At 67.9% G+C, this 56,708-nt stretch carries 51 protein-coding genes, 1 tRNA gene and 1 pseudogene (2 of these 53 only partly in view); 27 read left to right on the forward strand and 26 right to left on the reverse strand.

Annotated elements, in window-relative coordinates:
- The 6 genes from ACIHA7_RS30995 to ACIHA7_RS31020 form a co-directional block, all read right to left on the reverse strand.
- Positions 1-141: the 5' portion of a hypothetical protein gene (locus ACIHA7_RS30995; protein ID WP_135234971.1), read on the reverse strand. The gene continues 81 nt to the left of window position 1, outside the view; the window shows 141 of its 222 coding nt (coding positions 1-141); the start codon lies at positions 139-141; its stop codon lies beyond the left edge, outside the window.
- Between the two features lie 93 nt (positions 142-234).
- On the reverse strand, positions 235-804 hold the full coding sequence (locus ACIHA7_RS31000; RefSeq protein WP_397294579.1) for a TetR/AcrR family transcriptional regulator: 570 nt from the start codon (positions 802-804) through the stop codon (positions 235-237).
- A 98-nt stretch (positions 805-902) separates the two neighbouring features.
- Positions 903-2,264, reverse strand: a complete 1,362-nt coding sequence (gene hpnE, locus ACIHA7_RS31005; protein WP_397294428.1) for a hydroxysqualene dehydroxylase HpnE — start codon at positions 2,262-2,264, stop codon at positions 903-905.
- A 54-nt stretch (positions 2,265-2,318) separates the two neighbouring features.
- Complete coding sequence (locus tag ACIHA7_RS31010; RefSeq protein WP_397294429.1) at positions 2,319-2,501, reverse strand: hypothetical protein; 183 nt, start codon at positions 2,499-2,501, stop codon at positions 2,319-2,321.
- Between the two features lie 200 nt (positions 2,502-2,701).
- The gene (locus ACIHA7_RS31015; RefSeq protein WP_397294430.1) at positions 2,702-3,484 is read right to left on the reverse strand and encodes a DNA-formamidopyrimidine glycosylase family protein; all 783 of its coding nucleotides are present in this window, start codon (positions 3,482-3,484) and stop codon (positions 2,702-2,704) included.
- 18 nt (positions 3,485-3,502) lie between these two features.
- Entirely contained in the window at positions 3,503-8,194 is a 4,692-nt protein-coding gene (locus ACIHA7_RS31020; protein ID WP_397294431.1) for an ATP-dependent helicase, read from the reverse strand.
- A gap of 144 nt (positions 8,195-8,338) precedes the next feature.
- On the opposite strand from ACIHA7_RS31020, the gene ACIHA7_RS31025 reads away from it, so the two are divergent.
- Entirely contained in the window at positions 8,339-8,884 is a 546-nt protein-coding gene (locus ACIHA7_RS31025; protein ID WP_150404323.1) for a histidine phosphatase family protein, read from the forward strand.
- On the opposite strand, the gene ACIHA7_RS31030 is transcribed toward ACIHA7_RS31025, so the two are convergent.
- A complete protein-coding gene (locus tag ACIHA7_RS31030; protein ID WP_397294432.1) occupies positions 8,874-9,500 on the reverse strand; it encodes a TetR/AcrR family transcriptional regulator in 627 nt (208 codons plus the stop codon). The genes ACIHA7_RS31025 and ACIHA7_RS31030 overlap by 11 nt on opposite strands.
- 68 nt (positions 9,501-9,568) lie before the next feature.
- Here ACIHA7_RS31030 and ACIHA7_RS31035 point away from each other — a divergent pair, with 68 nt between their 5' ends.
- Both ACIHA7_RS31035 and ACIHA7_RS31040 read left to right on the forward strand, forming a co-directional pair.
- Entirely contained in the window at positions 9,569-10,516 is a 948-nt protein-coding gene (locus ACIHA7_RS31035; protein ID WP_397294433.1) for a patatin-like phospholipase family protein, read from the forward strand.
- Positions 10,513-11,349 carry an SDR family oxidoreductase gene (locus ACIHA7_RS31040; protein ID WP_397294434.1) on the forward strand — a complete coding sequence of 279 codons (837 nt, stop codon included), beginning with the start codon at positions 10,513-10,515 and terminating at the stop codon, positions 11,347-11,349. The genes ACIHA7_RS31035 and ACIHA7_RS31040 overlap by 4 nt, the downstream gene beginning before the upstream one ends.
- 90 nt (positions 11,350-11,439) lie before the next feature.
- On the opposite strand, the gene ACIHA7_RS31045 is transcribed toward ACIHA7_RS31040, so the two are convergent.
- The gene (locus ACIHA7_RS31045; RefSeq protein WP_397294580.1) at positions 11,440-12,594 is read right to left on the reverse strand and encodes a lipase family protein; all 1,155 of its coding nucleotides are present in this window, start codon (positions 12,592-12,594) and stop codon (positions 11,440-11,442) included.
- Positions 12,595-13,281: 687 nt separating this feature from the next.
- Here ACIHA7_RS31045 and ACIHA7_RS31050 point away from each other — a divergent pair.
- The 3 genes from ACIHA7_RS31050 to ACIHA7_RS31060 all read left to right on the forward strand — a co-directional run bounded on the left by ACIHA7_RS31050 (position 13,282) and on the right by ACIHA7_RS31060 (position 18,428).
- Positions 13,282-16,755 (forward strand): indolepyruvate ferredoxin oxidoreductase family protein, encoded by a 3,474-nt coding sequence (locus tag ACIHA7_RS31050; protein ID WP_397294435.1) that lies wholly within the window; start codon positions 13,282-13,284, stop codon positions 16,753-16,755.
- A 372-nt stretch (positions 16,756-17,127) separates the two neighbouring features.
- Entirely contained in the window at positions 17,128-17,886 is a 759-nt protein-coding gene (locus ACIHA7_RS31055; protein ID WP_397294436.1) for a hypothetical protein, read from the forward strand.
- A 146-nt stretch (positions 17,887-18,032) separates the two neighbouring features.
- Positions 18,033-18,428 carry a DUF2511 domain-containing protein gene (locus ACIHA7_RS31060; protein WP_397294437.1) on the forward strand — a complete coding sequence of 132 codons (396 nt, stop codon included), beginning with the start codon at positions 18,033-18,035 and terminating at the stop codon, positions 18,426-18,428.
- Between the two features lie 430 nt (positions 18,429-18,858).
- On the opposite strand, the gene ACIHA7_RS31065 is transcribed toward ACIHA7_RS31060, so the two are convergent.
- Complete coding sequence (locus tag ACIHA7_RS31065) at positions 18,859-19,116, reverse strand: hypothetical protein (protein WP_397294438.1); 258 nt, start codon at positions 19,114-19,116, stop codon at positions 18,859-18,861.
- A 251-nt stretch (positions 19,117-19,367) separates the two neighbouring features.
- Here ACIHA7_RS31065 and ACIHA7_RS31070 point away from each other — a divergent pair, with 251 nt between their 5' ends.
- The gene (locus tag ACIHA7_RS31070; protein WP_397294439.1) at positions 19,368-20,000 is read left to right on the forward strand and encodes a Clp protease N-terminal domain-containing protein; all 633 of its coding nucleotides are present in this window, start codon (positions 19,368-19,370) and stop codon (positions 19,998-20,000) included.
- A 147-nt stretch (positions 20,001-20,147) separates the two neighbouring features.
- On the opposite strand, the gene ACIHA7_RS31075 is transcribed toward ACIHA7_RS31070, so the two are convergent.
- Positions 20,148-20,221 (reverse strand) — tRNA-Met (locus ACIHA7_RS31075).
- A gap of 300 nt (positions 20,222-20,521) precedes the next feature.
- On the opposite strand from ACIHA7_RS31075, the gene ACIHA7_RS31080 reads away from it, so the two are divergent.
- The 4 genes from ACIHA7_RS31080 (at position 20,522) to ACIHA7_RS31095 (ending at position 26,128) form a co-directional block, all read left to right on the forward strand.
- On the forward strand, positions 20,522-22,225 hold the full coding sequence (locus ACIHA7_RS31080) for an MDR family MFS transporter (protein WP_397294440.1): 1,704 nt from the start codon (positions 20,522-20,524) through the stop codon (positions 22,223-22,225).
- Between the two features lie 443 nt (positions 22,226-22,668).
- Complete coding sequence (locus ACIHA7_RS31085; RefSeq protein ID WP_397294441.1) at positions 22,669-23,493, forward strand: acyl-CoA thioesterase; 825 nt, start codon at positions 22,669-22,671, stop codon at positions 23,491-23,493.
- Entirely contained in the window at positions 23,493-24,878 is a 1,386-nt protein-coding gene (locus ACIHA7_RS31090; protein WP_397294442.1) for a hypothetical protein, read from the forward strand. The genes ACIHA7_RS31085 and ACIHA7_RS31090 overlap by 1 nt, the downstream gene beginning before the upstream one ends.
- Positions 24,875-26,128 (forward strand): cytochrome P450, encoded by a 1,254-nt coding sequence (locus tag ACIHA7_RS31095; protein ID WP_397294443.1) that lies wholly within the window; start codon positions 24,875-24,877, stop codon positions 26,126-26,128. Before ACIHA7_RS31090 ends, ACIHA7_RS31095 begins: the two co-directional genes overlap by 4 nt.
- 52 nt (positions 26,129-26,180) lie before the next feature.
- Here the strand turns inward: ACIHA7_RS31095 and ACIHA7_RS31100 are convergent, their stop codons facing one another.
- The gene (locus tag ACIHA7_RS31100) at positions 26,181-27,710 is read right to left on the reverse strand and encodes an aldehyde dehydrogenase family protein (protein ID WP_397294444.1); all 1,530 of its coding nucleotides are present in this window, start codon (positions 27,708-27,710) and stop codon (positions 26,181-26,183) included.
- 112 nt (positions 27,711-27,822) lie between these two features.
- Here ACIHA7_RS31100 and ACIHA7_RS31105 point away from each other — a divergent pair, with 112 nt between their 5' ends.
- Positions 27,823-28,275 carry an Lrp/AsnC family transcriptional regulator gene (locus ACIHA7_RS31105; RefSeq protein ID WP_040732134.1) on the forward strand — a complete coding sequence of 151 codons (453 nt, stop codon included), beginning with the start codon at positions 27,823-27,825 and terminating at the stop codon, positions 28,273-28,275.
- Positions 28,276-28,338: 63 nt separating this feature from the next.
- Positions 28,339-29,673: an L-lysine 6-transaminase gene (gene lat, locus ACIHA7_RS31110; protein WP_397294445.1), complete on the forward strand. Its 1,335-nt coding sequence runs from the start codon at positions 28,339-28,341 to the stop codon at positions 29,671-29,673.
- Positions 29,674-29,749: 76 nt separating this feature from the next.
- Here the strand turns inward: lat and ACIHA7_RS31115 are convergent, their stop codons facing one another.
- Both ACIHA7_RS31115 and ACIHA7_RS31120 read right to left on the reverse strand, forming a co-directional pair.
- Complete coding sequence (locus ACIHA7_RS31115; protein ID WP_397294446.1) at positions 29,750-30,094, reverse strand: hypothetical protein; 345 nt, start codon at positions 30,092-30,094, stop codon at positions 29,750-29,752.
- On the reverse strand, positions 30,094-30,507 hold the full coding sequence (locus ACIHA7_RS31120; protein WP_397294447.1) for a DUF1707 domain-containing protein: 414 nt from the start codon (positions 30,505-30,507) through the stop codon (positions 30,094-30,096). The genes ACIHA7_RS31115 and ACIHA7_RS31120 overlap by 1 nt, the downstream gene beginning before the upstream one ends.
- Positions 30,508-30,537: 30 nt before the next feature.
- Between ACIHA7_RS31120 and ACIHA7_RS31125 the strand changes: the two genes are divergently transcribed.
- Both ACIHA7_RS31125 and ACIHA7_RS31130 read left to right on the forward strand, forming a co-directional pair.
- The gene (locus ACIHA7_RS31125; RefSeq protein ID WP_397294448.1) at positions 30,538-32,214 is read left to right on the forward strand and encodes a protein kinase; all 1,677 of its coding nucleotides are present in this window, start codon (positions 30,538-30,540) and stop codon (positions 32,212-32,214) included.
- 347 nt (positions 32,215-32,561) lie between these two features.
- Positions 32,562-34,568 (forward strand): protein kinase, encoded by a 2,007-nt coding sequence (locus ACIHA7_RS31130; protein WP_397294449.1) that lies wholly within the window; start codon positions 32,562-32,564, stop codon positions 34,566-34,568.
- Positions 34,569-34,762: 194 nt separating this feature from the next.
- Here the strand turns inward: ACIHA7_RS31130 and ACIHA7_RS31135 are convergent, their stop codons facing one another.
- The 3 genes from ACIHA7_RS31135 to ACIHA7_RS31145 form a co-directional block, all read right to left on the reverse strand.
- Positions 34,763-35,701: a patatin family protein gene (locus ACIHA7_RS31135; protein ID WP_397294450.1), complete on the reverse strand. Its 939-nt coding sequence runs from the start codon at positions 35,699-35,701 to the stop codon at positions 34,763-34,765.
- A 128-nt stretch (positions 35,702-35,829) separates the two neighbouring features.
- Positions 35,830-37,632: an acetyl/propionyl/methylcrotonyl-CoA carboxylase subunit alpha gene (locus ACIHA7_RS31140; protein ID WP_397294451.1), complete on the reverse strand. Its 1,803-nt coding sequence runs from the start codon at positions 37,630-37,632 to the stop codon at positions 35,830-35,832.
- Positions 37,633-37,791: 159 nt separating this feature from the next.
- Positions 37,792-38,808, reverse strand: coding sequence for a sulfurtransferase (locus tag ACIHA7_RS31145; RefSeq protein WP_397294452.1), 1,017 nt, complete (start codon positions 38,806-38,808; stop codon positions 37,792-37,794).
- 166 nt (positions 38,809-38,974) lie between these two features.
- On the opposite strand from ACIHA7_RS31145, the gene ACIHA7_RS31150 reads away from it, so the two are divergent.
- Entirely contained in the window at positions 38,975-39,799 is an 825-nt protein-coding gene (locus tag ACIHA7_RS31150) for a helix-turn-helix transcriptional regulator (RefSeq protein WP_397294453.1), read from the forward strand.
- On the opposite strand, the gene ACIHA7_RS31155 is transcribed toward ACIHA7_RS31150, so the two are convergent.
- The 3 genes from ACIHA7_RS31155 to ACIHA7_RS31165 all read right to left on the reverse strand — a co-directional run bounded on the left by ACIHA7_RS31155 (position 39,725) and on the right by ACIHA7_RS31165 (position 42,488).
- Positions 39,725-40,357 carry a Maf family protein gene (locus ACIHA7_RS31155; protein WP_397294454.1) on the reverse strand — a complete coding sequence of 211 codons (633 nt, stop codon included), beginning with the start codon at positions 40,355-40,357 and terminating at the stop codon, positions 39,725-39,727. The two genes, ACIHA7_RS31150 and ACIHA7_RS31155, sit on opposite strands and share 75 nt — an antisense overlap.
- Positions 40,354-40,686: an acyl-CoA carboxylase subunit epsilon gene (locus tag ACIHA7_RS31160; RefSeq protein WP_397294455.1), complete on the reverse strand. Its 333-nt coding sequence runs from the start codon at positions 40,684-40,686 to the stop codon at positions 40,354-40,356. Before ACIHA7_RS31160 ends, ACIHA7_RS31155 begins: the two co-directional genes overlap by 4 nt.
- A gap of 161 nt (positions 40,687-40,847) precedes the next feature.
- Entirely contained in the window at positions 40,848-42,488 is a 1,641-nt protein-coding gene (locus ACIHA7_RS31165) for an acyl-CoA carboxylase subunit beta (protein ID WP_397294456.1), read from the reverse strand.
- A gap of 208 nt (positions 42,489-42,696) precedes the next feature.
- Here ACIHA7_RS31165 and ACIHA7_RS31170 point away from each other — a divergent pair, with 208 nt between their 5' ends.
- Together ACIHA7_RS31170 and ACIHA7_RS31175 are read left to right on the forward strand one after the other, a co-directional pair.
- Entirely contained in the window at positions 42,697-42,882 is a 186-nt protein-coding gene (locus ACIHA7_RS31170) for a hypothetical protein (RefSeq protein ID WP_397294457.1), read from the forward strand.
- Between the two features lie 51 nt (positions 42,883-42,933).
- Positions 42,934-43,734 carry a biotin--[acetyl-CoA-carboxylase] ligase gene (locus ACIHA7_RS31175; protein WP_397294458.1) on the forward strand — a complete coding sequence of 267 codons (801 nt, stop codon included), beginning with the start codon at positions 42,934-42,936 and terminating at the stop codon, positions 43,732-43,734.
- 91 nt (positions 43,735-43,825) lie between these two features.
- Here the strand turns inward: ACIHA7_RS31175 and ACIHA7_RS31180 are convergent, their stop codons facing one another.
- Entirely contained in the window at positions 43,826-44,779 is a 954-nt protein-coding gene (locus ACIHA7_RS31180; RefSeq protein WP_397294459.1) for an acyl-ACP desaturase, read from the reverse strand.
- Positions 44,780-44,999: 220 nt separating this feature from the next.
- Here ACIHA7_RS31180 and ACIHA7_RS31185 point away from each other — a divergent pair, with 220 nt between their 5' ends.
- Genes ACIHA7_RS31185 through ACIHA7_RS31195 form a run of 3 tightly spaced genes read left to right on the forward strand, consistent with a single transcriptional unit; the run spans position 45,000 to position 47,541 of the window.
- Complete coding sequence (locus ACIHA7_RS31185; protein ID WP_397294460.1) at positions 45,000-45,545, forward strand: PH domain-containing protein; 546 nt, start codon at positions 45,000-45,002, stop codon at positions 45,543-45,545.
- A 9-nt stretch (positions 45,546-45,554) separates the two neighbouring features.
- A complete protein-coding gene (locus ACIHA7_RS31190) occupies positions 45,555-46,232 on the forward strand; it encodes a response regulator transcription factor (protein WP_135235006.1) in 678 nt (225 codons plus the stop codon).
- Between the two features lies 1 nt (position 46,233).
- Complete coding sequence (locus ACIHA7_RS31195) at positions 46,234-47,541, forward strand: sensor histidine kinase (protein WP_397294461.1); 1,308 nt, start codon at positions 46,234-46,236, stop codon at positions 47,539-47,541.
- Between the two features lie 24 nt (positions 47,542-47,565).
- Here the strand turns inward: ACIHA7_RS31195 and ACIHA7_RS31200 are convergent.
- A pseudogene (locus tag ACIHA7_RS31200) lies at positions 47,566-48,090 on the reverse strand (GtrA family protein); the annotation flags it as partial.
- A 109-nt stretch (positions 48,091-48,199) separates the two neighbouring features.
- Between ACIHA7_RS31200 and ACIHA7_RS31205 the strand changes: the two are divergent.
- The 4 genes from ACIHA7_RS31205 (at position 48,200) to ACIHA7_RS31220 (ending at position 51,997) form a co-directional block, all read left to right on the forward strand.
- Positions 48,200-49,423 carry a 5-(carboxyamino)imidazole ribonucleotide synthase gene (locus ACIHA7_RS31205; RefSeq protein WP_397294462.1) on the forward strand — a complete coding sequence of 408 codons (1,224 nt, stop codon included), beginning with the start codon at positions 48,200-48,202 and terminating at the stop codon, positions 49,421-49,423.
- A 48-nt stretch (positions 49,424-49,471) separates the two neighbouring features.
- A complete protein-coding gene (gene purE / locus ACIHA7_RS31210; RefSeq protein ID WP_397294463.1) occupies positions 49,472-49,972 on the forward strand; it encodes a 5-(carboxyamino)imidazole ribonucleotide mutase in 501 nt (166 codons plus the stop codon).
- A 55-nt stretch (positions 49,973-50,027) separates the two neighbouring features.
- On the forward strand, positions 50,028-50,708 hold the full coding sequence (locus ACIHA7_RS31215; RefSeq protein WP_397294464.1) for a TetR family transcriptional regulator: 681 nt from the start codon (positions 50,028-50,030) through the stop codon (positions 50,706-50,708).
- A gap of 131 nt (positions 50,709-50,839) precedes the next feature.
- Positions 50,840-51,997, forward strand: coding sequence for an acyl-CoA dehydrogenase (locus tag ACIHA7_RS31220; RefSeq protein WP_135235011.1), 1,158 nt, complete (start codon positions 50,840-50,842; stop codon positions 51,995-51,997).
- A gap of 63 nt (positions 51,998-52,060) precedes the next feature.
- Here ACIHA7_RS31220 and ACIHA7_RS31225 read toward each other — a convergent pair whose 3' ends face one another.
- Both ACIHA7_RS31225 and ACIHA7_RS31230 read right to left on the reverse strand, forming a co-directional pair.
- A complete protein-coding gene (locus ACIHA7_RS31225) occupies positions 52,061-52,345 on the reverse strand; it encodes a GNAT family N-acetyltransferase (protein ID WP_397294465.1) in 285 nt (94 codons plus the stop codon).
- A 41-nt stretch (positions 52,346-52,386) separates the two neighbouring features.
- Positions 52,387-53,745: an FAD-binding oxidoreductase gene (locus tag ACIHA7_RS31230; protein WP_397294466.1), complete on the reverse strand. Its 1,359-nt coding sequence runs from the start codon at positions 53,743-53,745 to the stop codon at positions 52,387-52,389.
- 96 nt (positions 53,746-53,841) lie between these two features.
- On the opposite strand from ACIHA7_RS31230, the gene ACIHA7_RS31235 reads away from it, so the two are divergent.
- Together ACIHA7_RS31235 and ACIHA7_RS31240 are read left to right on the forward strand one after the other, a co-directional pair.
- Entirely contained in the window at positions 53,842-54,345 is a 504-nt protein-coding gene (locus ACIHA7_RS31235; protein ID WP_397294467.1) for a GtrA family protein, read from the forward strand.
- A gap of 18 nt (positions 54,346-54,363) precedes the next feature.
- On the forward strand, positions 54,364-55,158 hold the full coding sequence (locus ACIHA7_RS31240; RefSeq protein ID WP_397294468.1) for a MerR family transcriptional regulator: 795 nt from the start codon (positions 54,364-54,366) through the stop codon (positions 55,156-55,158).
- Here ACIHA7_RS31240 and ACIHA7_RS31245 read toward each other — a convergent pair.
- The 3 genes in view from ACIHA7_RS31245 to ACIHA7_RS31255 are tightly spaced (at most 1 nt apart) and all read right to left on the reverse strand, a layout consistent with a single transcriptional unit that may run on beyond the window.
- Positions 55,139-55,792, reverse strand: a complete 654-nt coding sequence (locus ACIHA7_RS31245; RefSeq protein WP_397294469.1) for a Type 1 glutamine amidotransferase-like domain-containing protein — start codon at positions 55,790-55,792, stop codon at positions 55,139-55,141. The genes ACIHA7_RS31240 and ACIHA7_RS31245 overlap by 20 nt on opposite strands.
- 1 nt (position 55,793) lies before the next feature.
- On the reverse strand, positions 55,794-56,633 hold the full coding sequence (locus ACIHA7_RS31250; protein WP_397294470.1) for a maleylpyruvate isomerase family mycothiol-dependent enzyme: 840 nt from the start codon (positions 56,631-56,633) through the stop codon (positions 55,794-55,796).
- Positions 56,630-56,708, reverse strand: partial view of an HIT family protein gene (locus ACIHA7_RS31255; protein ID WP_397294471.1) — the end only. The gene runs 413 nt beyond the window's last position; 79 of the gene's 492 nt are visible here — the last part of the coding sequence; its start codon lies beyond the right edge, outside the window; it ends in the stop codon at positions 56,630-56,632. The genes ACIHA7_RS31250 and ACIHA7_RS31255 overlap by 4 nt, the downstream gene beginning before the upstream one ends.

The raw sequence follows: 56,708 nt of genomic DNA on the forward strand, positions 1-56,708 counted from the left end.
CGCGTCGGAGCCGTCGGCGCGGCACGCCGCTTCGGTGCCGTAGGTGCCTACGTAGATCGTCTCCGCCGAGGCCACCGCCGACCCTCCGGCGACGAGGCCTGCCGAAAGCGCAACGGCCGCAAGCAAGGTGCTGATCTTCATCTGTTTCCTTTCTCCCCGGCGCGGGATCCGCGCCTTGCCGAGAAGAAAACCAAGCTGTCCATGAGATTTTCGTGAGGCTGCCGATGCCGCAGGTCAGCGGGGTGCTTCCAGCCGTACCGCCCAGCCGACGAGCGAGCGGAGGTAGCGCAGCACCATCTCGTCCGGATAGTTCTGCGGATCGGTGAGGTGCAGCCGGGCCAGTTCCTCCATGGCCGCCAACAGGATTCGCTCGGTCGGCCCCTCCGGGTCGACGGTGACGCCCGCGTAGCGGGACAGGTGGCGCGCCCCGATCGCTCGCGCGTAGGACCGGCCGAGTTCGAGCCGGTCCCGCAGATCGGGCGGGCCGCCGTCCGGCGGGCTGAGAATGATCCGCCAGCTGGTCGGCGCCGCATGCAGATAGGCGAGGATGCCGCGGCCCACCTGATCCACGTCGACGGCGTCGGACCAGTCGACGCTGCTGACCCCCGCCAACGCGATCTCGGACTCGCGATCGAGCAGCGCGGTCATCAGACCGGACAGGTCGGTGAACTGCTGATACACCAGCGCGCGGGCGACCTGGGACTCGCGCGCCACCCGATCGATGGTGACCGCGGCGAAACCGTCGGCGGCGACGATGTCGCGCGCGACATCCAGCAACTGGGCCCGTCGATCGGCCGCCGACATCCGGCGTTTCGGGGTCGCTCGATCGGCTGCGGACTTGGCGGGCGTCGGCTTACCCCGCCGGGGCTTTGCGACGTAGTCGGACGTGGCGCGATCCGTGCTCACCGCACTGACGGTAGCGCAAGCAGCAGGTCGACCGCCTTGGCCGCGCTCTGTACCGCAGATTCCATGGTCGCCGACCAGTCGGTGGCGGTCCAGTCGCCGGCGAGCACCAGCGTCGGCACCGACGTGCGTTGCGCGGGCCGCAGCGCGTGCGTGCCGACCACCTGCGAAAAGGTCGCCTTCGGCATCCGAACCACATGTCCCTGAAGAACTTTCGCCTCATTGGCGGCAGGGTAGTAGCGGCGTAGCAGGTCCATTTGCTCGGCGATGATCTCCTCGTTGGTCTTGTGGATCTGTTCGTAGGCACCGCTGGTGGTCAGGCAGTACAGCCAGGCCTGATCGGTCGGGCGACCGGTCATCCGCTGGCGGTCGAAGACCTCGTCGATCACGCCGGTGCCGCCGATCAGCGCCTCGAACTCGGCCGTGGTGCCCAGCGGGCGGTCCAGGTACAGGTTGGTGCTGACGATCGGGGTGTAGCCCAATTTGTCTGCGGCGGCATAGAGTTCGGCGTGCTCGGGCAGGTCGTCGAGCAGGCCGTTGATATTGGAGTTGGGCACGGCGCAGACCACCGCGTCCGCCGGAACCGTGGTGCCGTCGGCCAGTGCCACCCCGGTGACGCGGCCGTCGGCGATGTTGATGCGCCGGGCCACCGCGCGATGCTGGACCTTGACCCCGTGTCGCGCAAAGACTTTCAGCGCACCGGTGACGAACAGCGTGTCCAGGTCGGTGGTGGGGTAGCCGATGGTGGCCGGGCGCCGGTGCTTGATGCCGAGCCGGATGCCGGTGGCCATCACGTCGGCGAGTACCTTCGCCGATTCCTGCTGCACCGGTTCGGCGGCGACCCCGAGCGCCAGCCAATCCCACAGGGCCTCACGGGCTTTCGCGGGCATGCCGATGCGGTTGAACCACTGCTCGGTGGTCAGGTCGGGCAGGTCGGCGGGTTGGTGCAGGCATTGCCAGCCGAGCCGCAGGGTGGCGACGGTGGCGCGGGCCCGTTCGAGCAGGCTCGCATCGGGGTGCGCACCGGACAGGGTGCGCAGCGCGCCGAATCCCTTGGTGCTCATGGTGGCGCTGCGGCCGTCGGGCCAGCGCAGCGTGGCCCGCTCCGGAAAGGCGACGTACTGCCGGGTGCCGATGCTGGTGAGATACCGGAACAGGTGGTCGTAACCGCTGGCGATCACGTGCTGGCCGTTGTCCGGCGGGTCGTCGACCACGTCGACCTTCATGGCGTGGGTGCGGCCGCCGAGCTGACCGCGCCGTTCCAGCAGGGTGACGTTCTTGCCCGCCTGGGCCAGCCAGACCGCGGCCGCGAGGCCGGCCAGTCCGCCGCCGATGACCACGTACTGCCGTGGATCGTTCATGCCGCACTCCTCATTAACTTACATCTTGTAAGTTAAGTGGGCGCGGTCACTTCGTCAAGGGCGCGGCGACACCGAGGAGATCGGTGGGTGCGGTGCCCGCGGCGTATCGGTAGGTGAACTCGGATGGAGCAGAAGGTAACTGAACAGCGCGGTGGCCAGGGTTGCCAGCGCGGCGAAGAAGAGGCGCGAGGCGATCGCGAGCAGCTGCCGTCTGCTCGATCTCGATACCGTCGTCATGGCCTGCTCCTGTGCTGTGTCGTGACTGCCACGGGGATAGTCGTGCCGAGCGCGCCGATCATTAGCAACTGAGTGGCAAATTACAGTGGTCGACGGGTAATAGCCGGTGGGCACGCCGAGCACTTCGTTCGATGGCACAGTTGATTCGGTGCGGCGAACCAACAGGCTTGGTCCGGCGGCGGATTTTTCCGCGCGGAAACCTAACTGCCGGGGATCGGCTGGCAGTGCGGGCAGAAATAGATGCCGCGTTCGCGGTAGGCGATCCGGTCCGAGACGGGCGCGGGATCGCCGAGCAGCGCCCTGGCAATGGGGGTGCCACACCGTTGACACGGGCGATGGGTGCGACCGTAGATCAGTTCCCGCCGCGGTGGTTTCCGCACTGCCTCGGCCAGCACCCGGTGTGCCTCGTTGGCCAGCGCGAGGAGGTCGGGCACCGCGGCGACCGGGGTGGCCGGGTGCACGCGCCGTAAGAAGCAGATCTCGCTGCGGAAGACATTGCCGATACCGGCCAGGTTCCGCTGGTCCAGCAGCGCGACGCCGATCGGCTGGTCCGGGTAGCGCTCCAGCCGCCGTACCGCCTCGGCCACGTCCCACTCCGGGCCGAGCAGATCGGGACCGAGGTGGTCGATGATCCGGTGCTCCTCGCCGACCCGCACGACTTCTACTTTGCCGAGGGAGAACCCGACGGCCTCGACCTCGGCCGTGCGCAGTACCAGCCGTGCGGTCACCCGCGGTTTCGTCCAGCGCTGTCCGCAGTGGAAGATCCGCCAGGTGCCTTCCATCTTGAGATGGGTGTGAATGCTCACGGTCGGCGTCCGGATGAACAGATGCTTGCCGTAGCTGCCGACGCTGTCCACCACCTGGTCTCGCAGATCGACGGTCGCATACCGCGGCACCCGGAAGTCGCTGCCGGTCAACGTCTTCCCCTCCAGTGCCGCACGCAGCCGCGCCGCCGCCAGGTAGACGGTGTCACCCTCGGGCATGCCGCATCCCCGGCCGCGTCATGGGCGGCTCCGCAGGCGCAGGCCGCGCGGGGTCGCGGAGAAGCCCGCTTCGCTCAGGAAGCCCGCGAAGGTGTTGCCGTGCACGGTCTCCCCGTCCACCCGGTCGATGACCAGGGAGTCGACGCGGCGGGTGTGCACGAGGTCGGCCAGCGCCTGGGCGGCGGACTGGCGGGCATTCGGGTCCTCGGTGAAGGTGAGCAGGGTTTTGCCGCCGCGCTCTAGATAGAGCACCAGCTCGCCGTCGACGAGCACGACCAGCGCTCCGGCTTTGCGACCGGGTCGATGCCCGCCGTCGCCGCCGCTCTTCGGCCAGCCCAGCGCGGCGCCATAGGGATTGGCCGGATCGGTGGCCGCCAGCGCGAGTGCTTTATTGGTCTGCGGTCTGGTGTCACCGGGGCGACTGCGCTCGCTGTCGAACGACCGCAGCCGGTCCACCACATCCGTGGTGGAGAACTGGGCACCGCCGAGCGAGTCGATGAAATACCCACGGCGACACCGCCCCCGGTCCTCGAACTCGGTGAGCACCCGATACATCAGCGCGAAACCACCGGGTACGCCCTCGTTCTGCACCGAGCCGCGGGTCAGCACGCCGTACCGCTCCAGCAGCATGTCCGCGGTCGCGTGGGCCCGCACCGTGTTGTCGGACACCCGCTCCGGCAGTAGCGACCAGCGCCCCGCCACCGCGGGCGGGCCGGACCGGGTCGGCATGCTCGGGCGCGGGAGATAGGCCCGCCCGCGTGGGGCCCGGCGTGGCGTCCGATGCGCGGTAACGGTCCGCGTTGTGCCCGACAGCATGGCGCGCACCGGGGTGAACGTATCGCCGGAAACCATCCCGGCCCAGACCAATTCCCACAGTGCGGCGGCCACCTTGGTGTCGTCGAGCAAACCGGTGGCATCGGAGAGTTGCCGGAAGAAATAGGCGCCGCCGCCCTGCGGCACCGGGGCGAGGTGCGGGTTCGGAGCCGATTCCGGCGCAGCGCTTCCGCCGCCTTCCGTCGCGGCGGAACCGGGCATGGGCGGGTCGAGCGGTACCGGTTCTACTGCTTCGACGGGTGGGGTCCACGGTACGAGGGACGCGCCGAGCGCCGTGAGCAGCCGCAGCTGCACCTCGGACAGTTCGATGTCATCGGGCGGTGCCAGCGTGAACGGGGCCTGATCGGTCAGGTGCAGTGCGATCCAGCCGTCCTTGGCGGTGATCGACCCGTGGCCGGACCAGATCACCTCACCGGTGGCCATCAGTTCGTCGAGCATGGCGGGGGAGTAGTCGCGGACCCGGGTGGGCAGCACCAACGACTCCCACGCCGAGGCGGGGATCGGCACGCCCGCAAGCTGTTCCACGACGGTGGCGACGCCGTCGACCCCGCGCAGCTCGCCGGTGCCGATGTGCTGCCAGGACGGGAGGAAGCGGCCGAAGGTGGCCGTCGATAGCGGCTCGACCTCGTGCCGCGCGGCGGCCAGCGAGCGGCGGCGCAACCGGCGAAGCACCTGCGCGTCGCACCACTCCGAGCCTGCCGCGCCGGGCGTGAATTCGCCCTCCACGATCCGCTTTTCGGCGATCAGCCGGTGCAGCGCGGTGCCGACGACGGCGGTGCCGAGGCCGAAGCGGGCGGCCACCGCCTCGGTGCTGAACGGGCCATGGGTGCGGGCGAACCGGCCGACCAGATCGCCGAGCGGATCAGCGACCGGCTCGATGAAGGCGGCGGGCGTGCCGATCGGCAGCGGCACGCCCAGCGCGTCGCGCAGCCGGGACGCGTCCTCCACGGCCACCCACCAGCTGTTGCTTGCGAACGAAACCTCCATGGCGCGACGGGCTTTCACCAGTTCGGCAAACCAGGGTGCCGGATCGTCGGTGCAGCGTTCGGCGGCCTCGGCGGCGGTGAGCGGTCCGAGCAGGCGCAGCAGATCGGCCAGTCCTTCGGCATCGCGGGCATGCCGTTCCGGGGTGAGCCGCTGCAGTTCCCGCTCGGTCTGGTCGAGCACCGCGGCGTCCAGCAGTTCACGCAGTTCCACCCGGCCGAGCAGTTCGGCGAGCAGGCTCGAATCGAGCGACAGTGCGGCGGCGCGGCGTTCGGCCAGCGGGCTGTCGCCGTCGTACATGAACTGGCCGATGTAGTCGAACAGCAAGGCATTCGCGAACGGTGACGGGGTCGCCGTCTCCACCTCGACCAGCCGCAGCTGACGGCGCGCCACCCGGCCGAGCAGGTCGCGCAGCGACGGCAAATCGTAGACGTCGCGCAGACATTCGCGCACCGTCTCCAGCAGGATCGGGAAATCGGGGAACTTGCGGGCCACGTCGAGCAGCTGCGCCGAGCGTTGCCGCTGCTGCCACAGCGGCGCCCGCTTACCCGGATCGCGGCGCGGCAGCAGCAACGCCCGCGCGGCGCACTCGCGGAAGCGGGAGGCGAAAAGCGAGGAACCGCCGACCTGTTCGGTGACGATGTCATCGATCTCGTCGGGCTCGAAGACGAACAGCTCGGCCCCAGGCGGATCGTCGGTGGTGTCGGGCAGCCGCACCACGATGCCGTCGTCGGAGGCGTTCGGCGCGGCGTCCACGCCGAACCGTTCGCGCAGCCGCGCCCCGATCGCCAAGGCCCACGGTGCGTGCACCGGCAGCCCGTACGGGGAGTGCAGCACCAGCCGCCAGTCGCCCAGCTCGTCCCGGAACCGCTCGACCACCAGCGTTTTATCGGTGGGTAGCTGGCCGGTCGCGGTTCGTTGCTCATCGAGCAGAGCGCCGAGGTTCGCGGTCGCGAAGGCGTCCAGGCCGGCCGCCGCGGTGAGCTTGTCCAGGTTCTCCGGATGCTGACCGACCTTGCGCACGAACTCGCCGAGCGCGCCGCCGAGTTCGGCGGGGCGGCCCAATCCGTCGCCGTGCCAGAACGGTAGCCGCCCCGGCTGCCCGAACGCCGGCGTCACCAGTACCCGGTCGAAGGTGATCTCCTCGATCCGCCAGCTCGTCGCGCCGAGCGCGAACACGTCACCGACCCGCGACTCGTAGACCATCTCCTCGTCGAGTTCGCCCACCCGCGAGGCCTTTTCGCCGACCATGTAGACCGCGAACAGGCCACGGTCCGGGATCGCGCCGCCCGAGGTCACCGCGAGCCGCTGCGCCCCGGGGCGTCCGGTGAGCGTGCCCGCGTCCCGGTCCCACACCAGTCGCGGTCGCAACTCGGCGAACTCGTCCGACGGATACCGCCCGGCCAGCAGGTCCAGCACCGACTCGTAGGCCGAGCGGGGCAGCGCCGCGTAGCTGCCGGTGCCGCGGACGACGTCGAACCATGCGTCGACGTCGATCGGCTCCAGCGCGCACGCGGCCACCGTCTGCTGCGCCAGGATGTCGAGCGGGTGTGCCGGAATCTGGATCGACTCGATCTGCCCTGCGGTCATGCGCTGTGCGGCCACCGCGCAGTGAATGACATCGGTGCGGTGCTTCGGGAACAGCACGCCGCGCGAGATCTCGCCGACCTGATGCCCGGCCCGCCCGACCCGTTGCAATCCGCTCGCGACCGAGGGCGGCGCCTCCACCTGCACCACCAGATCGACCGCGCCCATATCGATCCCGAGTTCGAGACTGCTCGTCGCGACGACGCAGCGCAGCCGGCCGCTTTTCAGATCGTCCTCGATGAGCGCGCGTTGCTCCTTGCTCACCGAGCCGTGGTGCGCCCTGGCGAGCAGCGGGCTCGCGCCGTGGACCACCTCGGTCGACGACCCCAGCTGGGCGGGCGGCTTGTGCTCGGTCTCCACCGGCTCGCCGAGCCGGGTCGCATAGGTTTCGTTGAGCCGCGCGGTCAGCCGCTCGGCCAGCCTGCGCGAATTCGCGAACACGATCGACGACTGATGCTCCAGCACCAGATCCACGATGGCCTCGTCCACGTGCGGCCAGATCGAGCCGGGTTGATCGGAGTCGCCGGGCTCGGTCATGTCGGCCACCGGCACCCGGACGGAGAGATCGAAGGTCTTCGGCGCCGGTGGCGAGACGATGGTGATCGGTGCGTTGCCGACCAGGAACCGGCCGACCTCGTCCGGCGGGCGCACGGTCGCCGACAATCCGACCCGCTGCGCAGGTCGCCCCGGCCCACCCGTCGCCCGGCCGCCACCGTCGATCGAGTCGCTCCGCGGCGCTGTCGTCAAGAGATCAAGCCGCGCCAGCGACAGCGCCAGATGCGCGCCACGCTTGGAACCGGCGATCGCGTGCACCTCGTCCACGATCACCGTGCGCACACTCCGCAGCGTCTCCTTGGCCGCGGACGTGAGCATGAGGAACAGCGACTCGGGGGTGGTGATCAGGATGTCCGGCGGCGTGCGCTGCATCGCGCGGCGATCGGCGGCGCTGGTATCCCCGGACCGCACGCCCACCGTGATCGCGGGCGGATCCAGCCCGAGCCGCTTCGCGGTCTGCGTCACACCGACCAGCGGCGCCCGCAGATTGCGCTCCACATCCACCGCGAGCGCCTTGAGCGGCGAGACATACAGCACCGAGGTGCCCGCCCGCTCGGTCGTCGGCGCGCGAGTGGCCAGCTGATCGATCGCCCACAGGAACGCCGACAACGTCTTGCCGGACCCGGTCGGCGCGATCACCAGGGTGTGCTCGCCCGCCGCGATCGCCTCCCACGCACCCAGCTGGGCGGCCGTCGGCGCGGGGAACGCGCCGTCGAACCACTCCTGGGTAGCCGGGGAGAACTGAGCCATGGCTTCAGTGTGCACCGAGGCACCGACAAGCAAGCCGGTGCCGCCGACAGCGCTGCGACCTGTGCACACCGAACGGCGCTCCAATCTGGCGTGAATTCCCGGAGAGGCGGAACAGCCACATGCGCATAGCCGTACGCTTCGAGCGTGCAAAAAGTGCTCAGACTCGACCTTGTCAGTCATGGCATGACCGAGGCGATGCGGAAGGCACGTTTTCCAGTCGACGAATCGCTGACCGAAGCGGGCCGCCGGGCCATCTCGGGGTGCACTCCGCTCGCCGCGCCGCGGGTGCTCACCGGACCCGAGCGCCGGACGGTGGAGACGGCGGCGCTGTTGGGGCTGCCCGGCGACGAGGACACCCGACTACGCGACCTCGATGCGGGGGCGTGGCGCGGCGGGGCGCTGATGTCGGTGCCCCAGGACGAGCTCTACGCGTGGCTCACCGACCCGATGTTCCGCGGCCACGGCGGTGAGTCCGTGGTGGATGTGATCGAGCGGACCAGGTATTGGATGGCCGAGATCGCGTCGGAGGGGAAGTCCACCATCGCCGTCACCCACCCCGCGGTCATTCGCGCGGCCCTGCTGGTGACCCTGGACGCGCCACCGAAATCCTTCTGGCGGATCGACATTCCGCCGGGCAGCGTCACCCGACTGCACTACCGCGGCGAATGGACCCTGCACTTCACGGCGTGACCCCGCTGTTCGCGGCGAGCGGTCCGGTGCCGAGGGTGACCAGCAATCGAACGGCATCGGTGATCAGTCTGGCCGGGATCGACGGATCGATGGCGCGCTGCATGCCGAGGCCGATGCCCATACTGAGAATTCCCGTCGCGGCGTCCTCGGCGGGCACCGGCAGCTCGATCCCCCTCGTGTCGGCCAGCGTCTGCACCTGGGCCGCCACCGCGCCGCGTACCACGCCGAGGCTCGACACCAGCGCCGCCTGCAACGCGGGGTCGTCGCGGGAGACGGTCGCGAACTCGAATTCGAGCATGGTCCAGCCGACATCGCCGACGGTCCGCTCGGCCCACTCCTGAAACCGTTCGAGCTGTTCCTCGAAGCTCGTATCCGCCGCGAGCAGATCGGTCACCTCGGCGAACTTGGTCGCGTGGATCAGCTCGATCACCTCGAGGCCGAGCTCCTTCTTGGTGCGGAAGTTCGAGTAGACCGCGCCCTTGGAGTAGCCGGCCTCCTCGGCGACCCGCTCCAGGCTGGTGCTCGCGTAGCCGTCGGCCAGGAACAGATCGCGTGCCGTGGCGATCAGGTCAGCGCGGGTGCGGGCCTGGCTCTCGGACCGGGTCAGACGTGCCATACCGCGATTCTACGTACCGTCGGATTTCGGATACCGCTGGTATTTGAGTTCTGCTAGTGTCTAGAACCATGGGTAACAACAACGGGCCGCAGCGCCGCGGCCTGGCCATCGGTTGCGGTGGCACGCTCGGCGCGGCCTGGATCGTCGCGGCACTGGCCGCGCTTCGGGACGCGCTCGACTGGGATCCCCGCGAGGCCGATGTGTTGATCGGGACCTCCGCGGGCGCGGAGTACGTGACCATGCTCGGCAGCGGCGTCTCGGTGGACGAGCTGGTAGCCATGCAGGAGGGCACCTCGACGAATCCGATCCTGTTGGCGCACATGCGGTCGGGTCCAGGCCGGTTTCCGCCGGCCCCGCGCCCGCGGCTGGGCTCGGTCCGACTTCCGCTGCGCCGCAGCGACTCCGGGCAGGCGCTGCTCACCGCGGGTAGTGGCCTGTTGCCGGTCGGCGGGGGTGACGCGAGCTGGTTGCAGCAGCTCGCCGACCGTTTGAATCCCGGTCGTTCCTGGGTTCCGCATCCGGCGACCTGGTTGGTGAGCATGGATTACGCGACGGGAGAACGGGTTCCGTTCGGCGCGCCCGACGCGCCGACCGCGCCGCTCGGTGCGGCGTTGCGCGCCTCGTGGGCGGTACCCGGCTGGTTGCCGCCGGTGTCCATCGCCGGACGCCGCTTCATCGACGGAGGCGCGGGTTCGACAGCCTCGGTGGATCTGCTGATTCCACAGCAGCTGGACGAAGTGATCGTGCTCGCCCCGATGGCTTCGACCGGGAAACTCCGCGCGACCAGCGCGGGCCATTTCTTCGAACGGCAGCTACGAAACCGGATGAGCGCCACCCTCGATGCCGAGATCGCCCAGCTGCGCGCGACCGGAACCAAGGTCCTGCGCCTCGACGCCACCGCCGACGACCTCGCGGTGATGGGCCCCAACTTCATGGACGGCCGCCGCCGCATCGACACCTTCCAGCACACCCTGCGCCGCACCCGCCGCGCGCTCGAACAAGGAGCCTTCGCATGAGAATTCTCGGTCACGGTTACCCCGACGTCGACCTGACGGGCGCCCGCGTCCTCATCACCGGCGCAGGCCGCGGCATCGGTCAGTCCACCGCGGAACTGTTCGCCGCCAAGGGATCCGAGGTGGTGATCGCCGACGTCGACACCGTCGCCGCCGAGACCGCCGCGGCCGCGATCGGCGCGCGGGCTTACGAGCTCGATGTCCGCTCACGCGGTCAGTGGGACAAGGTGATCGCCGACCTCGGTCGCGTCGACATCCTGGTCAACAATGCCGGAGTCATGCCCGCGGGCCCGTTCCTCGACGAGCCGGACGTGGTCGGCCAGGCCACGATCGACATCAATGTCTGGGGTCTCATCCACGGCATGCGCGCGGTCGCCCCCGGCATGATCGAGCGCGGCCACGGCCACATCGTCAACGTGGCCTCGCTGGCGGGCAAGATCCCCGTCGCGGGCCTGGCCGTCTACAACGCGAGCAAGTTCGCCGCCGTCGGCCTCTCTGCCGCAACACGTTTGGAGTTCGCCCCGCAGGGCGTCAGCGTCAGCTGCGTCATGCCGTCGGCCGTGCGCACCCGCCTCTCCTCCGGCCTCACCCTCGGCCACGGCATGCCCACCGTCGACCCCGAAGACGTCGCCGCCGCCATCGTGCGCACCGTCGCCACCCGCAGGGCCGAAGTAGCCGTCCCCAACTACCTGGCCCCCATCGACCTGGCCCTGGCCGCCGCCCCCGAACGCGCGGTCCGCCTCGTCCGCCGACTCTTCGACGGCGACCGCGCCCTGCACCCCGCCGACGAGAAGACCCGCGCCGAGTACGAAGAGCAGGTCCGCTCCATCAGCTGATCCATCACGTCCCACTCGGCCTCGTTGTCTGGCAGACGAGAAGTGGCCCCGGAGAAGATCTCCGGGGCCACTTGTCGGTGATGCGGTAGGTCAGCAGCTGGTTGGTGCCGGGTCACCGCGGAAGCGGGCTTCCACGTAGTTCCAGGCGTCGGCGAAACCGGCTACGGCCGTGGTCATGTGTTCGGCGATCTCGTAGGTGTGGAAATCGACGGGGGCGCCTGCTTTGCAGTAGCGGTCGGCGACCTCGGCGACGGGTGGGTAGAAGGTGAGTTCGTCGAAGCGGCCCTGCCACAGGAAGGTTGGCACGGTGGGGATGCCGTCGAAGTGACGCAAGCTGTTCTCGCGCAGTACTTCTCGGGCCACCGGACTGTCCATCAGGCTCTTCGACGCGGCCATCTGTTCGGCGTTGCGGAAGGCGCCGTGGAAGAGCAGGAACCTGCGGCAGGCGTCGTGGGTGAATTCGCGGAACCAGAGGCCGTTTTCGTTGAGTTGATCCGAGATCGGCAGCTTCTCCGGGTATTCCCGCTCGAGGCCCATGGCGGCGGCGAAGGCCAAGCCGAAGCCGGGGTGCGGGGCGAAGCCGAGCGACAGCGCCATCTCCTCGAGGTCGGCGGGGATGCCGCCCGCGACGGCGGCCGCGAGCTTCAGGTCGGGGGCGTAGGTCGGCTGTAGTGCGGCGGCCCAGGCGGTGGCCATGCCGCCGCCGGAGTAGCCGGCCAGTGCGACGGGCGAATCGCCGAGACCGAGCTCGGCCACCTTCCGCACGGCCCGCACGCTGTCCAGCGTCATCATGCCGCTGAGCCTGGCCGCGCCGTAGGCGGAGGTGGGGCCGAGGTAGTCGGGCAGCGACACCGCCCAGCCGCGGCCGATCGGCAGCATGGCGCCGACGGCGTCCTGGAGTTCGCCGTTGAACAGGGACCGCGACGGGTTGCACTGGGTGCCAAGGGAATTGATCAGCGCCTGGTAGGAGACGAGCGGCGGGCTCTTGACGCCGTTCGGCAGCAGGACGGTGGTGACCCCCATGACCGGCTTGTTCATCGAGTTGGTGGACCGGAACGCGACCTGCCATCCCGTGGTGCCCACGTACGGGCCGGTGTCGATCTTGCGGGCGCGCACGACGTCGCCCGGTCGCAACGCCGCCAGCTCGGCAGGCGGGGCATAGAACAAATCCGGATCCGGTGTGGGGTAGAGCGGTTGGGCGTTGACGGGTAGGCCGAGGAGGCCGACCGAGACGACGCTCAACAACAGGATCGCGATCCTGAACGGGACTCTGTGCACGGGTTTCCTTAGAAATCTCGGCCGTGACCGACTCGCCGACCCCGACAACGCCTCGGCAACTCGAACGGACCACCACTGCAAGGGAATGCGCGGCGAACGTCGTCGTTCGCCAGGCGACGGATAGCAATAACCCACAGCCGAACCGAAGGTCGGACCGGCACACCACCTTTCGGCTCAACGACTACAGGCGGCCGCGGTCGGCGGCACCATCCGCAGCGAACGTAGCGCTAAGTGTGCCGTCGCGCGCAACCGGGTACGGCATATTGGACAATTCACAACGCGCTATCTGTGCATTTGCCCAAGATCACTGACCAGAGCAAGCGCTGAACCGCCTGTAATAGCAGGTCGCTCTCGCCGCTTGGCCCCACCGCGTACCGCACGGTCCGTCGAACGGGACATCGCGGAGGGCACCACTCGATCTATGCCGCCGCCACGTCCTGTTCGCCGGAACACTCCGATTCGGCCGCCGGTGGTGGAGGTCACAGCAAACCTCACATCGTGCATAGTGTGTGCCCATTCACACGCCGCGAAATTGCGCAGTCTGCTCAACTTTATCGACGCCTATTGTTCATTTCGCGCTTCGAAGGCAGGCTATCGGCATCAAGTGCTCAACTAGGGAGGCGCCCGATCGGCGCCGACCGGACGGGTGGATGTATGACCGAGCTCGCCGATCACGATCTGATTCCGGCGCCTTATGACCTTGCCGACCGCTACCGGGTCGGCGCGGGCACCGTTGTCCTCACCGGGGTCCAAGCGATCGCGCGTCAATTGGTGGAGCAGCACGTGCGCGACCTGCGCGCCGGGCGCCGGGTCGGCACGTTCGTGTCGGGCTATCAGGGCAGTCCGCTCGGCGGCGTGGACAAGATGCTGGCCGGGATGCCCGACGTGCTTTCCGAGCACGATATTTCGTTCGTCCCCGGACTGAACGAGGAACTCGCCGCGACCTCGGTGTGGGGCAGCCAGGCGGATCTGCCCAAGGGCACCGCCACGCACGACGGCGTCGTCGGCGTCTGGTACGGCAAGGGACCGGGCCTCGACCGCGCGACCGACGCGCTGCGGCACGCGAACATGTACGGGGCCAACGCCAACGGCGGGGTGCTGCTGCTGGTCGGCGACGACCCGGCTTCGAAGTCCTCGACCGTGCCCGCCGTCAGCGAGCGCTCGCTGGCCGCCATGAACATCCCGGTCCTGTTCCCGCGCAACGCCCGCGAGATCATCACGATGGGTCTGCACGGCGTCGCGCTGTCGCGCGCCTCGGGTTGCCTTGTCGCGCTGAAGATTGTGGCCGACGTCGCCGACGGCGCCTGGTCGGTAGACGGCGACGCGGGCGACATCGACATCATCGTCCCCGAGATCACCTGGGAGGGAAGGCCCTTCCGCTACCTGCAGCGCCCGATGGCCGCGCCGACGGACAGCGTGATCGCCGAGGCGGACTTGTACGGCCCGCGCTGGGAAGTGGTCAAGGCGTACAGCACACTCAACGACCTCGACGTCATCGAGCTGAACCCGCCGCACGCGACCATCGGAATCGCGGCCACCGGAACCACTTTCGACGCCGTCCGGCAGGCGCTGATCGACCTCGGCGTCGACGACGACGCCCTGATGCGCGCGGGTGTCCGGCTGCTGCGGATCGGCATGCCCTTTCCCATCGCGCCCGACCGCGTTCGGCAGTTCGCGAAGGGCCTCACCCGCCTCGTGGTCGTCGAGGACAAGACCGCCTTCATCGAGACCCAGATCCGGGAGATCCTCTACGGCACGGCCGACGCGCCGGAGATCATCGGCAAGCGCGACGCCGCCGGTCGCCCGCTGTTCAGCCAGGACGGTGAACTCACCACCGGACGGATCACCAAGCCGCTCAGCCGGGCACTCAACGGCTTCCTGGAGATGAAACGGCCGCTGCCCCAGCCACTGTCGCTGGCGGTGCTGCCCGCCAAGCGTGCCGCATACTTCTGCAGCGGCTGCCCGCACAACCGTTCCACCGCGGTGCCGGAGGGGTCACTGGCCGGTGGCGGCATCGGCTGCCACACCATGGTGACCATGTCGGGCCGGGAGGACAGCCAGGTCACCGGCCTGACCCAGATGGGTGGCGAGGGTGCGCAGTGGATCGGCCAGGCGCCGTTCACCGATGTGCCGCACCTGTTCCAGAACATCGGCGACGGAACGTATTTCCACTCCGGGCAGCTCGCCGTGCAGGCGTGCGTCGCGGCCGGGGTGAACATCACCTACAAGTTGCTCTACAACGACGTCGTCGCGATGACCGGTGCGCAGGACGCGGAAGGCGCGCTCGCGGTGCCGATGCTGACGCACAAGCTCACCACCGAGGGCGTCGCGCAGATCATCATCTGCGCCGACGAGCCGAAGAAGTACCGCAAGCGCGATCTCGCCCCCGGCACCAAGCTGTGGCACCGGGATCGGCTCGACGAGGCCCAGCGCACGCTGCGCGAGGTACCGGGCGTCACCGTGCTCATCTACGACCAGCACTGCGCCGCCGACGCGCGCCGTCAGCGCAAGCGCGGCACGCTGCCGGTCCGCACGACCCGGGTCGTCATCAACGAGGCGGTGTGCGAGGGCTGCGGCGACTGCGGCGTCAAGAGCAACTGCCTGTCGGTACAGCCGGTGGACACCGAGTTCGGGCGCAAGACCCGAATCGATCAGACCTCCTGCAACACCGACTACAGCTGCCTGGACGGTGACTGCCCGTCCTTCGTCACGGTCGAGCTGCCGGACCCGGCAAAGGCCAAGAAGCGCAAGGTGATGCAGCGGCCGGCACCGCCGGTACTGCCCGATCTGCCGGTGTCCGCGCCGACGACCACGCAGAACGTTTTCCTGGCCGGCATCGGCGGCACCGGCATCGTCACGGTGAACCAGGTGCTGGCCACCGCCGCGCTGCGGGCGGGCTACGAGGTGGCGAGCCTGGACCAGATCGGCCTGAGCCAGAAGGCCGGGCCGGTCGTCTCGCACCTGCGGTTCGCCACCGGCGAGCTGGAGCCCGCGAACCGGCTCACCCCGGGTTCGGCGGACTGCATCGTCGCCTTCGACCTGCTCACCGCCACCGACAACAAGAACCTGGCCTACGGCTCGAAGACACACACCCTGTCGGTCGCCTCCACCAGCAAGACCCCGACCGGGGACATGGTGTACGACAAGTCCGTTCAGTATCCGGACACCCCCGCGCTGCTGTCCAGGCTCGAGCAGGCCTCGCGCGAGGTGCGCTCGTTCGACGCCCTCGGCGCCGCCGAGGTGCTGTTCGGCAATACCGCCGCGGCCAACTTCCTCATGGTCGGCGCCGCCTACCAGCTCGGCGGCCTGCGGCTGCCCGCGGCGGCGATCGAGGAGGCCATCGAGATCAACGGCGTCGCGGTGAACGCCAATATCGCGGCGTTCCGCTGGGGCCGGGTCGCGGTCGCCCGCCCCGACGATTTCGCCGCGGCGATCGGCCGTACCCAGTCGAAGAAGACCGAAATCAAGGCTCCCGCAGATCTTTTCGAGGGCCTTACCGCGACGGGCGAGACCAAGCGGCTCGTCGAACTGCGTGCCGCGGAGCTGATCGGTTTCCAAGGTGTCCGCGTGGCGCGCGACTATGTGCGTACCGTGCAACACATTTGGGACGCACAGCTGCGGGTCACCGAGCGCACCGACTTCAGTGAAGAGGTCGCCAAGGGGCTGTACAAGTTCACCGCCTACAAGGACGAGTACGAGGTGGCCCGCCGGCTCACCGACCCGGCCTTCCTGGACGAGGTCGCGGGTCAGCTGCCCGAAGGGGCGAACCTCACCTACAAGCTGCACCCGCCGGTGCTGCGGGCGATGGGTCGCAAGAAGAAGATCGGCATCGGACCGCGCGGGCACTTCACGCTGAAGGTGCTGGCCAAGGGAAAGCGGTTGCGCGGCACCAAGCTCGACCCCTTCGGTTACGCCCACGTCCGCCGGGTCGAGCGCGCGCTGCTTGCCCACTACACCGAGATGGTGACGACCCTCGCGGACACGCTCGACGCGGCGGGCTACGACCGCGCGGTGCAGGCCGCGGCCCTGGCCGACACCGTGCGTGGCTACGAGGACATCAAGCTCGCGAACGTGGAGCTCTACCGAAACAGCCTGCGCGACCTCGGCATCGAGCCGCCGCAGGTGTAGCAGATCGGCGTGGTCTGGGCAGTAGACCGCGCGCCTGGTCGAGCGTATAGGCCACGCTCCCGGGCACATGGGAAGCGGCCCGCAACCTCTGGTTGCGGGCCGCTTCTTCTTTGCGCAGGTAGTGCGGTATTGCAAAAGTATTGGCCCGGAATGGAACCGATCGGGTGTTCGCCGCGTCCAATCAGATAACGAGGAGAGAGGAGTGAGCGGCTGTCTCGGGATCGGCGGCCGTAGCAGACCATGTCGGGGATTCGGGAGGGGTCCGCGGCTGCATCGGCTGACCGACATGGCTTGACGAGACCGCACCGCACAGGTGCGAAATTCAGGATCAGGTGCGCCGGCGGTGCACCAATCGAAGTAGTGGGGGTTTCCATGAACGCTGCGCAACTGCTCCGGGACACCGAAGAAGTGGCTAGGTCCAACGCGTTCGTCCATCCGAGTCTGCGCGAATATATGGACCCGGCGAACGGGCCGTGCGGGACGCTGTTCGCCGCGTCGTTCCGGCTCGAGTTCGCCGATTACGACCAACTCGCCGCGCGCAGGGACGTCGACAGCGCTCCGATCGTGCTGCCGGTCAACACCGAGTATCAGGCCGAGAGCCTGCGGTCGATCCGAGCAGCGCATGCCATGGGCCTCATCGTCGCGGTCACCAACGATGTCACCGGTCACGCAACCTATTTCGCGATTCGGGCAGGCGCCAACTTCGTGATCAACATCGCGATAGCCGTGGAACGCCAAGCCGAGATACTCCGTGCACACCTGTTCGACCAGCAGAGTGCACGGCCCGAGAAGCCGAGCCCGTCGGTGTTCGGCACCGTGCCGAACCGGAGTGCGAAGAGTCCGCGGCAGGGGTCAACCCGCGCGCGTGAGGTCACCCAGGCCGTCGGACGGATGCCGCGGTCGAGCACCCTGGACCATCGAGTGGAGTTGGACGAATTCGATGCCGAGCTGCTGCGCATGCTGCGCACCTCGATGACCGTCGCCGAGATCGCCAGGCATAATTACCTTTCCGAGCGATCGATGTATCGACGCATTCGCGCGCTGTACAACACGTTGGGCGTGCGCAACCGCGCGGAGCTGGCGGAGCGCCGCGACGCCGCCCGACCGTCGATGACTGTGCTGCGCAACTGAACCGCGCCGTCGGTATGCGGCACCGGCCATGAACCGTTGCAGACTCGGAGGTTACGGTCGTAACTTACCAGCTACTACTGCTGCGGTCCGAAATGTATTGATGTGCAATGTAATCGGCGGAGCATAACGATGTTACGAGGGGAAGAATGATCTCGAAGGTTCGAGGGTTGCTGCTCATCGGCGCGGCATGCTGCACTGTGCCGGTGGTCAGCGCGTGCGCTGGCGGTGCCGGGCCGATGTCACCCGCACACCCGACCCCGGTGCCACTACCGGAACCAACATCCAGCAGCCAGCCCGTGGCAAGCGAAAACCTGGGCTACCTATGGCCATTCACGGTTGATCGCGGCACTATCGAGTGCCGCGCGGGCGATCAAGCTGTCTTTGTTGCTCCCGACGGCAAGCCCTACGCGCTCAACGAAAACGCCGAACAAGCAGGAGTGCCCAGTATCGAACCATTGCGTGCCGACGGCTCCGATGGCGACAAGATTAGCCTCGGTGCCGTGCGCAGCAGAACACTTCAGTTGTGCAGGTTCGCGAAATAGCGGGCTTCCGTGCCGGAGCACATCTCGTTGGCCAGCTGTTCTCGATATACGGTGCGGTGCCAGTATTCAGTGATATTTCTGCTCGTAGAGCCGGTTCGCTTCTGGACTGTCCCGTCCAGTTCAGCGGTGCCGGTTCGCAAGCGGAGATCGATGCCGGACGGGGACCTCCGTCCGGCATCGATGTCGAAATGTGCGCAGTGCCATGGAGTACCACGTGCGAACGATTGGCTGCTGCGGCGATGCTACTCACCTGCCGTAGCCGCCGCTGCCATCCGGTGGCGGGGGTGGCCATCTGCAATTCGACCCCTGCGTTGGCGGGCAGCGCAAGGACGGCGTAGTGCGGCTATGTGACGCCAACGTCTATCGAAGACGCATAGTCGGAGCAATGGTTCACTATCGGCCGGCGGTTGGTCGGCCTTGCGGACCGCGATCAGTTCGTGGGGACCCACACGAACGAGCCACCGATAGGTTTGCATTCGTGGAATGCGCCTTGCAGCCAAACGACCTTTCCATCCAGGTTGGGCGGGCAAAACATCTCGACCGCGTCGAACGGCCCCGGCGTGTACTGACCGGAGACCGCAGCCGGTGCTGAAATTGTCGCATCGACGGACGCTTGTGCAGGCAATCCGAGCATCGCTGCCCCTGCTGCGATTCCAGCGATCGCGGCAGCAAAACGCATCTTGTTCATGAGTGCATATCTTCCTTTGTGATGTCGACGTGTATTCGCCGTCGATCTGAAACGACATTAACAGCGAGATCTGCCGGGCGGAGCATGCCGAGGCTGCCGAAGTCATTTCAGCACTGGTAGATACCTGTGCGTAGGCAGTCTGGCATTTCGACTGTCATATCTCTGCCAAACATGCGATAAGCGTCTGGCGCGATGCTCACGAACCGCGCGCTTGTATTGATAGTCAAGCTTGATCCGTGCACCATAAATATATGAATCTGCTCAATATTGGGGCCAACGAGGCGTTGCGCCTGAAGCATGGCTGGATCGGCCCGGAGCACGTACTGCTGGGCGTGCTGCGCGGCGATAGCAATGATGTGGCGCGCCAGGCTCTGGAGCAGGGAGGCATCGACGCCGCGGCCGTCGAACTGCGATTGAGGGCAATGGGTTCCGGGACAGCAGGGGAGGAGCTGAGTCCTAACCCTCGCTGGTACACGATCCATGGGCGCGCTGAAGGAATCGCCTACGCATTGGGGGCTACCGAGCCGGGCACAGTGCACTTCCTGCTCGCTGTGTTGTGGGATCGTACGCGCTCGTTGTTGCCTGACACGTCCGAAGTAACTCGTGCTGCGATCGTTACCGCGCTGAGCAATCTGGGTGTGGAACTGCCGCGGGTTCCGTTGCCGGAGCCCGAACGCCCAGTCCGAATGGCCAGCTATGTCGAATTTCCGCGGCGGGCGACCGACCATGTCGTTTCGCTGCTAGTGCAGCGTCACCCGCCGGGAAGTGGGCCGAGGTGGGGATTCAACTACAAGAGCGACGAAATCGCATGGGCTCGTGCGGAGTCCGGGATAGACCTGCACGGGATCGTCGATGAAGCACTGGCCAGGACAGACGGGAGATAGTCTGGGAGGCGATCCCGCAACTCGACGGCTTTTCGCGATGGGATCATGGGCAGTGACGACGCCGCGATGTTGCCGGCGGTGCAGTGCCCGCTCGACCTGGACGACGAAAACGGCCCGGAACCAGAAGGTTTCGGGCCGTATCGGTTGTAGCGGGGACAGGATTTGAACCTGCGACCTCTGGGTTATGAGCCCAGCGAGCTACCGAGCTGCTCCACCCCGCGTTGGGTGTCCCCAACCTTACACACTGCGGGTCCGGATGCGAAAACGCCTGGTGGGGCGAGTCGTCTGGGGGCGGGTGTAGCGAAGGGGTGATGGCGGCGGCTTCTCAGTAGCTATGGCGCAGGTCACAGTTAGCTGCCAGGGAGATAGACATCACTCCTCGTTTCCCGGATCGTGACTGAGGTTTATCGTTGCTGGTTCGTGATGTTGAGTTCGTGGGCGCGAGGTCGCCGCGGTCCGGGGATGGGAATGACCGCAGTTTCGACAACTGATGCGTGATTTTCTGATTTCAGGAGTTGCTGATGGCGCTGACCCATCGCGGACATCGGACCGAGCGAGTCGACACGGCGGCGGTAGCGGACAGTCCGGCCGGATTCACCCATCGGCAGGTGCTGGTCATCCTGAGTGGCCTGGTCTTGGGCATGTTCATGGCGGCGTTGGATCAAACGATCACCGCGACCGCCGTGCGGACCATCGCCGATGACCTGTCCGGTTATTCGTTGCAGGCGTGGGTCACCACGGCGTACCTGATCACCGCCACATTGACGACGCCGCTGTACGGCAAATTGTCGGATATGTACGGCCGCAGGCCATTTCTGCTCGCCGCCATCGTGATATTCGTCGGCGGGTCGCTGCTGTGCACAGTGGCGCAGTCGATGTACCAGCTCGCGGTGTTCCGGGCTGTACAGGGCGTGGGTGCGGGTGGCCTGATGTCGCTCGCCTCGGCGATCCTCGGCGACATCGTAAGTCCGCGGGAAAGAGCCAAGTATCAGGGGCATTTCCTGGCCACTTGGGCGATGGCGAGTGTGATCGGCCCCGTCCTCGGTGGTCTCTTCGCCAGTCAGCACGCCATTCTCGGGATCACCGGCTGGCGCTGGGTGTTCTTGATCAATGTTCCGGTCGGGCTGGTCGCGTTGGTGGTGGTGTACCGGGTGGTCCGGATACCGAGGAGCGGCCCAGCCACGGGCCGGGTCGATTGGCTCGGCACCGCGGCCTTCGCCACCGGCATCACGCCATTGCTGATCGTCGCCGAGCAAGGCCGCAGTTGGGGATGGACGAGTGTGGGCGCGGTGACCTGCTATCTGATCGGTGCGGTCGGGCTGGTCGCGTTCGTCGGTATCGAGGCGAAGATGGGCGAGGCGGCCTTGATTCCGTTGCGGCTCTTCCGGAATCGGACCTTCGCGCTCGGTGTCGCGATCGCGTTGGTGGTCGGCGCGTCACTGTTCGGCGGGATCATTCTCGTGCCGCAGTATCTGCAGGTCGTGCGCGGAGCCAGTCCGATAGCCGCGGGTCTGCAATTGCTGCCGATGGTCGGTGGCCTGATGGTGGGTTCGATCGTGTCCAACCGGCTCATCACGCGGACCGGCCGGTACCGGGCGTTCCCGATCGTCGGTACGGCGACGGTCGCCGTCGGCTTGTTCCTGTTCCACTATCTGACGCCGGAAACGCCGTTGTGGCGAACCATGATCTTCATGGCGATCACCGGGTTCGGACTGGGAAATCTGTTGCAGCCCATCACCTTGGCGATCCAGAACGCCGCGGCGCCCAAGGACATGGGCGTATCGAGTGCGGCCGCCACCTTCTTCCGTCAGGTCGGCGGCACGCTCGGCGTCGCGGCATTGCTGTCGACGCTGTTCGGCCTGCTGCCGACCAAGGTGAGCGCCGCCCTCGAAGCGGCGTCGACCCGGCCCGCGTACCAGCAGGCCGTGCTGGCCGGTTTGCACAGCGGTAATCCTGTCGATGTGGCTTTTGCGCAGGGCTTGGTCCATCACGACCCGGCCGCGGTGCAGCAGGTGCTCGACGACAGCTCGGTCATTCAGCAGTTGAACCCGACCCTCGCTGGCCCGTTGCAGACCGGCTTCGCCGAATCCATGTCGACGGTGTACCTGGCGGCCGCCGTGCTCGCGCTGGTCGCCTTGGTGATGGTGCTGTTCTGGAAGGAGATCCCGCTGCGGGAATCCGGTGCGGCCGAGCCATCCGGTGCCGACGGGGACACTTCGAAATAGAAAAACGGGCAGGAATCGGACAATCCATGCGCGATTGTTAACTGTCCATTAAATGATGGAAATTCTCAGAAAGTCGTGTGCTGATCGATCATCAGTAAACCAATGGTAAATCACCGGCGGTTGCTCGATTCGTGCAATTCGACGTGTGCGCGACAGGTCGTATAGATGAGTGTCGGCGCGCTGAACCGCAACGTCGGCTGTCGTGTAGTGCCTGCTCAGGCGTGTTCTTGAGGTCGATGTGTACCTTTCGCGAACTTGTCGACCGATGTTTTCCGTAAAGACGAATCGGATTGATTGTGAAATGGATTACACCCCTCTTGAATTGCATTAACCAGAGGTTCACTGTGTCTGGTACGAGGTGTCACACGATGATTTATCCGAGCTCCATCTGCACGGGTGCATCGCCAGCACTGTTTGGGATCTCTGAAGCGAAGGTTTTGCCCATGGTTGAGTTACTCGACGCGATGGCGGTGGAGCAGATCGACACGAACTTCTTTCGTGGCAAGCTGCAGCACCGCACCGCGCTGGTTCGGACATTCGGCGGCGAAGTGGCGGCACGAGCGCTGGCGGCGGGATCGGCGGGTATGCCCGCCGGGTTCAAGGTTCATTCGATACACGGATACTTCGTCCGGTCGACCGCGTCGGAGATTCCGATCGACTATCTGGTCGACACCGTCAAGCACGGCCGGTCGTTCGCGGTTCGCCGCATCCGGGCCGTGCAGCACGGCAGGGAGACCTTCCTGATGATCGCCTCGTTCCATGTCGGCGACCGTGGGGTGCGGCACGCCGACGCGTGCCCGGAGGCGCCGGACCCGGACCAGCTGGCCCGGATCGGCGTGGGGGACGCGGGCAACGAATGGGAGGGCTGGGACATCCGCCCGGTGCCCGACTCCGCGATCGGTGCCGCGCGCCAACAGGTTTGGCTCCGCTACACCGGCGAGCTGCCCGACTGCCCGGTGACGCACAGTTGCGCGCTGACCTACGCCAGCGACATGACACTGCTCGGCGCGGCCGTCGCGCTGCACCCCGGCGTCGCCATTCAAACGGCCGCGCTCGACTATTCGATCTGGTTCATGCGGCCGTACCGCGTCGACGACTGGCTGCTGTACGACGAGATATCGCCGTCGGCAGGCGCCGGTCGTGCGTTCACCCAGAGCCGGATCTTCAGTCGCGCCGGTGAATTGGTGGCCATGGTCGCCCAGGAACGGATGCTGCGGCTTGCCGACCCAGGCTTCGGCCACAGCCTCGTCGATCGGGCGGCCTCCTGATGGCCCCGGTGTATGTCGGTCTCACCGACAAGGCGTTCCTGCGGCTGCACCACGGCTTCGGCGCACCCGTCATCAGCCAGACGGTGACGGTGCTGACCAACCGGCTCACCGAGGACGAGCTGAGCGAGATGTACGCGCAGCTGCGCTCCGGCCCGTTCATGCGGCGGGTGCGTCGCCCTCGGGTGCCCTTCGCCCGCTGGCGCTGGGTACTGGCGGACACCGCCCTGCCGTTGCACCTGGAGCATGCCGCGATCGACGACGCCGACGCGCTGGCTTGGGCCAGTGACGAAGCGCAGTACCCGCTCGACCCGGAGCGGGGCTACGGGTGGCGGCTGTCGGCGGTACCGACGCGGTCCGGCGGCATGGTCTTGTCCTGCATCGCCTCGCACGCCATCGCCGACGGTCACGCGGGGCTGATGGCGGCCATCGGATTGGTCCAGCCCGAACTCGCCACCACGGAGGGGCTCACCGACGCCGTCACTGTCCGTGACGACCTGAAAGATGGCGCCCGCCGTGGGATAGCCGTTGCGCGCGAGGTGGTTTCGGAGGCGCGCCGAGCGCGCCGGGATCCGTCCCACCGCCGGGCGATCCGCAACGCCCTGTCCGGGCGCTGCTCGACGCAGGCGTCCGCGCCGCTCGGCTGGCGTGAAGGCTCGGTGATCGCCACATTCGACGCGGCGCGGTGGAAGGACCTCGCGGCGCAGCGCGGCGGAACCGCCAACACGCTGTATCTGGCGCTGGTCGCCGACCTGCTCCGGCACTGCGGGCTGGTCGGTGAGGCGGGTCCGCTGGTATTGCTGACCGCCGTGCGGATTCTGCGTGAGCAGGACCAGATCGACTCGAATTCCTTTGCCCGCGTGCCGATTGTGGTGCAGCGGGAGTGGCTGGACCAGTTCGACCTCGCGCCGTTGCGCGCGGCGAGCAAGGCAAGCTTCGGGTCGGTGCACGGTGTCGGGGCCGGCGGCATCTCGCGCCCGCGGAACATGCCGCCCGAACTGGTCGACGTGCTTCCGGAGGGAGTGGTCGAACGGCTCGTCGACACGCCGCCGATCACCGTCGGAATGTGTTCGAACATGGGCGTATTGGACCCGTTCGTGCCGACGGTGGTGCGCCACGGCGCGGCGCCGACGATGTTCGTGATGCGCGGCGTCTTCCAGGGCATCGACACCGCGCAGGCCGGACGGCAGCCGATCGCGCTGGCCACCTGGCTGTCGGAGTTCGACGGGAAGATCCAGTGGGTGCTGGAGAGCATCAAACCCGAGATGGCGCACACCGACGAGGAATTGGCCTTTCTGGCGCGACTGGTCGCCGAGTCCTGGGGATTGGACCCACTCCACGTCAGCAGTGGTGGTGGCAGCAGCAAGACAGCCAGGGAGTTCTCATGACCAAGCCGTTGATCAAACTGGGCACCGAGTTCGTCTACAACCCCCATCCGGTGTACGACGAACTGCGCAAACAAGGGCCGATCCACCACGTGCTGCTGCCGAACGGGCTGACCTCCTGGCTGGTGGTGGACTATCAGCTCGCCCGTGCGGTACTCGCCGACGACCGGATCAAGAAGAGCGCGGTCGCACTGGCCCCGATCACGACGCGGCTGCGGCCCGGCGACACGTACACCACGATCAGCACGGACCTGTGGGAACACATGCTCAGCTCGGACCCGCCGGACCACACTCGCCTACGCAGGCTCGTGGCCAAGGGGTTCACCGCGCGCACCGTGGAGCAACTGCATCCGCGCATCGACGCGCTCGCCGATCAGCTGCTCGACGAGATGGCGGGCAAGCCCGAGGTCGACTTGATCGACGGCTACGCGCTGCCGATTCCGATGACGGTGATCTGCGAACTGTTCGGCGTGCCGGAGGCGGACCGGGCGCGGTTCCGTGAGTTGTCCACCACGATGACGGCATCCTCGGCGGAGAACGCCGAAGACCAAGCAGCCGTGGGGGACTCGCCGTTCTACGCCACGGCGGCCGAGCGTGGTGCCGCGAGTATCGAGCTGGCGACGTACCTGATCGGGCTGGTCGCGCAGCGATCGAAGGACCTCGGCGAAGACCTGTTGTCCCAGCTGATCATGGCCAACCACGAGGGTGACAAGCTCAGCGATCGGGAACTGATCGCCATGCTGTTCCTTATCCTGGTGGCGGGTCACGAAACAACGGTCAACCTGATCGGCAACGGCCTCTACGCGATGCTGCGCGACCGGGTGCTGTACGAGGAGCTAACGCACGCGCCGGAACGGATTCCCGCGGCCATCGAGGAGTTCCTCCGCCACGAGGGGCCCGTCCACCTTGCCACCCTGCGGTATACCGCCGAGCCGGTCACGTTGGCCGGCATCGACATTCCGGCCGAGGAGCTGGTCTCGGTGTCGCTGGCCGCGGCCGACCACGACCCGGGCCAGTTCGCGGACCCGCACGCCATCGAGCTCGGCAAGACCGGTCAGCACAAGGGCGGGCACCTGGCCTTCGGGCACGGTATCCACTACTGCGTCGGCGCACCGCTGGCACGGCTCGAGGCGAAGATCGCGTTCGAGAAGATCCTGGCCCGCTATCCGAACATGAAGATGGCCGACGAGGTGCAGTGGCGGCCGAGCACCTTCCTGCGTGGCCTGCAAACATTGCCTGCCGTCGTCGACTGATCAATGGGACGAGGCCCGGCTCAGCAGAGCCGGGCCTCGTCTCGGCGACGGATCAGCCGAACTTGATGCCTTGTGCCAGTGGCAGTTCGGCGGAGTAGTTGATGGTGTTGGTGGCCCGGCGCATGTACGCCTTCCACGAGTCCGACCCGGATTCGCGGCCGCCACCGGTCTGCTTCTCGCCGCCGAACGCGCCGCCGATCTCGGCGCCGGAGGTGCCGATATTGACGTTGGCGATGCCGCAGTCGGAGCCGTCGGCGGCCAGGAAGCGCTCCGCCTCGCGCTGGTCGGTGGTGAAGACGGCCGACGAGAGCCCCTGCGGCACTTCGTTGTGCATGGCGATCGCACTGTCGAAGTCGTGGTAGGTCAGCACGTACAGGATCGGCGCGAAGGTCTCCTCGCGCACCACCGCGGTCTGGGCGGGCATCCGCACGATCGCCGGTCGCACGTAGTACGCGTCGTCGCCGAAGCCGTCGACTCGTTCACCGCCGCAGATCAATTCACCGCCGTCGGCGAGCGCCTTGTCCAGCGCGGCCCGCATGCCCGCGTAGGCCCTGCCATCGATCAGTGGACCGACCAGCACCCCGTCTTCCAGCGGATTGCCCACGCGCAGTTGCTGATACGCGCTCTCGATCCGCTCCACCAGCGGCCCGACCACGTCGGCGTGCGCGATCAACCGGCGCAGGGTGGTACACCGCTGGCCCGCCGTGCCCGCGGCGGCGAACACGATGCCGCGCGCCGCCAGCTCCAAATCCGCTGAGGGCGTGACGATCGCACCGTTGTTGCCGCCCAGCTCCAGCAGGCAGCGGCCGAACCGCTCGGCCACCCGCGGCGCCACGATCCGGCCCATCCGGACCGAGCCGGTCGCGCTCACCAGCGCCACCCGTTCGTCGTCGACCAGGCGGGCGCCGACCTCGGCCGCGCCCTGAACCAGTTGGTGCACTTCGGGATCCGCACCGACGTCCGTCGCGGCGCGGCGCAGCAGGGTGTGGCAGGCGAGCGCGGTCAGCGGCGTGGTCTCCGAGGGCTTCCACACCACGGTGTCACCGCAGACCAGCGCGATCGCGGTGTTCCATGCCCACACGGCCACCGGGAAGTTGAACGCCGAGATGACCCCGACGACGCCGAGCGGATGCCACGTCTCCATCAGCCGGTGGCCGGGCCGCTCCGAGGGCATCGTCTGCCCGTAGAGCTGGCGCGAGAGCCCGATCGCGAATTCGCAGACGTCGATCATCTCCTGCACCTCGCCCGCGGCCTCGGGGCCGATCTTGCCCGCCTCCAGCGTGACCAGCTCGGCCAGCTCGCTCTTGTGCGTGGTCAGCAGCTCGGCCAGCCTGCGCACCACCGCGGCGCGGACCGGCGCGGGCACGGTGCGCCAGGCGCCGAAAGCCGTGGCCGCGCGCGCGATCGCGGCGTCGACCTCGTCCGTCGAGCTCGATTGCAGGGTCATCAGCCTGCCGCCGGTGATCGGGCTGCGGGCGGGCAGATCGCCGGATTCCGGGGGTGTTACGCCGAGTCCGCGCAGCACCGCTGCCGCGCGCTCCGCGAGTTCCCGAGTGGTCTGATCGCCGAGTACATCTGTCATCTGTTGCTCCGCCGTACCTTTCGGCCGCATTGCGGCATATCTGTCCCATGTCTTGGGAGGATCGGGGTGAGGTTCCTGCCACGAGCGGGGTCGCCTGGGTTAGTCTCCGCTGATGGCGGATACACCTGCACGACCTGCACTCGACGACATCGATCGCCTGCTGATTCGGGAACTGATGGCCGATGGACGCGCCACGCTGTCGAATCTGGCCGAGAAGGCGAGCCTGTCGGTGTCCGCCGTGCAATCGCGGGTGCGCAGGCTGGAAGCGCGCGGGGTGATCCGCGGCTACACGGCGCACGTCGACCCGGAGGCACTCGGCCAGCTGTTGTCGGCATTCGTCGCGATCACTCCTCTCGACCCATCGCAGCCCGATGACGCCCCGGCCGTATTGCAGCACATCCCCGGGATCGAGGCGTGCCATTCGGTGGCCGGTGACGAGAGCTATGTCCTGCTCGTGCGGGTGGCCTCGCCACGGCACCTCGAGCAGCTGCTGCAGGAGATCAGAGCGACCGCCAACGTCAGGACCCGAAGCACCATCATCTTGCAGACATTCTATGACAGGTAGCTGTTACGTGTAATTAATCCGCTTTCCTGTACAGAAACCGTAAATTTTCGTATCCTCGGTGGCGTGACCATCGAACTGGAACGCACCCGCCCGGCGGTCACCCCCGCCGCCCGGGTGCACGAGATCTTGTCGGCCAGCATCCTCGCCGACGGCTTCGACCTGGTGCTGGACCTACGACAGTCCCGCGGCTGCACACTCGTCGACGAACGTGACGGCAGCTCCTATCTGGACATGTTCGGCTTCTTCGCGTCCAACGCGCTGGGGATGAACCATCCCGCGCTGGCCGAGGACGACGAGTTCCGCGAACAGCTGGTGACCGCCGCGCTCAACAAGCCGAGCAACTCCGACATCTACACCGTCGAGATGGCCCGCTTCGTGGAGACGTTCGTGCGGGTGCTCGGCGATCCGCGGCTACCGCACCTGTTCTTCATCGACGGTGGTGGGCTCGCCGTGGAGAACGCGCTGAAGATCGCGTTCGACTGGAAGAGCAGGCACAACGAGAGCAACGGCCGCGCACCGGAACTCGGCACCAAGGTGCTGCACCTGACCGGCGCCTTCCACGGCCGCACCGGCTACACCATGTCGCTCACCAACACCGACCCGGTGAAGACCGCGCGGTTCCCCAAGTTCGATTGGCCGCGCATCGACGCGCCGTACCTGAGCGACGACCACGACATCGATGCGGCCGAAGCTCGCGCGTTGGATCAGGCTCGCCGCGCGTTCGCCGAAAACCCGCACGACATCGCGTGTTTCATCGCCGAGCCGATCCAGGGCGAGGGCGGCGACCGGCATCTGCGGCCGCAGTTCCTGCAGGCGATGCAGCAGCTGTGTCACGAGAACGACGCGCTGTTCGTGCTGGACGAGGTGCAGACCGGCGTCGGCATGACCGGAACCACCTGGGCCTACCAGCAACTCGGCGTACAACCTGATGTCATCGCGTTCGGCAAGAAGACCCAGGTGTGCGGCGTGATGGCGGGTGGGCGCGTCGACGAGGTGCCCGACAACGTGTTCGTGGTCAACTCCCGGATCAACTCGACCTGGGGCGGCAACCTCACCGACATGGTGCGTGTCCGGCGCATCCTCGAGGTGCTGGAGCGCGACTCGCTCATCGAACGGTCGCGGGCGCTCGGCGCGCACCTGCTCGATCGGCTGCAGATCCTGGCCGGGCAGCATCCGAGCATCACCGAGCCGCGTGGCCGCGGGCTGATGTGTGCGGTGACGGTGGCGTCGCCGCAGCTGCGCGACGAGGTGGTCACCGCGCTGCGGGAGCGCGAGCATGTGCTGATCCTCGGCACGGGCGAGCGGGGAATCCGCTTCCGCCCGCCGCTGACTGTAACGGCTGCCGAGCTGGATGCGGCGGTCGATGCGCTGGATCGGGTGATCGCCGGCTTCGAGTAGGCCACTTATCGCGACTATGCGCGGGCAGCTGGGAACCTCCGGCCGCCCGCGCATTGTTGTTGGTCCAGACCCCGGTTCAGCCGGTGATGGGGCGCAGGCCCAGTGCGCCCTCGACGAATCGGCGAACGCTGGTCAGGCCGGCTTCGAGGGCCGGTTCGTATCCTTCGCGTGCCCAGCCGGTGAGTTCGGCGGTGCCGTCGCCGGTGGGTCTGGCGTCGACCTCGGCGACCATCTCGGCGGTCGTCGGTTCGCAGACCGCCCAGGAGTAGTGGCATTCCTCGGCCCATCCGGCGGTGCGCAGCGCGACGTAGCCGGGGTCGGTGATGCCGACCTCGGCCAAGGCTGGGCGATCATCGATTCGGTCGTCGGCGCGCAGTGCGCGCAGATACCAAGTCCCCGCGTTGATTTCGATCGGCTCCATCAGGACTCCCGCCGACGGTCGCGTCCATGCCCACCGTGCCAGCCGTGGCCGCCGTGCCCGCTGCCGAACAGCAGGGCGCCCATCAGGGGAATCGCCAGGAACCACAGCCAACTGCCGGTGGTGAAGAACAGGATGATCGCCAGGATCGGGACGACCGCCATCGCCCGTTCCGGCCAGCCTGCGAGGAAGCCGGACTTCGACTCGGCAGGCACGGCAGCGGCTTTGACGAGCGGATCCGGCAGATCCGCGAAAACCGGTGTGATGTCACCGCGGGTGACGGCGGCCGCGATCACCGCGCTGCGCTCATCGAATTCCGCGACGCTGAGCCGCCCGGCTGCGAAATGATCGGACAATCGCCGCATCGCGTCTTCACGCTCCGCGGTGCCGATACGGATTTCGGGTAGCTCCTCCATGAGGAGAAGGCTAGCGGGAGGTACAACGCCATGGGTGAGACGTGGTTCGGCCACTATCGCCTCGATCGATTGCTCGGCAGCGGTGGCACCGGACAGGTGTGGCTCGCGCACGACAGCAGCGCCGATCGTGCGGTCGCATTGAAGGTGTTGTCCGCCTCGGTGGCGGCCGACCCGAAGTATCGGCAGCGGTTCACCAGGGAGGCGCGGCTGGCGGCCCAGGTGCGTGGGCCACACCTCGCGGCGATTCATTCCTTCGGCGAGCTCGACGGTCAGCTCTATCTCGACATGGAGTACATCGAGGGCACCGACCTCGCCACCGTGCTCCGGTGCGAGGGGCCGATGGCGCCCGCGCGGGCGGTGCGGATCGTGGTGCAGGTCGCGGAGGCCCTCGACGCCGCGCACCGGGCCGGGCTGGTGCATCGCGACGTCAAACCGTCCAACATCATGCTCGACCCCGCCGGGGTCGCGCATCTGATCGACTTCGGTACGGCGTATCGGGTCGACCAGCCAGCGATCACCACGAGCAGCAATGTGGTCGGCACGCTGGCCTACATGGCGCCGGAACGCTTCTCGGGCGCGGGCGACGCACGCTCCGATCAGTACTCGCTGGCCTGTGTGTTGTACGAATGCCTCACCGCGCGGCGGCCTTTCGGCAATGCCGACGCCGCACAGTCGCTGATGGCGCACCTGATGACCGACCCGCCGCTCGCCGCCGACTTCAATCACGCGGTGCCCGCCGGCTTGGACGCCGTCATCGCTCGCGGCATGGCCAAGGTGCCGGAGCAACGGTGCGCCAGTGCAGGGGAGTTGGCGTCGGCCGCGTATGCCGCGATCACCGGGCTCGATGTGCCGACGGTGCAGACCTCGGCTGCGGCGTTCTCGACAGCTGTTCTGCCGCAGTCGTTCCGGGCAGCTGAAGTGCCTGCGACGCTGCCGCTGAGCCGTGATCCCGGTCGGCGTGACGCTGCGCGAGCGGGAATGGGTGCGGGATCTGCGGCGCAAGAGGTTTCGAGGTCGGAGCTGGTCGGCGACCGTGGCGTGCGGGCAGACGTCGGTTCGGGCGAGGGGGTTTCGCGGCAACGGGCGGTGGCCGACTCGTCGCGCGGAGAGGCGTCAGGGCGTAACACCGGTTCGGCCGGACGGGAATCCGTTTCGCAGGTGCACGATTCGCGGCAGACGAGGCGATCGCGTGTCGCGGCGGGCGCTTTGGTGGTGCTTCTCGTGGCGGTGGGGATGGCGCTGTGGCTGGGTCGCCCCGGTGGGTACGGGAAAGACTCGGCGGCACCGACATCCGTGCCGACCGCCGCCGGGCCGTCGTCGACCCAGGCGCCGCACGTCGCCTCCGTGCCAACCCTGCCGCCGGCCGCATCGAATTCCCCCCGCCTCGCGCCGTCGGTCACCATTCCGGTCGCTTGGCAGCCGTGCGACCCCACCGTCGATGTGCGCGGACTCGCCAAGGACGGCACGCTACTGCACTGCGTCGACAACGCCGACCGCGCCGCGAACTGGAGGCCAGCGCTGCCGGCGGCCGAGCAGCCGAAGCAGGACATACCTGAGCCCAAGCGGTATCTGCCTGAGTCGAAGCCGGACATGTCGGGGCCGAAGCCGGACATCGCCAAGCCAGGGCATGGCGACGAGTCCAGCGGAAATTCGGGTAACGGCAACGGCAACGGCGGTGGGCGCGGCAAGCCTGGTAACGGCCGGTAAGGGGAGGTTGCCGAAAGGTCAGCAGTGAGCGCCTTCTCGCTGTGTCGGTCGCCATGTCCGGTTGGCAGGTGTCCGGGCCGGGCGAGTGCGGCGACCGGAACATCAGGTGAGCGTGTTATCGGTGCTTGCCGCGTCATGGCCTTCAACGTGTTGCTGGGGTTGCACCAATCACTACGGGGTGTTGTTGACGACACACTGGCCGGGTAGGCGGGGTGGGGTTAGGCTCCGAAGGAGGTTGGGTTCTTCGGTGTTCGCGGTGTGAGCTGGCGGTTTTCAGCGATGCCTCGGGGTTGATCGGAGGCCGACGGGCCGGGCCTGGACAAGTCGACGGTGACTGGAGGTTCGCGATGGGGGAGGTGCGATTCGGGGGATATCGGCTGGACCGGTTGCTCGGCAAAGGCGGGATGGGGCAGGTCTGGCTGGCCTACGACGACGCCGGTGCGCGGTGGGTGGCGTTGAAGCTGTTGCCGACCGAGCTCGCCGCGGATGCGGGGTATCGCAGGCGATTCGAGCGCGAGGCCGAGGTGGTGGCCAAGCTGCGCGATCCGCGTATTCCGCGAATCCATCGGTTCGGCGAGATCGACGGTCGGCTGTTCATCGACATGGAGTTCGTCGAGGGGCGCGACTTGGCGAGCACGATCGCCGCAGGGGCGCTGGCGCCGGTCGCAGCCGTCGGCATCGTCGGACAGGTGGCGGCCGCGCTGGACGTGGCGCATCGGGCCGGACTGGTACACCGTGATGTCAAGCCGTCCAACATCGTCGTGCACGCCAGCGGCTTCGCCTATCTGATCGACTTCGGCATCGCGCACGGCATCGGCCAGACCGCGGTCACCACCACCGGTTTGGCGATCGGGACCCTGGCCTACATGGCGCCGGAACGGTTCACCGGGAAGGCGGACGCCCGCTCCGACGTGTACTCGCTGGCCTGCGTCCTCTACGAATGCCTCACCGGCTGCCGGCCTTACGGCGACACCGATCCCGCTCAGCAGATGCACGCCCACCTGATGACCGACCCGCCCCGCGCCGCGTCCCGCAACGCCGCCGTCCCCGCCGCGCTGGACGCCGTCATCAGCCGTGGCATGGCCAAGAACCCCGCCGACCGCTACGGCACCGCAGGCGATTTCGCCGCCGCCGCCCATGTCGCCGTCGGCAGCCGACCCCCGGCACCTGCTAGCCCGCTGAACTCGCCTGCGCAGACGAAGCTGCTGCCGGGTTCCAACCCCACGCCCACTCGGGCAGCCGCCGCCAGCGACGCCCAGCTTCCCGCACCCGCCCGCCCGCCGAAGTCGCCGCCGCCGACCAAGCTGCTGCCGCCTCCCGGCCCGGCGCCTACTCGGGTAGCGACTCGACTCGAGACGCTGGCTCCGAGTTATGCACCGCCACAGCCGTATTCGGCGCGCCCTGGTTCTCGCGGCCCGGTGCCCGCCGATCAGCACTCGTATTCCGGAGTGCGGCAGCAGGGTTCAGGGCCGAGTGGTCAAGCGTCGGAACCCCGAGCGCAGCAGCCGGTTTCGGCGGTGCGGCAGCTCAGTGCGGCGGCGCGGGGTCTGCGCGCCTTGGTAATGCCGCGTTCGTCCGGGCAACGCGGCGCAGGTCAGGTGGAGCCTGCTCGTCCGGGGGTGCAGGCCCGTCCGATGGTCCCGCAGCAGCGATACCCCGTCGGGTATGGGCGGCGCGTGTTTCCCGCTCCGGCGAAACCGCCCAAGTCACAGCGGTATTCGGGTAGTCGCCGACGGCCGTCGGCTGCTCCGGTGCGGCGGCGTAAGCGTGGCGGTGTGCTTTCGAAGGTGATCGGCGCGCTGGTCGTCATGTTTCTGACGCCGTTCATGCTGGCGGCGGGCTGTGTCGCGTTGCTGGCGTCGGCCGGCCGGGTCGGCGACTCGGGCGGGTCGGGTGCGCCGCCGCCGACGGCGATGGCGGAGGAGAACCCGGCGCCACCGCCCGAACAGCCCGAGTCGGTGAGCCTCGCGGCCGCGGGAACGCCGGTGCGGGACGGGAAGTTCGAATTCGTGGTGCGCGACGTCGATACCGACGTTCGTCGCGTGGGACTGCAGACCGCGTCGGGCTCGTTCGTGATCGTCACGCTCGAGATCCGCAACATCTCCGCCGAGCCGAAGCGGTTCCTGCCCCTCGGGCAGCGCCTTTTCGACACCAACGGCACCCCGTTCGACCACAATGCCACCGCCACCATGTGGCAATCCGCCCAGCACGGCTACGGCTACTCGTTCGAGCTGGCACCGGGCCAATCGGCAACCACCCAACTGGTTTTCGACGTACCGGCCGACACGACCCCGACCCACCTCGAACTACACGACTTCGTTCTCTCCAACGGCGTCGCCGTACGGCTGGACTAGCCGGCCTCTCCGCCCGGGCAGGTTCGACGAACCTCCCCTGCTATCGCCGCACACTCTGGTCTCTCACCTGTTGCCAGGAGGTGGCGAGACACATCGTGGTGGTAAGTGTGCGTGGCAAAGGCATGCGGCCCAGGATGGCTGCGCGGCGAGCGCGGCCGGGCAAGTCAGGCCAGGATCGGTGTGCCCGCGGTCGGTCAAGCCACGCGGGCGTTGTCGGAGAGCGCGGTGTGGACGGCGTTGCGGCCGATGGCGAGCGCCTCGGCGAGCAGCGTGGTGTCGCGGGCGGCGCTGTCGATGTCGGGGGAGCCGAGGGGCGGGTGGATCTGCAGGACGGCGTCGCCGAGTTCGGCGAGGGCGCGGTCCTCGATGGCCTGTTGGTGCGGGCGTTGTATCCAGGCGCGGTAAGCGCCGGGGGCGGTCGCGCGCAGATAACCGCCGCCGACGACGCGGTGCAGCAGCGACGCGGGCGGACGCTGTTCGTCGATGCGGCGAGTGCGCAGGACGAGCGCGTGCGTGGCACCGCTGCGAACGGCGGTGCGGATCGGGACGGTTTCGGTGAGGCCGCCGTCGAAGTAGTGCGAGCCGCCGAACGCGACCGGCGGCCCGGCGAGGATGGGTAGTCCCGCGGAGGCGCGCAATGCGCGCATGAGGGTGCGCTTGTCCACGATGTACGGGTGCAGGTCCACCGCGCGGCCGGTGCGGATGTCGGTGGCGATGGGGTGAAAGGTGGTGGGGTTGGCCAGGATCGCCGGGAAATCCATCGGCTCGACCCCGTCGTAGACCTGATGCACCAGGTAGCGCAGGTCGAAGGCGGGCCGCCCGCGCAGCAGCCTGGCCGGGTCGATGGCGCGGCGCATGATCGCCGGATCGGTCCAGGAGCGCATGCCTGCGACGGCACGACCGCCCAGCAGCCAGGCGCCGTTGATCGCTCCCGCCGAGGTGCCGTAGACGGCGTCGAAAACGGCACCGAGTCCGAGTTCCTCGATGGCCGACACCATGCCGCTCGAGTAGACCCCGCGACTGCCGCCGCCCTCGACGACGAGGACCAGCCGATTTCCGTCGGCGCGACTCCCCGCCGCACGGCGGGCGCGGATCATCTCCGCGACGGCGGAGACTCTCGGCGTACTGGTCACCGGACCACGATACGACAGAGCGGGCGCGGACGTCATGGTCCAGCGCCCGCCCGAAGCGGTATTCGCCCTGCGTTTACGCGAGCACTACCTGGTCGTATCGGTTCGACGCGCGCCGAACCGATACGGCCTCACTTGATCTCGGCGAGCACCGTGCCCTGGGTGATCGCGGCGCCCGCCTCGACGGACAGGCCGGTAACCACACCCGCCTTGTGCGCGTTGACCGGGTTCTCCATCTTCATGGCCTCGAGCACCACGATCAGGTCGCCCGCCTCGACGGACTGGCCCTCCTCGACGGCCACCTTGACGACGGTGCCCTGCATGGGCGCGGTGACGGCGTCACCGGAGGCGGCACCGCCGCCCGCGCCGCCCCGCTTGCGCGGCTTGGGCTTCTTGCGGATCACACCGGCGCCGTTGCCCGCGGCGGCGACAGCGCCGCCACCGAGGCTGAACTGGCCGGGCAGCGAGACCTCGACGCGACGGCCGCCGACCTCGACGACCACCTTCTGCCGGGGCAGGTCCTCGTCCTCGTCGGCCGGTGCACCGCCGGTGAACGGCTCGACGGTGTTGGTCCACTCGTTCTCGATCCACTTGGTGTAGACGTCGAACTTGCTGCCGTCACCGATGAACGCGGGGTCCTCGACGATCGCCCGGTGGAACGGGATGACCGTGGCCAGCCCGTCGACCTCGAACTCGGCCAGTGCGCGCCGGGCCCGCTCGAGCGCCTGGGTGCGGTTCTCGCCGGTGACGATCAGCTTGGCCAGCATCGAGTCGAACTGACCGCCGATCACGCTGCCTTCCACCACGCCGGAGTCCACGCGCACGCCGGGGCCGCTCGGCTCGCGGTACACCGCGACCGGGCCGGGTGCGGGCAGGAAGCCGCGACCGGCGTCCTCACCGTTGATCCGGAACTCGAACGAGTGGCCGCGCGGGGTCGGGTCCTCGGTGATGGTCAGTTCTTCGCCGTTGGCGATGCGGAACTGCTGGCGCACCAGGTCGATACCCGCGGTCTCCTCGGTGACCGGGTGCTCGACCTGCAGCCGGGTGTTCACCTCGAGGAACGACACCGTCTCGCCCTGCACCAGGTATTCGACCGTGCCCGCGCCGTAGTAACCGGCTTCGCGGCAGATCGCCTTCGCGGAGGCGTGGATCTTCGCGCGCACCTCGTCGGACAGGAACGGCGCGGGCGCCTCCTCGACGAGCTTCTGGAACCGGCGCTGCAGCGAGCAGTCGCGGGTACCCGCGACCACGACGTTGCCGTGCTTGTCGGCGATGACCTGCGCCTCGACGTGGCGGGCCTTGTCCAGGTACTGCTCGACGAAGCATTCGCCGCGCCCGAACGCGGCGACCGCCTCGCGGGTGGCCGAGTCGAACAGCTCCGGGATCTCCTCGATGGTGTGCGCGACCTTCATGCCGCGGCCACCGCCACCGAAGGCGGCCTTGATCGCGACCGGAACGCCGTACTCCTTGGCGAAGGCGACGACCTCGTCGGCGTTCTTCACCGGATCCTTGGTGCCCGCGGCCATCGGGGCCTTGGCCCGCTCGGCGATGTGCCGGGCGGTGACCTTGTCGCCGAGATCGCGGATGGACTGCGGCGACGGGCCGATCCAGATCAGCCCCGCGTCGATGACGGCCTGGGCGAAGTCGGCGTTCTCGGAGAGGAATCCGTAGCCCGGGTGGATGGCGTCGGCGCCGGAGCGCGACGCGGCATCGAGGATCTTGTCGAAGACAAGGTACGACTCGGCGGAGGTCTGGCCGCCGAGGGCGAACGCCTCGTCGGCGAGCTTCACGAAGGGGGCATCGGCGTCCGGCTCCGCGTATACCGCGACGCTGCCGAGGCCCGCGTCCTTGGCAGCCCGGATAACGCGCACGGCGATCTCGCCTCGGTTAGCTACGAGTACCTTCGTGATCCGTGCGCTGGCATGGCTGGGCACTGAGCCTCCTGTGTGCAATCTTTGGTCGCCCCGTGGTCGACGAAACTACGTCTCGGGCGAGTGTAGGCAGTCTGCCAACAGACGGCGCACTCGGCCAGTCCTACTGATCAGTAGGTCGTGGATCACACTCGCCCTGTCATGCGGAAAGGCGTGCGTGCGCTACCTGCCGCGGCCACGGCGCGCGGTACCGGCCGGTGCCGCGCCGGGTTCAGTCCCCTTGGCGATCGGCATGCGCACCGAGTTGCCCCACTCGGTCCACGAGCCGTCGTAATTGCGCACGGTGTCGAAGCCGAGCAAATAGGTCAGCACGAACCAGGTGTGGCTGGAACGTTCGCCGACGCGGCTGTAGACGACCACATCGTCGTCGGTCGCCTGCGCGCCGTAGATCGCGTCCAGCTCGGCGCGCGCGCGGAAGCGGCCGTCGTTGTTGAGGGCCTCGGTCCACGGAATGTTCGTGGCGGTGGGAATGTGCCCGCCGCGCAACGCGGCGTCTTCTGGGTTGATCGGCGGCTGGATCAGCATCGCGGAGCGATTCGATGGGGGGCGGTGGTCGGGTGACGGGTGGGCCAGCATCGCGGAGCGATTCGATGGGGGGCGGTGGTCGGGCGACGGGTGGGCCGGATCGCCGGAGTATTCCTCGGGCGAGCGCACGTCGATCAGCGGCTTGCCGAGGTGAGCCAGCACGTCCTCGCGGAACGCCCGTGCGGTGCTGTCGTCGCGGGTGACGGCCGGATAGTCGCTGGGAGTGAGGTGCGGGGTGTCGAAGGTGGTGTCGCGTTCCTCGGAAATCCAGGCGCCGCGACCGCCGTCCAGCAACCGCACATCCTGGTGCCCGAACAAAGTGAAAACCCACAATGTGTGTGCCGCCTGCGCGTTGCCCCGATCCCCGTAGATGACCACGGTATCGTCTCGCTCGATTCCCTTGGCGCGCATCAACTCGGTGAATCGGGCACCGTCGATGTAGTCACGAGTGACCGGATCGTTCAGATCGCCCCGCCAATCGATCTTGATCGCGCCGGGAACATGCCCGATGTCATAGAGCAAAATGTCCTCGTTGGACTCGACGATCTTGAGTCCCGACGTGCCGATGTTTGCCGACAGCCACTCTGTGGTTACTAGTCGGTGAGGATGTGCGTAAGAACCGAATGAGGGATGAGGGTCCGGAGCAGCGGGCACGATGTGGGTCCTTCACGCGTGGTAGACGGTAGTTTCTGCGGTTCGGGTCTCACAGCGATGGTATGTGTGAGGCGTTAGTGACTCTCGTTTCAGATCACAAATCGGCTGAATGAGCGAATAAATCGCACGTGCATCCGATAAAGTCTCCCGGGAGGAGGGGTGAGCTATGTCCGATTCTTGGCCGCGGCGGCGACTGCTCGCGATCCTACGTGGCGCCAGCGAGCCTCTCGACGCCCAGGAACTGGCCAGAATCACCGGACAACACGTCACCACGGTTCGGTTTCATCTGGACGTGCTCACCCGGGAATCCCTGGTGCGGCAATTTCAACAACCACCCCGCGGTCGCGGACGTCCGCGCATCGGTTACAGCGCGGTGCAGCGATCGGTCGGTTATCAGGAACTCGCGCAGGTGCTCGCCGACCAACTCGGCCCCGATCCGCGGCGGCGGTCCGAGGCGGCCATCGCGGCAGGCCGGGCCTGGGGCGCGAAATTGGACGCGGGTGACCATCGGGTCGAGTCGCTGGAGGACGCCAAAGACGTCACCATGACGCTGCTTTCGGAGCTGGGCTTCGCGCCGGAACGCGATCCGAACGAGACCGCCGAGCAGGCGCTGATCCGGCTGACCGCCTGCCCGCTGCGTGAACTCGCGCGCACACACTCCGAGGTGGTGTGCGGTGTGCACCTGGGTCTGATCAAAGAGGTTCTGGACCGCAACGGCGCACGCGGCGACGTGAATGTGCGGCTGCACCCGTTCGTCGAGCCGGAACTGTGTGTGGTCCGGCTGGAGATGCTGGCACGGCGCGAGCAGGACACGCGCCGGGAGCCGGACTTGCGTCGTGAGCCGGACAACCGCGAGGTCGCCACGGTGCCCGCGGTCGGGGACACCGGCGGCTCGGAGCCGCTGATCGCGCCGCCGTCAGCGGGCCGGGTGGCCCCACAGCTGCGTAACGGCGACCCCAACATCGCCAAGCAGTCGGCGCAGCAGTGGTAGACCGATCCCGATCACGCTCGACGGATCGCCGTCGATGCGGTCTACGAACCAGCCGCCGAGCCCGTCGAGGGTGAACGCGCCCGCCACCTGGAGCGGTTCGCCGGTGGCGATGTAGGCGTCCAGCTCGTCGGGCTCCGGCTTGGCGAAATGCACTGTGGTGGAACTGCAGTCGATCGCCTCGGCGGTGACGCGGCCGTCCTGGAGGCGAAGGACGCAGTGCCCGGTCACCAGATCGGCGCTGCGCCCGGCCATCTCGCCCCAGCGGGCCCTGGCCACCTCGGCGGTGTGTGGCTTGCCCTGCAGCTCGCCGTCCACCAGCAGCATCGAATCACAGCCGACGACAACACAATCGGCGGCGAGTTCGGGGATCGTCGCGGCGACCGCCGCGGCTTTTGCCCTGGCCAGTTCGACGACGACCACGTCGGGTGCGGTGCCCTCGGGTAGCGCGGCCGCGATCGCGTCCTCGTCCACGTCGGACACCCGGACGATCGGATCGATGCCCGCCGAGCGCAGTACTTCCCGACGGGCCGGCGAGGCCGAGGCGAGAACGAACTTCACCCGCGCAGGTGCGACAGCTGTGGGAAGGCGTAGGGGGAGAACGGGGAGGTGCCCCGGTGCATGAAGGTGGGGCGGCCCCACATGTCCGGCGGGCCGGACGGGCCGGCCGCGGCGTCGTTCGCTGCCGCGGTCAGCACGCAGACCAGCGCCGCGATCTCCTCGTCGCTCGGGTTGCCCTTCACGACGGTGAAGAACGGCTTGGCCGCCTCGGCCGCGGACTCGGTAGCCCCGTCGACGTTGGGGGCCGCCTCGGCCTCGTCGGTCATCGAGCCGACGGTCAGGTCGAGTTCGGCGGCGGTCAAAACATCTTCTTCTGCCACGGTCGTCACAGTGCCAGATCCTCTCTTTGCCTGATCAGGCGTGTTCCCTGATGCGAAACCAGCGGACGGGTGATGCGATCACCCTCGGATCCACTCATTGCGTCTCTGTAACCAGTGTGCGCGGCATACCGAGGGTATCGCTGTACCCCAACCGGGTGTTGCGGTCCGAATCACAGCGGAATGTTGCCGTGCTTCTTCGGTGGCAGAGTTACCATCTTGCGCTCCAGCAAGCGCAGCGCCGAGACGATCTGGCCGCGGGTGTGCGAGGGCGGGATGACCGCGTCCACGTAACCGCGCTCGGCGGCGACGTAGGGGTTCACCAAGGTGTCCTCGTACTCGTTCTGCAGCTGCAGCCGCAGCGCATCGACGTCTTCGCCGCCGTTCGCGGCCTCTTGCAGCTGCTTGCGGTAAACGAAGCCGACGGCGCCGGAGGCACCCATCACGGCGATCTGCGCGGTCGGCCAGGCCAGGTTCACATCGGCGCCCATGTGCTTGGAGCCCATCACGTCGTAGGCGCCGCCGTAGGCCTTGCGGGTGATGACCGTGATCTTTCCCACAGTCGCCTCGCCGTAGGCGTAGAGCAGCTTCGCGCCGCGCCGGATGATGCCGTTGTACTCCTGGCCGGTGCCGGGCAGGAAGCCGGGCACGTCGACCAGGGTGAGGATCGGAATGTTGAACGCGTCGCAGGTGCGCACGAACCGCGCGGCCTTCTCCGAGGCGTCGATGTCGAGGCAGCCTGCGAACTGGGTGGGCTGGTTGGCCACGATGCCGACGCTGCGGCCGTCGATCCGGCCGAAGCCGACGATGATGTTCATCGCGCGCTCGGCCTGCACCTCGAGGAACTCGTCGTCGTCGAGCAGGCGACGGATCACCTCGTGCATGTCGTAGGGCTGGTTCGGCGAGTCCGGGATGATCGAGTCCAGCTCGCGGTCCTCATCGGTGAGCGAGTCCTCGATCGCGCCGTCGATCGGGTCGGTCGCCGGGAAGCGCGGCGCCTCGGCGCGGTTGTTGCTCGGCAGGTAGGACAGCAGGTCCTTGACGTAGTCGAGCGCGTCCTGCTCACCGGAGGCGACGTAGTGCGCGACACCGGATTTCACCATGTGCGTGTGCGCGCCGCCGAGGTCCTCCATGGTGACGTCTTCGCCGGTGACCGTCTTGATGACGTCGGGGCCGGTGACGAACATCTGGCTGGTCCCGTCGACCATCACCACGAAGTCGGTGAGCGCGGGGGAGTACACGTGCCCGCCCGCGGCCGGGCCCATGATCAGCGAGATCTGCGGGATCACGCCGGAGGCCTGGATGTTGCGGTGGAAGATCTCGCCGTAGAGGCCGAGCGAGACGACCCCCTCCTGGATACGCGCGCCCGCACCCTCGTTGATGCCGACCAGCGGACGGCCGGTCTTGAGCGCCAGATCCATCACCTTGACGATCTTCTCGCCGTAGACCTCGCCGAGGCTGCCGCCGAACACGGTGACGTCCTGGCTGAAGATGCAGATGTCGCGGCCGTCGATGGTGCCGTAGCCGGTCACCACGCCGTCGCCGAGCGGCCGGTTCTTGTCCAGGCCGAAGTTCACGCTGCGGTGCCGCGCGAGTGCGTCGAGTTCGACGAAGGAACCCTCGTCCAGCAGGGCCAGGATGCGCTCGCGAGCAGTCATCTTGCCCTTGGCGTGCACCTTGTCGACCGCGGCCTCACCCATCGGGTGCTTGGCCTCTTCCAGCCGATTCCGCAGGTCAGCCAGCTTCCCGGCGGTGGTGTGGATGTCGGGGGCGCCCGCCGGATCTTGCGCGGACTGCTGCTGGACACTCGTCATGGCTCCGGAGTGTAACCAGTAGCAGTGCCGCCCACTAACCCAGTACGGGCTACCGGTGGGTAAAAAAGCGCAGCTAGATCGCGTTGCGGAGGCGCGATTCCAGGGGTTTTGGCGCGTTTGCGCCGGTAGAAAATCGGTATCGCCCGCCGGCGGTGTCCAGTTAGCCTGGAGGAGTCCAGTCTTCGTGCTCAGGGGGAGGAGCCCAGATATGTGGGAATGGAGCAAAACCGTCGCGGAATACGCGGCCGCGGCGTCGTGGACGAGCTGGCACGAGTTCGAGACCGAGCCGACGATAGTCGACCCGGATTTCCGGACCGAGACGGCGCCCAGCGAAGCTGAAGGCGTCGACGGTGCGGCCCGCGCACCGAGTATCGACTACATGCTCGTCGCATAGTCGGATACGACCTCGTCGGGTCGGCTACCCCGCACCAAGTAGCCTGCCCGTGTGACCAGGTCCCCTTTGGCTGCAGAGCAGTTGCGACGCAGTCTCATCGAATCGCCCGAGCTGTCGTTCTTCCGCCACATCGAGGTGGTGGAGTCGACCGGGTCCACCAACGCGGACCTGATCGCGCGAGCAGGCGAACCGGACGCCGATCGCGCGGTACTCCTTGCAGAGGCGCAGGAGCAAGGGCGTGGCCGACACGCACGCACGTGGGTCAGCCCACCGCGGGCCCAGATCTCGATGTCGCTGCTGGTGCGGCTGCCCGGGATCGAGCCCTCGGTGCTCGGCTGGCTGCCGTTGCTCACCGGCGTTGCCGTGGTGGACGCACTGCGCGCGACGGCCGGTGTCGCCGCGAACCTCAAGTGGCCCAACGATGTGCTGATCGATGGCCGCAAAGTGGCGGGCATCCTGGCTGAGGTCGCGACGGGCAACGAGGTACCGGCGGTGGTCATCGGCGTTGGGCTGAATGTCAGCCTCACCGAGGCGGAACTGCCGGTGCCGCATGCCATTTCGCTCACCGTGGCCGGGGCCGAGGTGACCGACCGGACGCTGATCGTGCAGTCGATGCTGACCGAATTCGCCCGCCGCTTCACCGCCTGGCGCGACGCCGGTTGGCGGACGGCCGACCTCGCCGCCGCCTACCGCGAGCGGTGCGCGACGCTGGGCGCCCAGGTGCGCGCCGAACTTCCCGGTGGACAGACACTGACCGGCATCGCCACCGACATCGACGACGCGGGCCGGCTGCTGATCGGCGACCAACCCGTCTCCGCGGGCGACGTCACCCACCTGCGCGCCGGCTACTGACGCATCGAAAACCGAACAGCCGCACAGGTTCTGACTTCCCACATGCGCATCGCGGTGTGGAAAGCCGGAACCTGTGCGGCCGCTCGAGCGGTCAGGCGGGCTGCAACGCGGCCTTCGCCGCTTCCCTGGCGAACATGCGGTCGCGCTGCTCCTCGAACTTCAGCACGTCCTGCTCCAGCTTCTCGATGAACACCCCGAGCTCCTCGCGCGCCTGCTCACCGCGCGGCCCGAAGTCGTTGCGTTCGAAGATGTTCCACTGCTTGAGCACCGGCGCGACCACGTCCTCCAAATGCTGGCGCAGGTCGTAGATGCCGTGCTTGGCCATCAGCACGCCGTTGCGGCGGAAGTTGGGCATCCCCGCACCGGGCATGACGAAGTGGGTCAGGATCTTCGTGATCGCCATCATCGCCTGATCGGGTGCCAGGTCGATGCCCGCGCCGCACATGTTGCGGTAGAAGATCATGTGCAGGTTCTCGTCGGCGGCGATGCGCTGGAGCATGCGGTCGGCGATCGGGTCGTCGCAGACCTTGCCGGTGTTGCGATGGCTGACCCGGGTGGCCAGCTCCTGGAACGTCACGTAGGTAACGCTTTCCAGGAATCCGCCCCAGTTGTCCGGCGCCGAAACGCCGTTGGTCATGTGGATCATCCTGGCCTGCTCCAGCGCGACCGGATCGACGCCGCGGGTGACCACCAGGTAGTCGCGAATGGCGATGCCGTGCCGGTTCTCCTCGGCGGTCCAGCGGCCGACCCAGGTACCCCACGCGCCGTCCTGGGAGAAGTTCTCGGCGATCTCGCGGTGGTAGGAGGGCAGGTTGTCCTCGGTGAGCAGGTTGGTGATCATCGCGACCTTGGCGACCTCGCTCAGCTTCGACTGGCTCGGGTCCCAGTCGACACCGCCCATCGCGGCGAAGTTACGACCCTCGTCCCAGGGGATGTAGTCGTGCGGGTGCCAGTCCCGCGCAAGGGAGAGGTGCCGATTGAGATTCTGTTCGGCCACCGGCTGGAGTTCGGTCAGAATCTCCAGCTGAGTCAGGTCCTTGGTCACACATGCCTCCGAGGTCGTTGTTCGTCGACGTTGTTCGAGCAGAGCTGGTTACGGACAGAGCTACGAGCCAGATCGAGCGGAGAACTCCACAGCGCAAGAGCGTTGACGCGAGCGAGCGCTCGCGGCCGCGCGGGTTCGACACACGCAGGCAGACGATTGTGCAGCACGACGCGGTTCGGTGTCAGGTATTTCGGCAACTTCACGCGGTAGTGTTCCGGCCATGGGTTATCCGGAGGACGTGCTCGCGCCGGAAGAACAGCTGATCCTGCATCGTCATCCGCACTGGAAGATGCTGTTCTGGCCGATCGTGACCTTGATCGTCGCCACCGCGCTCGCCGGTTTCGCAGGGGGAATCGCCTCGCGTAAGGCCGAGGGGACCGCACGGACGGCACTGCTGATCGCGGTGCTCGTCATCTGGCTGGTCATCATCGTATGGCGCTGTGTCGTACCGATTCTCAGTTGGAAGACGACGCATTTCATCATCACCGAACGGCGGGTGCTGGTCCGGCAGGGCGTGCTCACGCACACCGGCATCGACATTCCGATGAGCCGCATCTCGAGCGTGCAGTTCCGGCACGGGCTGTTCGACCGGATGCTCGGCACCGGCACGCTGATCATCGAGTCGTCCTCCTCCGAACCGCTCGAGTTCGACGACATCCCGGCGGTACAGAAGGTGCACGCGCTGCTGTATCACCAGGTCTTCGATGTCGAACAGAGCGACAACGGGCGCGGCGCGCGCTGGGACGAGCGCGGCGACTACCGTTAACCTGGTCAAATGACGGCCGTACTGCTAGCAGAAGACGACGAGGCGATCGCCGCGCCGTTGTCGCGCGCACTGGGGCGCGAGGGGTACTCGGTCACCGTCGAGCGCTTCGGCCCCGCCGTGCTGGAGCGGGCCCTGGAGGGCCATCACGATCTGCTCATCCTCGACCTCGGCCTGCCCGGCATGGACGGGCTGGAGGTCTGCCGTCAGGTCCGGGCTCGCGGCGCCGACCTGGCGGTGCTGATGCTCACCGCGCGCACCGACGAGGTCGATTTCGTGGTCGGGTTGGACGCCGGCGCCGACGACTACGTCGGCAAGCCGTTCCGGCTCGCCGAGCTGCTGGCGCGGGTGCGGGCGTTGTTGCGGCGCAGCGGCATCGGCGACGACACGGTGGAGGTCGGCGGCATCCGCCTGGAGCCCGCCGCGCGCCGGGTGCTGGTGAACGGCATCGAGATCGGCCTGGCGAACAAGGAATACGAGTTGCTGAAGGTGCTGATCGACCGCGCGGGCCAGGTGGTGCCGCGCGAGACCATCCTGCGTGAGGTCTGGGGCGACGCCGAGCTGCGCGGCTCCAAGACGCTGGATATGCACATGTCCTGGCTGCGCCGCAAGATCGGCGACGAGGGGCCGATGGCCGAGCGGCGCATCGTCACGGTGCGCGGTGTCGGGTTCCGGCTGAATACCGACTGACGTGCGGCGCAGAATCCTGCGGTCCATGCTCACCGTGCTGACGCTCACCACGGTGGTGCTCGGGGTGCCGCTGATCTACACGGCCTGGCTGTGGGTGGAGGACATCACCCGCGACGACTTGCAGGGGAGACTGGAGCGCATCGCCGCGGCGATCATCGTCCAGGAACACGGCGACGGCATGGTGCTCGGCGAGCTCGACACCCGCGCGGTGGAGCCGCTGCTACCGCAGGACGGCAAGCTCACCATCATCTATCCGGCGCCGCAGGACAACGCCTCGCGCGCGGACATCGGCGCGGACCAGGTGACCGACCCGCTGGTCGAGTCGCTGTCGATGGGCACCAAGGGCTCGCTGCGCCTCGAGGTGCCCTCGGCGCCGATGCACGCACGCCAGCGCCAGGCCGTCGGCGTGGTGGCGCTCGCGGTGCTTGCCTCGCTCGGCGCGGCGGTCTCGGTCGCGGTGATCACCGCGCGCCGGGTCGCCGATCCGCTGCGCGATGTGGCGGCGCGGGCCGCCCGGCTGGCGATGGGTGACTTCCGGCCGGACCCGCGCAGGCACGGCATCTCCGAACTCGATCGGGTCTCCGACGTGCTCGACTCGGCCACCGTCGAGATCGCCGGGCGGCTCCAGCGCGAGCACGCCCTGGTGGCCGACGTCTCGCATCAGTTGCGCAGCAGGCTCACCGCAGTGCGGTTGCGGCTGGACGAGCTGTCCACCCACGCCGATCCCGAGGTGGTGCACGAGGCGGAGGAGGCGATGGCGCAGGTCGATCGGCTCACCGAGGCGATCGACGATCTGGTCCGCGCCTCCCGCGACGAGGACGCCGCCGATCTCGACCCGGTGCCGGTGATGGCGGAGCTGCGCGGGGTCGTCGCCGAGTGGACGCATCCGTTCGCCGAGAAGGGCCGGGCGCTGACCCTCACGGGCGACGAGTCGTTGCTGGCGCCGATCACCGGTTCGCGACTGCGTGAGGCGGTCGCGGTGCTGGTGGACAACGCGCTGATGCACGGCGGCGGTACCTGCACGGTGTCGGTGCGGACGGTCCGGCCCGGGGTCGATCGAGAGCCGCTGGTGTGTGTGGAGGTCGCCGACGAGGGGGACGGGGTGCGAGACGAGCTCGCGCCGCACATCTTCGATCGCGGCTTCTCTGCGGGCGGCTCGACCGGCGTGGGGCTGGCACTGGCGCGGGCGCTGGTGGAGGCCGACGGCGGGCGGCTCGAGTTACAGCGGCGCAGGCCCGCGTTGTTCGCGGTGTTCCTCGGTTCGTCGGCCTATCGCACGCAGAACGCGGTGGTTACCGAGCCGCGCTGAGCGGACCGCTCAGTTGCGGCCGAATTCCTCTTCGACCAGGTCTTCGAATTCGGCGGCGATCTCGTTCATCTCGTCGGGGAATACCCAGCGGCGCATCGCCCAGAATCGGAACGCCATCTGCAGCAGGTTGCCGATGATGAAGGCGCTGATGAAGTCCGCGATGTTCTCGACGGTGAAGCTGACATCGGGCTGACGCAGATCGAAGACGTAACTCGAGATCCACAGCGGAATGAACGCGAGTACCACGCCGACGCCGCTGACCCCGAAGAACAGCAAGGCCTCGTGATGCCGCTCGCGACCGCCCCGATTCCGGAACGACCATTCGCGGTTCAGGATGTAGGACGCGATAACCGCGATGACACCGGAAATTATCTTGGCGGTGACCGGCTTCTCGGAAAGCACGGTCCATTTCAGGGCATAGAAGATGCCGCTATCGATCACAAAGGTTGTCGCACCGACGATGGCGAACTTGATCAGTTCCCGATGCCGGAGCGCGATCCTTGCGACAGGCCTGGGAAGGACGCTCACCACGTCGTCGACGAATGACACGGGGCCGAGTGTACCGCTAGCCGGTGGTCTCGCTTCGGGTCGTCCAACCGCTGGGGACTACCACCGGACACCGTTGCACGGCTCCCGCGCGAGGGCATTTCCGCCGGTTATGACAATATTGTCCGACGTGAGTACCGGCCGGTCCTTTGATCCCTCTGCTATGCCCACCGTCACAATGATCGGCGGTGGCCAGTTGGCGCGCATGACGCATCAGGCGGCCATCGCGCTCGGCCAGCGGCTACGCGTACTCGCCGAGCGCCCGGACGACCCGGCCGCCCAGGTCAGCCCCGAGATCGTGTTCGGAAGTCACACCGACCTCGCCGCGCTTCGCAAGGCGGCCGTCGGGTCGCACGCGCTGACCTTCGACCACGAGGGCGTGCCGACCGAGCATCTCGAGGCGCTGGTCGCCGAGGGCGTGAACGTGCAGCCGCCGCCGCATGCCCTGGTCTTCGCGCAGGACAAGCTGGCCATGCGGGTCAAGCTGTCCGAGCTCGGTCTGCCGGTGCCCGCGTTCGCGCCGGTGACGACCGTCGAGGACGCGGTGCGCTTCGGCGCCGAGCAGGACTGGCGGATCGTGCTGAAGGCGGTGCGCGGCGGGTACGACGGCCGCGGCGTGTGGATGCCGGAGTCGGCCGACGAGGCCGCGGCGATCGTGGCCGACCAGCTCGCCCACGGCGTGCAACTGCTCGCCGAGGCGAAAGTGGATCTCGCGCGTGAACTCTCGGCGATGGTGGCGCGCTCGCCGTTCGGACAGGCGGCGACCTGGCCGGTGGTGCAGACCGTGCAGCGCAACGGTCAATGCGCCGTGGTGATCGCGCCCGCGCCCGACCTGGACGACGACCTGGCCGCCGCCGCGGAGACGCTGGCGCTGAACCTGGCCAGGGAGCTCGGCGTCGTCGGCGCGATGGCGGTGGAGCTGTTCGAAACCCGCGACGGCAAGCTGCTGGTGAACGAGCTGGCGATGCGCCCGCACAACTCCGGGCACTGGGGCATGGACGGCGCCCGGACCGGTCAGTTCGAGCAGCACCTGCGCGCGGTCCTGGACTACCCGCTCGGCGACACCAGCCCGCTGGCCCCCGTCACCGTGATGGCCAATGTCCTCGGCGCGGCCGAGGCGCCTGCCATGTCGATGGACGAGCGCCTGCACCATTTGTTCGCGCGGATGCCCGACGCCAAGGTGCACATGTACGGCAAGGGGGAACGACCCGACCGCAAGATCGGGCACATCAACATCCTCGGCGACGACGTCGCCGCGGTGCGGGAAAAGGCTGAGCGAGCGGCACATTGGATGTCGCACGCGGTATGGACCGACGGATGGGATCCGCACCAGTGAGTGCGGCGCGCGAATCGATCTCCAAGACAAGCGAAGTGAGGCGCACGCATGAGTAACCCGCAGGTCGGCCTGATCATGGGCAGCGATTCGGACTGGCCGACGATGGAGGCCGCCGCGGAAGCGTTGGCGGAGTTCGGCATTCGCTTCGAGGTGGGTGTCGTCTCGGCGCACCGCACCCCGCAGCGCATGCTCGACTACGCCCGCGACGCCGCCGACCGCGGTCTTCGGGTCGTCATCGCGGGTGCGGGCGGTGCCGCCCACCTGCCCGGCATGGTCGCCTCGGCCACTCCGCTGCCGGTGATCGGCGTCCCCGTCCCCCTCAAATACCTGGACGGCATGGACTCCTTGCTCTCCATCGTCCAGATGCCCGCAGGCGTCCCGGTGGCGACCGTCTCCATCGGCGGCGCCCGCAACGCGGGCCTGCTCGCCGTCCGCATCCTCGCCGCCAACGACCCGGACCTGCGCGCCCGCATGGTGCAGTTCCAGGCCGGGCTGGAAAAGAAGGTCCTCGAAAAAGACCAGGCACTGCGCACCAAACTCCTCGGCTGACCCGGAAACACCTCGGGTACGTAAACCCGCGTGCTCGGCTCGCTACGGTGGGCGGGTGACTACTGGTGACATCCGCCCGCGCAGCGGGGACGACAACACGCGGTTCCGGTTGACCGTGGTCGATCAGGCGTTGCGGTTGTTCGCGGAGCAGGGGTACGAGGCGACGACGGTCGAGGAGATCGCGGAGGCGGCGGGAATTTCGCGGCGGACGTTCTTTCGGCAGTTTCGCTCGAAAGAGGATGTGATCTTCGCCGATCACGAGTCGCAGTTGGCGCAGGCGGCGGAGTTTCTCGCCGCGCACGGGGGCGACCCGTGGGAGACCGTGTGCGAGGCGGTGGTGCAGGTTTTCGAGCGGTTCACCCAGTGGCGGGAGATCGCGGCGCGCCGGTATCAGGTGGTGCGGCGGGTGCCCGCGCTGCGCGAGCGCGAGATCGTGACCGTGTTCCGATACGAGCGGTTGTTCACCGACTACCTGCGCGATCGGCTGCCCGAGGAGCCGGACCTGGCCCGGGTGCAGTACACCGCCGCGGTGACCGCCACGCACAACTACCTGCTGCGGCGCATGGTGCGCGGGGAGTCGGACGCGGGCGCGGCGGATCTGCGGGTAGAGCTGGCCGCGATTCCCCGCGGCGCGCGGCGACCCGCCGCCGATGAGCTGGTCGTCGCGGTGTTTCCCCGCGATACCCCGCCCCGGCAGGTCGCCGATCTCGTCGCCCGCAAACTCGGTAGTCTCTGATCTAGGTCAGTGCGACCAATCTGACACTGAGTGCCAGGAAGTATCCGCACGTTGCGGCCGTTCCTGGGCGTATACTCCAGAATGGTGTGGCACTGAGTGCCGACGTGTACCGACGACCAGGAGTGAGCCCCATGGCGGGAAACCCCGATTTCGACCTGTTCAAGCTCGAGGACTTCCACGACGAACTGCGGGCGGCCATCCGCGGGCTGGCGGAGAAGGAGATCGCTCCGCACGCCAAGGACGTCGACGGTAACTCCCGCTTCCCCGAGGAGGCGCTGACCGCGCTCAACGCGGCAGGCTTCAACGCGGTGCACGTGCCGGAGGCCTACGGCGGCCAGGGCGCCGACTCGGTGGCCACCTGCATCGTGATCGAAGAGGTCGCCCGCGTCTGCGGCTCCTCCTCGCTCATCCCCGCGGTGAACAAGCTCGGCACCATGGGCCTGATCCTCAACGGCTCCGAGGAACTCAAGCAAAAGGTGTTGCCGGACATCGTCAATGGCGAGATGGCCTCCTACGCGCTGTCCGAGCGCGAGGCCGGTTCCGACGCCGCGGGCATGCGCACCCGCGCGAAGCAAGAGGGCGACGACTGGATCCTCAACGGCTCCAAGTGCTGGATCACCAACGGCGGCAAGTCTTCCTGGTACACCGTCATGGCGGTGACCGATGCGGACAAGGGCGCCAACGGTATCTCGGCGTTCCTCGTGCACAAGGACGACGAGGGCTTCGTGGTCGGCCCGCTCGAGCACAAGCTCGGCATCAAGGGATCGCCTACGGCGGAGCTGTATTTCGAGAACTGCCGGGTGCCGGGTGACCGCATTGTCGGCGAGCCGGGCACCGGTTTCAAGACCGCGCTGCAGACCCTCGACCACACCCGCCCGACCATCGGCGCGCAGGCCGTCGGCCTCGCCCAGGGTGCGCTCGACGCGGCCATCGCCTACACCAAGGACCGCAAGCAGTTCGGCAAGGCGATCGCCGACTTCCAGAACACCCAGTTCATGCTCGCCGATATGGCGATGAAGATCGAGGCCGCCCGCCTCATGGTCTACACCTCGGCGGCGCGCGCCGAGCGCGGCGAGAAGAACCTCGGTTTCATCTCCGCCGCCGCCAAGTGTTTCGCCTCCGATGTCGCGATGGAGGTGACCACCAACGCCGTTCAGCTGTTCGGTGGCGCGGGCTACACCACCGATTTCCCGGTGGAGCGCATGATGCGCGATGCGAAGATCACGCAGATCTACGAGGGCACCAACCAGATTCAGCGTCTGGTGATGTCGCGCGCGCTGCTGCGCTGACGCACCGCGGTTTTCGCCGAACGGGTGGTCCGAGGTTTTCCTCGGGTCACCCGTTTCGCGTGATCAGGCGATCAGGTCCGCGTATTCGCGGTGGTCGGCGATGTATTTCTCGACGTACCAGCAGGTGGGGATGACGGAGTAGCCGTTGTCGCGCGAATCCCGCAGCGCGTATTCGACCACTTGGGCGGCGACGCCGCGGCCGCGGAATTCCGGGAAGGTCATGGTGTGGTGGAAATCGCGGACCTTCGGATCCTCCCGCTGGGCGTAGTCGGCGTAGCCGGCCAAGGTGTCGTCGAGATAGATCTCGAAACGAGTGTCGGCGACATTGTGCTCGAGCCTGGTGGTCATGATCTTGTCGAACTCCTTCGCGGCCGGAAATGTTCCATGGACTAAAGAATTGCGCCTGGATTGAGAATGCCGTGCGGGTCGAGCGCGTCCTTGATGCGGTGCGTCAGGGCCATCACGTCCGCGCCGAGCTGATCGGGCAGCCACGCCTTTTTCAGCCGCCCGACGCCGTGCTCGCCGGTAATGGTGCCGCCGAGCGCGATCGCCAGGTCCATGATCTCGCCGAACGCGCGGTGCGCGCGCTCGGTCATGGCGGCGTCGGCCGGGTCGTGCACGATCAACGGGTGGGTGTTGCCGTCCCCGGCGTGCGCGATCACCGACACGATCACGTCGTTGCCGGCGGCGATCTCGGCGACACCGGTCACCAGGTCGCCGAGCCGGGGCAGCGGCACGCCGACATCCTCGAGCAGCAGCGTGCCCAGCTTCTCCACCGCCGGAATCGCGAAACGCCGTGCCGCGGTGAAGGCCTCGCCTTCCTCGGGGTCTCCGGTGTGGAAAACCTCTGCCGCGCCGGCTTTTTCGCACGCGGCGACCATGATCTCGGCTTCCCGCTTCGCGAACTCGCCCGGCGCGTCCGAGCGGGCGACCAGCAGCCCAGCGGCCCCGCGATCCAGCCCCATCCGCAGCTCGTCCTCGACCGCGTTGATGGACACCGAATCCATGAATTCCAGCATGGCGGGCCGTAATTCGGCGGTGATCGCGAGGATCGCGTCGATGGCGGCGGTCAACGTCGCGAAGGTCGCGACCACCGTGGTCTGCGGTGGCTGGGCGGGCAGCAGCCGCAGTGTCAGCTCGGTGATGACGCCGAGAGTGCCCTCGCTGCCGACGAACAGCTTGGTCAGCGACAGCCCCGCCGAGTCCTTAAGCCGCGGCCCGCCGAGCCGCACCACCGTGCCGTCGGCGAGCACCACCTCCATGCCGAGCACGTAATCGGTTGTCACGCCGTACTTCACGCAGCACAGCCCGCCCGCGTTGGTCGCGGCGTTGCCGCCGATCGAGCAGATCTCGAACGAGGAGGGGTCGGGCGGATACCAGAGCCCGTGCTCGGCGACCGCGCGCTTCACCTCGGCGTTCAACAGACCGGGCTGCACCACCGCGGTCCGGGTGACCGGGTCGACCGTGATCGTCCGCATCCGCTCGGTGCTCAGCACCAGGCCGCCGTCGACCGCCGTCGCGCCGCCGGACAGGCCGGAGCCCGCGCCGCGCGGGACCACCGGCACCCTGCGCGCATGCGCCCAGCGCAGCGTCGCGGCGACATCGTCGGTGCTGGTAGCGCGCACCACGGCGAGCGGCGTGCCGGCGTCGGGATCGCGGGCCCAGTCCTGCCGGTAACTGCCGAGCAGGTCGGGGTCGGTGACTACCGCACCGTCGGAGAGCGCGTCGATCAGGTCATGCAGGTCCACGAGACCACGCTAGCGGGCGCGGGCGGCAGGGCCGAGCACCTGGCGGGTTTGCCGTTTGATCATCTGACGGACATCTGCCGCTGGCAGGCTGGCCGCGTGCACGAGCTGGCGAGAACCACCGACACCCTCGCGGACCGGTTCACCCGATGGTGTGAAGCGGTGGTCGCGCGCTTGCCGTGGGGTCTGAACAGCCTTGTTCCCGCGACGTTCCTCGGCTTCGCGCTGATCAACAGCTTCACCTTCGCCGTCGACCTGGTACTGCTGACCGTCTTCCACGGCTGGTGGGGTCTGCCGGTGTGGCTGTCGGTCACCATCGCCTACGTGTGCGCGTTCGGGCTCAGCTTCGTGCTCAACCGCACCTTCAACTTCCATTCGCACGCGCCGGTCGGCAGGCAGGCCGCCGTGTACGGGGTGGTGGTGGCGATCAACTACGTCGCCTTCATCCTCGGTGTCGGCAGCGGCCTCACCGCGCTCGGCCTGGAATACCACGTGGCCAGACTGCTGGCCGGCGGCTGCGAGGCCGTCTACATGTACAGCGCGATGCGCTGGGTCGTGTTCCGCCGCGACCCGAAACCCGCCCTTGCACCTCACGCGACGTGAGGTCCTAGCGTCGTAGGTGTGGCGAACACCAACGGATACGTCAAGGTCGGCGAGCTGGCCACGGTCACCGGACTCACCGTGCGCACCTTGCACTACTACGACGAGATCGGCCTGCTCTCGCCGTCCGGGCGCAGCGGCGCCGGGCACCGGCTGTACTCGAACGACGACGTGCAGCGGCTGTACCGGATCGGCTTGCTGCGCAAGCTCGGCCTGCGCTTGGACGAGGTGGCCGCCGCCCTCGACGATCCCGCCTGGGATCTGGCGGGGGTGATGGCGCGCCACGTCGCCGAGCTCGACCGCGGGCTCGCCGTCGGGCATCGGCTGCGCAGGCGCCTCACCGCCATGGTGGCCACCCTGACCGACCATCGCAGCCTCGAAACGCGGGAACTGCTGGACACATTGGAGGACATGGCCATGCTCGACACCAAGATTCAGCGCCGGATACCGACGCTCGTCTACCGCGATATCGCCGCCGCGCACGAGTACCTGACCACCGTGTTCGGCATGGAACCCGGCAGGCTCAGCAGAGCTGAGGACGGCACCGTGCACCACGCGGAAGTCACCGCGGGCGACGGCGTGATCTGGCTGCACGCGGTCTCCGAGCAGTTCAATCTGCAGTCGCCGCTCACCGTCGGCGCGTGCACCGAGGGCATGTCGATCGTGGTCGAGGACGTGGACGCGCATTTCCGGCACGCCGAGGCGGCGGGCGCCGAGATCCTCTACACGCCCACCGATCAGTTCTACGGTTACCGCGATTACAGCGCGCGCGACCTCGAGCAGCGGCTGTGGTCGTTCATGACGCCGCTCGACTGATCAGCACGTCGGTGCGCTCGCCGTCGACGACGATCGCGTCGTCGTCGGTGAGTGCCCAGTGCGCGATGCCTTCCGCGCGATAGAACTCCGCAAGCAGGTCGCCCTGGCCGGCCGGGTCGGTGGGGGAGTCGATGTGCGGCACGATCCGGCGTCCGACCAAACCCAGTCCGTCCCACAGTGGTTCGATCCCGCACGTCGATATCACCTCGGCGGGATCGTCCGAAGACTCCAGGCCGTGCAGATCGGGGGTCATCACGCAGGCGCCCGCGCTGTAGCCCGCGTACACCAGCGCGTCGGCTGCGAGCAGCCGCGGCAGGACCAGATCGGCACCGCTGCGGGCGAATTGGGCACGCAGCACGAAGGTGTTGCCGCCGCGCACCCAGATCATCGGGAACTCGGCCAGTGTCCGCTCCAACTCCGCGGGGCGGCCGACGAAGTCGCGCAGGTCGACGGTCTCGGGCTGGTAGCCCAGCTTGCGCAGCGGCACCATGTCGCTGGTGATCGCCGCCTCCCACACGTCGGGCCAGGCGTCACACGCGTTGGGAATCAACGCGACTCGCCCCGGCTCGCCGGCCATGGCGGCGAGCCGATCGTAGTGCGCCCCGAACCGGTAGCTGGACAGGAAGAGCCGCATCTCAGATGGTGAAGGCGAGGTTGTGCACCAGCCGCTGCCCGAGCTCCGTGTCGCCGGTGATGGTGATCGCGTCGAGCTGCTCGTCCGCGCTGGTGCGTCCGCCGCCGAGCCGGACGAAAACCTCGGAGGGCAGCGCGATCTCGACCGTGGCCCGCTCATCGAAGGCGTCCACATAACCTGCGCGACCCGCCACCTGGATATGCAGCGTTCTGGCCAGCGGCCCGGTCAGCGTGAACGTGATCCGCGAACCATCCGGCGCCCCACCCTTTTTTACCACGACGCGCGGAATGCTGCCGAGGAACTCGGTGAACGCCAGCTCGCCGCGCCGCCCGCCCTCATCGACCCGCACGCCGAGCGCGTCGGCGATGTCGAGCTCGTGCATCCAGCAGTCGAACAGCCGCACCCGCATGAACCGGCCGTAGCTGACCTGCCCGATCGGCGACTGGGTCTGGGCCTGCCACTCCTGCTCGCCCATGGCGGCAAGGGCTTTGCGCCTGCGGTCGACGACCTCGCGGAACTCGGCAAGTAACCGAGCACCGGACAGCGGCCGCAGCCGGTCCACCCAGATCTCGTTGAGCACGCCGGTCTCGTTGCGGATGTGCGGCAGCGTGCGCACATCGGTCTTCACCGTGGTCGGGTCGTGCGGCGGCGGCCGCTCGCCGAGCAGCCACGACTCGGTGCCGACGACGTGGGCGACCACGTCGAACACGCTCCAGCCCGGCAGCGATGTCGGTGTGCGCCACTGGGTTTCGTCGAGGTCGGTGACCAGCGCGGCGATCGCGTCCCACTGTTCGGACAGCCGGGCGGGCAGCTCGGCCCGGTCCAGGGTCGGGTCGGTCATTCCTGCGCTCCTTCGTCCGGGCGTTCCATCCCCAGTTTCCCATTGCGGCCCGGCTTTTCGTCGCGCTCCAGCGCC

Origin of the sequence: Nocardia sp. NPDC052316, assembly GCF_044547795.1 — a bacterium.
Classification (GTDB): Bacteria; Actinomycetota; Actinomycetes; order Mycobacteriales; family Mycobacteriaceae; genus Nocardia.

Bases quoted from the DNA above. Each gene is read 5' to 3' on its own strand.
- ACIHA7_RS31040 (WP_397294434.1), top strand. From the start codon at position 10,513: ATGAGAATTCTCGGTCACGGTTACCCCGACGTCGACCTGACGGGCGCC.
- ACIHA7_RS31000 (WP_397294579.1), bottom strand. From the start codon at position 804: ATGTCGGCGGCCGATCGACGGGCCCAGTTGCTGGATGTCGCGCGCGAC.
- ACIHA7_RS31165 (WP_397294456.1), bottom strand. From the start codon at position 42,488: ATGACGAGTGTCCAGCAGCAGTCCGCGCAAGATCCGGCGGGCGCCCCC.
- purE (WP_397294463.1), top strand. From the start codon at position 49,472: ATGAGTAACCCGCAGGTCGGCCTGATCATGGGCAGCGATTCGGACTGG.
- ACIHA7_RS31070 (WP_397294439.1), top strand. From the start codon at position 19,368: ATGAATCTGCTCAATATTGGGGCCAACGAGGCGTTGCGCCTGAAGCAT.
- ACIHA7_RS31250 (WP_397294470.1), bottom strand. From the start codon at position 56,633: ATGACCGACCCGACCCTGGACCGGGCCGAGCTGCCCGCCCGGCTGTCC.
- ACIHA7_RS31090 (WP_397294442.1), top strand. From the start codon at position 23,493: ATGGCCCCGGTGTATGTCGGTCTCACCGACAAGGCGTTCCTGCGGCTG.
- ACIHA7_RS31220 (WP_135235011.1), top strand. From the start codon at position 50,840: ATGGCGGGAAACCCCGATTTCGACCTGTTCAAGCTCGAGGACTTCCAC.
- ACIHA7_RS31170 (WP_397294457.1), top strand. From the start codon at position 42,697: ATGTGGGAATGGAGCAAAACCGTCGCGGAATACGCGGCCGCGGCGTCG.
- ACIHA7_RS31115 (WP_397294446.1), bottom strand. From the start codon at position 30,094: ATGGAGCCGATCGAAATCAACGCGGGGACTTGGTATCTGCGCGCACTG.
- ACIHA7_RS31120 (WP_397294447.1), bottom strand. From the start codon at position 30,507: ATGGAGGAGCTACCCGAAATCCGTATCGGCACCGCGGAGCGTGAAGAC.
- ACIHA7_RS31065 (WP_397294438.1), bottom strand. From the start codon at position 19,116: ATGAACAAGATGCGTTTTGCTGCCGCGATCGCTGGAATCGCAGCAGGG.
- ACIHA7_RS31035 (WP_397294433.1), top strand. From the start codon at position 9,569: ATGGGTAACAACAACGGGCCGCAGCGCCGCGGCCTGGCCATCGGTTGC.
- hpnE (WP_397294428.1), bottom strand. From the start codon at position 2,264: ATGAACGATCCACGGCAGTACGTGGTCATCGGCGGCGGACTGGCCGGC.
- ACIHA7_RS31185 (WP_397294460.1), top strand. From the start codon at position 45,000: ATGGGTTATCCGGAGGACGTGCTCGCGCCGGAAGAACAGCTGATCCTG.
- ACIHA7_RS31020 (WP_397294431.1), bottom strand. From the start codon at position 8,194: ATGGCTCAGTTCTCCCCGGCTACCCAGGAGTGGTTCGACGGCGCGTTC.
- ACIHA7_RS31190 (WP_135235006.1), top strand. From the start codon at position 45,555: ATGACGGCCGTACTGCTAGCAGAAGACGACGAGGCGATCGCCGCGCCG.
- ACIHA7_RS31050 (WP_397294435.1), top strand. From the start codon at position 13,282: ATGACCGAGCTCGCCGATCACGATCTGATTCCGGCGCCTTATGACCTT.
- ACIHA7_RS31125 (WP_397294448.1), top strand. From the start codon at position 30,538: ATGGGTGAGACGTGGTTCGGCCACTATCGCCTCGATCGATTGCTCGGC.
- ACIHA7_RS31055 (WP_397294436.1), top strand. From the start codon at position 17,128: ATGAACGCTGCGCAACTGCTCCGGGACACCGAAGAAGTGGCTAGGTCC.
- ACIHA7_RS31245 (WP_397294469.1), bottom strand. From the start codon at position 55,792: ATGCGGCTCTTCCTGTCCAGCTACCGGTTCGGGGCGCACTACGATCGG.
- ACIHA7_RS31105 (WP_040732134.1), top strand. From the start codon at position 27,823: ATGGCGGATACACCTGCACGACCTGCACTCGACGACATCGATCGCCTG.
- ACIHA7_RS31010 (WP_397294429.1), bottom strand. From the start codon at position 2,501: ATGACGACGGTATCGAGATCGAGCAGACGGCAGCTGCTCGCGATCGCC.
- ACIHA7_RS31015 (WP_397294430.1), bottom strand. From the start codon at position 3,484: ATGCCCGAGGGTGACACCGTCTACCTGGCGGCGGCGCGGCTGCGTGCG.
- ACIHA7_RS31150 (WP_397294453.1), top strand. From the start codon at position 38,975: ATGTCCGATTCTTGGCCGCGGCGGCGACTGCTCGCGATCCTACGTGGC.
- ACIHA7_RS31030 (WP_397294432.1), bottom strand. From the start codon at position 9,500: ATGGCACGTCTGACCCGGTCCGAGAGCCAGGCCCGCACCCGCGCTGAC.
- ACIHA7_RS31100 (WP_397294444.1), bottom strand. From the start codon at position 27,710: ATGACAGATGTACTCGGCGATCAGACCACTCGGGAACTCGCGGAGCGC.
- ACIHA7_RS31080 (WP_397294440.1), top strand. From the start codon at position 20,522: ATGGCGCTGACCCATCGCGGACATCGGACCGAGCGAGTCGACACGGCG.
- ACIHA7_RS31130 (WP_397294449.1), top strand. From the start codon at position 32,562: ATGGGGGAGGTGCGATTCGGGGGATATCGGCTGGACCGGTTGCTCGGC.
- ACIHA7_RS31225 (WP_397294465.1), bottom strand. From the start codon at position 52,345: ATGACCACCAGGCTCGAGCACAATGTCGCCGACACTCGTTTCGAGATC.
- ACIHA7_RS31085 (WP_397294441.1), top strand. From the start codon at position 22,669: ATGGTTGAGTTACTCGACGCGATGGCGGTGGAGCAGATCGACACGAAC.
- ACIHA7_RS31060 (WP_397294437.1), top strand. From the start codon at position 18,033: ATGATCTCGAAGGTTCGAGGGTTGCTGCTCATCGGCGCGGCATGCTGC.
- ACIHA7_RS31205 (WP_397294462.1), top strand. From the start codon at position 48,200: ATGACAATATTGTCCGACGTGAGTACCGGCCGGTCCTTTGATCCCTCT.
- ACIHA7_RS31095 (WP_397294443.1), top strand. From the start codon at position 24,875: ATGACCAAGCCGTTGATCAAACTGGGCACCGAGTTCGTCTACAACCCC.